This window comes from Algibacter mikhailovii (assembly GCF_014651495.1).
GTDB classification, from domain to species: Bacteria; Bacteroidota; Bacteroidia; order Flavobacteriales; family Flavobacteriaceae; genus Algibacter_E; species Algibacter_E mikhailovii.
The window spans coordinates 173,015-230,685 of record NZ_BMWZ01000001.1 but is presented as its reverse complement, the minus strand read 5'-3'; the positions used below and the strand labels follow the sequence as shown (position 1 = coordinate 230,685).

51 protein-coding genes (2 of these 51 running past the window's edge) are annotated in these 57,671 nt (G+C 33.5%); 28 read left to right on the top strand and 23 right to left on the bottom strand.

Annotated elements, in window-relative coordinates:
* The 3 genes in view from IE051_RS01010 to IE051_RS01000 are tightly spaced (at most 36 nt apart) and all read right to left on the bottom strand, a layout consistent with a single transcriptional unit that may run on beyond the window.
* Positions 1 to 226: the 5' portion of a metal-dependent hydrolase gene (locus tag IE051_RS01010; protein ID WP_189358579.1), read on the bottom strand. 452 nt of this gene lie to the left of the window's left edge; the window shows 226 of its 678 coding nt (coding positions 1-226); it begins with the start codon at positions 224 to 226; its stop codon lies off the left edge, out of view.
* Between the two features lie 36 nt (positions 227 to 262).
* On the bottom strand, positions 263 to 1,165 hold the full coding sequence (menA, locus tag IE051_RS01005; protein WP_189358578.1) for a 1,4-dihydroxy-2-naphthoate octaprenyltransferase: 903 nt from the start codon (positions 1,163 to 1,165) through the stop codon (positions 263 to 265).
* On the bottom strand, positions 1,165 to 2,004 hold the full coding sequence (locus IE051_RS01000; RefSeq protein WP_189358576.1) for a 1,4-dihydroxy-2-naphthoyl-CoA synthase: 840 nt from the start codon (positions 2,002 to 2,004) through the stop codon (positions 1,165 to 1,167). The genes menA and IE051_RS01000 overlap by 1 nt, the downstream gene beginning before the upstream one ends.
* A gap of 54 nt (positions 2,005 to 2,058) precedes the next feature.
* Between IE051_RS01000 and IE051_RS00995 the strand changes: the two genes are divergently transcribed.
* A complete protein-coding gene (locus IE051_RS00995) occupies positions 2,059 to 3,177 on the top strand; it encodes a C1 family peptidase (RefSeq protein ID WP_189358574.1) in 1,119 nt (372 codons plus the stop codon).
* Between the two features lie 146 nt (positions 3,178 to 3,323).
* Here the strand turns inward: IE051_RS00995 and IE051_RS00990 are convergent, their stop codons facing one another.
* The 3 genes from IE051_RS00990 to holA all read right to left on the bottom strand — a co-directional run bounded on the left by IE051_RS00990 (position 3,324) and on the right by holA (position 5,277).
* Positions 3,324 to 3,461 carry a hypothetical protein gene (locus tag IE051_RS00990; RefSeq protein WP_189358572.1) on the bottom strand — a complete coding sequence of 46 codons (138 nt, stop codon included), beginning with the start codon at positions 3,459 to 3,461 and terminating at the stop codon, positions 3,324 to 3,326.
* A gap of 135 nt (positions 3,462 to 3,596) precedes the next feature.
* Positions 3,597 to 4,262, bottom strand: a complete 666-nt coding sequence (gene ung, locus IE051_RS00985) for a uracil-DNA glycosylase (RefSeq protein ID WP_189358570.1) — start codon at positions 4,260 to 4,262, stop codon at positions 3,597 to 3,599.
* Between the two features lie 10 nt (positions 4,263 to 4,272).
* The gene (gene holA / locus IE051_RS00980; protein ID WP_189358568.1) at positions 4,273 to 5,277 is read right to left on the bottom strand and encodes a DNA polymerase III subunit delta; all 1,005 of its coding nucleotides are present in this window, start codon (positions 5,275 to 5,277) and stop codon (positions 4,273 to 4,275) included.
* Positions 5,278 to 5,405: 128 nt separating this feature from the next.
* Here holA and IE051_RS00975 point away from each other — a divergent pair, with 128 nt between their 5' ends.
* From IE051_RS00975 to IE051_RS00965, 3 genes are all read left to right on the top strand, one after another.
* Positions 5,406 to 5,852 carry a type I restriction enzyme HsdR N-terminal domain-containing protein gene (locus IE051_RS00975; protein WP_189359356.1) on the top strand — a complete coding sequence of 149 codons (447 nt, stop codon included), beginning with the start codon at positions 5,406 to 5,408 and terminating at the stop codon, positions 5,850 to 5,852.
* Positions 5,849 to 6,838 (top strand): glycosyltransferase family 2 protein, encoded by a 990-nt coding sequence (locus tag IE051_RS00970; RefSeq protein WP_189358566.1) that lies wholly within the window; start codon positions 5,849 to 5,851, stop codon positions 6,836 to 6,838. The genes IE051_RS00975 and IE051_RS00970 overlap by 4 nt, the downstream gene beginning before the upstream one ends.
* Before the next feature lie 92 nt (positions 6,839 to 6,930).
* Entirely contained in the window at positions 6,931 to 7,770 is an 840-nt protein-coding gene (locus tag IE051_RS00965) for an OmpA/MotB family protein (protein ID WP_189358564.1), read from the top strand.
* A 167-nt stretch (positions 7,771 to 7,937) separates the two neighbouring features.
* On the opposite strand, the gene IE051_RS00960 is transcribed toward IE051_RS00965, so the two are convergent.
* Positions 7,938 to 8,558, bottom strand: a complete 621-nt coding sequence (locus IE051_RS00960) for an L-threonylcarbamoyladenylate synthase (RefSeq protein WP_189358562.1) — start codon at positions 8,556 to 8,558, stop codon at positions 7,938 to 7,940.
* Between the two features lie 166 nt (positions 8,559 to 8,724).
* On the opposite strand from IE051_RS00960, the gene IE051_RS00955 reads away from it, so the two are divergent.
* Positions 8,725 to 9,690, top strand: coding sequence for a pepsin/retropepsin-like aspartic protease family protein (locus IE051_RS00955; protein ID WP_189358560.1), 966 nt, complete (start codon positions 8,725 to 8,727; stop codon positions 9,688 to 9,690).
* 5 nt (positions 9,691 to 9,695) lie between these two features.
* Positions 9,696 to 10,655, top strand: a complete 960-nt coding sequence (locus tag IE051_RS00950; RefSeq protein ID WP_189358558.1) for a glycogen-binding domain-containing protein — start codon at positions 9,696 to 9,698, stop codon at positions 10,653 to 10,655.
* Between the two features lies 1 nt (position 10,656).
* Here IE051_RS00950 and IE051_RS00945 read toward each other — a convergent pair whose 3' ends face one another.
* Positions 10,657 to 12,990: an ATP-dependent helicase gene (locus IE051_RS00945; RefSeq protein ID WP_189358556.1), complete on the bottom strand. Its 2,334-nt coding sequence runs from the start codon at positions 12,988 to 12,990 to the stop codon at positions 10,657 to 10,659.
* A 142-nt stretch (positions 12,991 to 13,132) separates the two neighbouring features.
* Here IE051_RS00945 and IE051_RS00940 point away from each other — a divergent pair, with 142 nt between their 5' ends.
* The 3 genes from IE051_RS00940 to IE051_RS00930 are packed head-to-tail and all read left to right on the top strand — an operon-like array spanning position 13,133 to position 16,513.
* On the top strand, positions 13,133 to 14,404 hold the full coding sequence (locus IE051_RS00940; RefSeq protein WP_189358554.1) for an amidohydrolase: 1,272 nt from the start codon (positions 13,133 to 13,135) through the stop codon (positions 14,402 to 14,404).
* Between the two features lies 1 nt (position 14,405).
* A complete protein-coding gene (locus tag IE051_RS00935) occupies positions 14,406 to 15,986 on the top strand; it encodes an FMN-binding glutamate synthase family protein (RefSeq protein WP_189358551.1) in 1,581 nt (526 codons plus the stop codon).
* Between the two features lie 5 nt (positions 15,987 to 15,991).
* A complete protein-coding gene (locus IE051_RS00930) occupies positions 15,992 to 16,513 on the top strand; it encodes a DUF7935 family protein (protein WP_189358549.1) in 522 nt (173 codons plus the stop codon).
* 2 nt (positions 16,514 to 16,515) lie between these two features.
* Here IE051_RS00930 and IE051_RS00925 read toward each other — a convergent pair whose 3' ends face one another.
* The 3 genes from IE051_RS00925 to IE051_RS00915 form a co-directional block, all read right to left on the bottom strand.
* Positions 16,516 to 17,427: a patatin-like phospholipase family protein gene (locus IE051_RS00925; protein WP_189358546.1), complete on the bottom strand. Its 912-nt coding sequence runs from the start codon at positions 17,425 to 17,427 to the stop codon at positions 16,516 to 16,518.
* Positions 17,428 to 17,757: 330 nt separating this feature from the next.
* The gene (locus IE051_RS00920) at positions 17,758 to 19,719 is read right to left on the bottom strand and encodes a M1 family metallopeptidase (protein WP_189358544.1); all 1,962 of its coding nucleotides are present in this window, start codon (positions 19,717 to 19,719) and stop codon (positions 17,758 to 17,760) included.
* Between the two features lie 24 nt (positions 19,720 to 19,743).
* Positions 19,744 to 21,432 (bottom strand): histidinol-phosphatase HisJ family protein, encoded by a 1,689-nt coding sequence (locus IE051_RS00915; protein ID WP_189358542.1) that lies wholly within the window; start codon positions 21,430 to 21,432, stop codon positions 19,744 to 19,746.
* Between the two features lie 196 nt (positions 21,433 to 21,628).
* On the opposite strand from IE051_RS00915, the gene recG reads away from it, so the two are divergent.
* Positions 21,629 to 23,731, top strand: coding sequence for an ATP-dependent DNA helicase RecG (recG, locus tag IE051_RS00910; RefSeq protein ID WP_189358539.1), 2,103 nt, complete (start codon positions 21,629 to 21,631; stop codon positions 23,729 to 23,731).
* Between the two features lie 48 nt (positions 23,732 to 23,779).
* Positions 23,780 to 24,361 carry a MiaE family protein gene (locus IE051_RS00905; protein ID WP_189358537.1) on the top strand — a complete coding sequence of 194 codons (582 nt, stop codon included), beginning with the start codon at positions 23,780 to 23,782 and terminating at the stop codon, positions 24,359 to 24,361.
* Positions 24,362 to 24,428: 67 nt separating this feature from the next.
* On the opposite strand, the gene IE051_RS00900 is transcribed toward IE051_RS00905, so the two are convergent.
* Positions 24,429 to 25,529 (bottom strand): DUF2911 domain-containing protein, encoded by a 1,101-nt coding sequence (locus tag IE051_RS00900; protein WP_189358535.1) that lies wholly within the window; start codon positions 25,527 to 25,529, stop codon positions 24,429 to 24,431.
* A gap of 189 nt (positions 25,530 to 25,718) precedes the next feature.
* Between IE051_RS00900 and IE051_RS00895 the strand changes: the two genes are divergently transcribed.
* Together IE051_RS00895 and IE051_RS00890 are read left to right on the top strand one after the other, a co-directional pair.
* A complete protein-coding gene (locus IE051_RS00895) occupies positions 25,719 to 27,887 on the top strand; it encodes an endonuclease MutS2 (protein WP_189358534.1) in 2,169 nt (722 codons plus the stop codon).
* Positions 27,888 to 27,957: 70 nt separating this feature from the next.
* On the top strand, positions 27,958 to 28,845 hold the full coding sequence (locus IE051_RS00890; protein WP_189358532.1) for a polysaccharide lyase family 7 protein: 888 nt from the start codon (positions 27,958 to 27,960) through the stop codon (positions 28,843 to 28,845).
* 90 nt (positions 28,846 to 28,935) lie between these two features.
* Here the strand turns inward: IE051_RS00890 and IE051_RS00885 are convergent, their stop codons facing one another.
* Positions 28,936 to 30,549: a thiol-activated cytolysin family protein gene (locus IE051_RS00885; protein WP_189358530.1), complete on the bottom strand. Its 1,614-nt coding sequence runs from the start codon at positions 30,547 to 30,549 to the stop codon at positions 28,936 to 28,938.
* Between the two features lie 308 nt (positions 30,550 to 30,857).
* Between IE051_RS00885 and IE051_RS00880 the strand changes: the two genes are divergently transcribed.
* The 3 genes from IE051_RS00880 to IE051_RS00870 all read left to right on the top strand — a co-directional run bounded on the left by IE051_RS00880 (position 30,858) and on the right by IE051_RS00870 (position 34,935).
* A complete protein-coding gene (locus tag IE051_RS00880) occupies positions 30,858 to 32,735 on the top strand; it encodes a tetratricopeptide repeat protein (RefSeq protein WP_189358528.1) in 1,878 nt (625 codons plus the stop codon).
* A 209-nt stretch (positions 32,736 to 32,944) separates the two neighbouring features.
* A complete protein-coding gene (locus IE051_RS00875; protein ID WP_189358526.1) occupies positions 32,945 to 34,495 on the top strand; it encodes a tetratricopeptide repeat protein in 1,551 nt (516 codons plus the stop codon).
* Between the two features lie 17 nt (positions 34,496 to 34,512).
* The gene (locus tag IE051_RS00870) at positions 34,513 to 34,935 is read left to right on the top strand and encodes a thiol-disulfide oxidoreductase DCC family protein (RefSeq protein WP_189358524.1); all 423 of its coding nucleotides are present in this window, start codon (positions 34,513 to 34,515) and stop codon (positions 34,933 to 34,935) included.
* Positions 34,936 to 34,960: 25 nt separating this feature from the next.
* Here the strand turns inward: IE051_RS00870 and IE051_RS00865 are convergent, their stop codons facing one another.
* The 4 genes from IE051_RS00865 to IE051_RS00850 are packed head-to-tail and all read right to left on the bottom strand — an operon-like array spanning position 34,961 to position 39,818.
* A complete protein-coding gene (locus tag IE051_RS00865) occupies positions 34,961 to 36,292 on the bottom strand; it encodes a DUF1302 family protein (protein WP_189358521.1) in 1,332 nt (443 codons plus the stop codon).
* On the bottom strand, positions 36,282 to 37,082 hold the full coding sequence (locus IE051_RS00860; protein ID WP_189358519.1) for an outer membrane lipoprotein-sorting protein: 801 nt from the start codon (positions 37,080 to 37,082) through the stop codon (positions 36,282 to 36,284). The genes IE051_RS00865 and IE051_RS00860 overlap by 11 nt, the downstream gene beginning before the upstream one ends.
* Position 37,083: 1 nt before the next feature.
* Positions 37,084 to 39,414 carry an efflux RND transporter permease subunit gene (locus IE051_RS00855; protein ID WP_189358517.1) on the bottom strand — a complete coding sequence of 777 codons (2,331 nt, stop codon included), beginning with the start codon at positions 39,412 to 39,414 and terminating at the stop codon, positions 37,084 to 37,086.
* Positions 39,415 to 39,461: 47 nt separating this feature from the next.
* Positions 39,462 to 39,818: a MarR family winged helix-turn-helix transcriptional regulator gene (locus IE051_RS00850; RefSeq protein WP_189358515.1), complete on the bottom strand. Its 357-nt coding sequence runs from the start codon at positions 39,816 to 39,818 to the stop codon at positions 39,462 to 39,464.
* Between the two features lie 236 nt (positions 39,819 to 40,054).
* Between IE051_RS00850 and IE051_RS00845 the strand changes: the two genes are divergently transcribed.
* The 8 genes from IE051_RS00845 (at position 40,055) to IE051_RS00810 (ending at position 49,022) form a co-directional block, all read left to right on the top strand.
* Positions 40,055 to 40,471 (top strand): Crp/Fnr family transcriptional regulator, encoded by a 417-nt coding sequence (locus IE051_RS00845; RefSeq protein ID WP_189358513.1) that lies wholly within the window; start codon positions 40,055 to 40,057, stop codon positions 40,469 to 40,471.
* Between the two features lie 205 nt (positions 40,472 to 40,676).
* Complete coding sequence (locus IE051_RS00840; RefSeq protein ID WP_189358511.1) at positions 40,677 to 41,093, top strand: DUF1330 domain-containing protein; 417 nt, start codon at positions 40,677 to 40,679, stop codon at positions 41,091 to 41,093.
* A gap of 162 nt (positions 41,094 to 41,255) precedes the next feature.
* Positions 41,256 to 43,316, top strand: a complete 2,061-nt coding sequence (locus IE051_RS00835) for a DUF4139 domain-containing protein (RefSeq protein WP_189358509.1) — start codon at positions 41,256 to 41,258, stop codon at positions 43,314 to 43,316.
* A 148-nt stretch (positions 43,317 to 43,464) separates the two neighbouring features.
* Complete coding sequence (locus tag IE051_RS00830; RefSeq protein ID WP_189358507.1) at positions 43,465 to 43,836, top strand: nuclear transport factor 2 family protein; 372 nt, start codon at positions 43,465 to 43,467, stop codon at positions 43,834 to 43,836.
* A gap of 160 nt (positions 43,837 to 43,996) precedes the next feature.
* Positions 43,997 to 44,548, top strand: a complete 552-nt coding sequence (locus IE051_RS00825; protein WP_189358505.1) for a hypothetical protein — start codon at positions 43,997 to 43,999, stop codon at positions 44,546 to 44,548.
* 103 nt (positions 44,549 to 44,651) lie between these two features.
* Positions 44,652 to 45,494: a hypothetical protein gene (locus tag IE051_RS00820; protein WP_189358503.1), complete on the top strand. Its 843-nt coding sequence runs from the start codon at positions 44,652 to 44,654 to the stop codon at positions 45,492 to 45,494.
* A gap of 341 nt (positions 45,495 to 45,835) precedes the next feature.
* Positions 45,836 to 46,570, top strand: a complete 735-nt coding sequence (locus tag IE051_RS00815; RefSeq protein WP_189358501.1) for a carboxypeptidase-like regulatory domain-containing protein — start codon at positions 45,836 to 45,838, stop codon at positions 46,568 to 46,570.
* A gap of 430 nt (positions 46,571 to 47,000) precedes the next feature.
* Entirely contained in the window at positions 47,001 to 49,022 is a 2,022-nt protein-coding gene (locus IE051_RS00810) for an amidohydrolase family protein (RefSeq protein ID WP_189358499.1), read from the top strand.
* A 220-nt stretch (positions 49,023 to 49,242) separates the two neighbouring features.
* On the opposite strand, the gene IE051_RS00805 is transcribed toward IE051_RS00810, so the two are convergent.
* On the bottom strand, positions 49,243 to 50,241 hold the full coding sequence (locus IE051_RS00805) for a leucine-rich repeat domain-containing protein (protein ID WP_189358497.1): 999 nt from the start codon (positions 50,239 to 50,241) through the stop codon (positions 49,243 to 49,245).
* Between the two features lie 289 nt (positions 50,242 to 50,530).
* Between IE051_RS00805 and IE051_RS00800 the strand changes: the two genes are divergently transcribed.
* The 3 genes from IE051_RS00800 to IE051_RS00790 all read left to right on the top strand — a co-directional run bounded on the left by IE051_RS00800 (position 50,531) and on the right by IE051_RS00790 (position 52,801).
* Complete coding sequence (locus IE051_RS00800; RefSeq protein ID WP_189358495.1) at positions 50,531 to 51,250, top strand: alpha/beta fold hydrolase; 720 nt, start codon at positions 50,531 to 50,533, stop codon at positions 51,248 to 51,250.
* Positions 51,251 to 51,535: 285 nt separating this feature from the next.
* Positions 51,536 to 51,967, top strand: a complete 432-nt coding sequence (locus tag IE051_RS00795; protein WP_189358493.1) for a hypothetical protein — start codon at positions 51,536 to 51,538, stop codon at positions 51,965 to 51,967.
* 258 nt (positions 51,968 to 52,225) lie between these two features.
* A complete protein-coding gene (locus tag IE051_RS00790) occupies positions 52,226 to 52,801 on the top strand; it encodes a hypothetical protein (protein WP_189358491.1) in 576 nt (191 codons plus the stop codon).
* Positions 52,802 to 52,855: 54 nt separating this feature from the next.
* On the opposite strand, the gene IE051_RS18540 is transcribed toward IE051_RS00790, so the two are convergent.
* Complete coding sequence (locus IE051_RS18540) at positions 52,856 to 53,068, bottom strand: hypothetical protein (protein ID WP_229796689.1); 213 nt, start codon at positions 53,066 to 53,068, stop codon at positions 52,856 to 52,858.
* A 175-nt stretch (positions 53,069 to 53,243) separates the two neighbouring features.
* On the opposite strand from IE051_RS18540, the gene IE051_RS00780 reads away from it, so the two are divergent.
* A complete protein-coding gene (locus IE051_RS00780) occupies positions 53,244 to 53,786 on the top strand; it encodes an HNH endonuclease (RefSeq protein ID WP_189358489.1) in 543 nt (180 codons plus the stop codon).
* Between the two features lie 159 nt (positions 53,787 to 53,945).
* On the opposite strand, the gene IE051_RS00775 is transcribed toward IE051_RS00780, so the two are convergent.
* The 4 genes in view from IE051_RS00775 to gshB are tightly spaced (at most 44 nt apart) and all read right to left on the bottom strand, a layout consistent with a single transcriptional unit that may run on beyond the window.
* Entirely contained in the window at positions 53,946 to 55,106 is a 1,161-nt protein-coding gene (locus IE051_RS00775) for a peptidase MATCAP family protein (protein ID WP_189358487.1), read from the bottom strand.
* Positions 55,107 to 55,111: 5 nt separating this feature from the next.
* Entirely contained in the window at positions 55,112 to 55,942 is an 831-nt protein-coding gene (locus tag IE051_RS00770) for an N-formylglutamate amidohydrolase (protein ID WP_189358485.1), read from the bottom strand.
* 3 nt (positions 55,943 to 55,945) lie between these two features.
* Positions 55,946 to 56,758, bottom strand: a complete 813-nt coding sequence (locus tag IE051_RS00765; protein ID WP_189358483.1) for a sulfurtransferase — start codon at positions 56,756 to 56,758, stop codon at positions 55,946 to 55,948.
* A 44-nt stretch (positions 56,759 to 56,802) separates the two neighbouring features.
* On the bottom strand, positions 56,803 to 57,671 hold the 3' portion of the coding sequence (gshB, locus tag IE051_RS00760; RefSeq protein WP_189358481.1) for a glutathione synthase. 169 nt of this gene lie beyond the right edge of the window; the window shows 869 of its 1,038 coding nt (coding positions 170-1,038); the start codon falls outside the window, past its right edge — the gene reads right to left on this strand; its stop codon occupies positions 56,803 to 56,805.

Genomic DNA, 57,671 nt, shown 5'->3' with positions numbered 1-57,671 from the left:
CAATCTCAAAATTTGAAATAACAACAGCACCAGTTCGTTTAGCTATCGCTTCAACATCAAGAACATGGTCCTGATGTGCATGTGTAACTAATATATAATCTGCCTTTAAAAGATTAATATCAACATGAGCGGCATTAGGGTTTGCTGTAATAAATGGATCTACTAAAATATTAATATCATTAACTAGAATTCCAAGACTTGCGTGGCCGTAAAAAGTAATTTTCATCTTCAAAATTTTAAAGCATGAAATTACAAAAAAAAACTACATTATGTGCCCTAACCCCATTAAAACTGCCAATAAAACAGTCGTTAAAGCTAGTTTTTTTAATTCTGGATCTAATAGCTTAGGATCAACATTCTTCTGCACTTTTTTAAGATGAAAAATAAGAGCAATATAGGCTACCATATAAATTAAATTCAACGGTGTTGTATAATAAAGTATACCAAATAGAGCTGACGTTATTATCGCTGAAATTATCAAGAAAAAATGATACTGTTTTACTTTATTTGCGCCCAACTTTACAGCTAAGGTTGTTTTTTTAGATTTCCCATCAGAAATCCTATCTCTCATATTATTCAAGTTTAATACACCTGTACTTAAAAGTCCAATAGAAAAAGCAGGTAAAAAAACCACATGGTCTATGGTTTTTGCATACAGCACGTAGCAGCCAATGACACTAACTAGACCAAAAAACAAAAACACAAATATATCTCCGAGCCCCCTATATCCATAGGCACTACCTCCTACGGTATAGCGAATAGCCGCTACAATCGAAGAGATACCTAAAACAAAAAACACTAGGGTTAATAAAAAATTCTGAGAACCAAAAGCCTGAAAAATTAATGTAAAAGCCAGGGCAATGCAAATTAAAACATTAATCTTAATAGCATGAAGAAGCTCATCTGGCGTAATTTTTCCGGATTGAATAGCACGTTCAGGACCAATTCTATCGTCATTATCAGTGCCTTTAACACCATCACCATAATCATTAGCTAAATTTGAAAGAATTTGAAAGCTAAGTGTGGTTAAAATCGCTAAAACAAATATTGGCCATTCAAAAAGACCATTGTAATGCGCTAAACATGAGGCTAAAATAATTCCAGAAATGGACAATGGTAATGTCCTTAATCGCATGGCAGAAATCCATGTTGAAAATTTTTGCATTATGGAATCCACTTTTTATCAAAATTAGGTTTACGCTTTTCTAAAAAAGCGTCTCTACCCTCTTTTGCTTCATCAGTCATATATGCTAATCGTGTGGCCTCCCCAGCAAAAACTTGTTGCCCAACCATACCATCATCAGTCAAATTCATGGCGAATTTTAACATTTTAATGGATGTTGGAGATTTTGCTAATATTTCTTGAGCCCAATCATAAGCGGTACTTTCTAATTCATCATGAGGTATAACAGCATTTACCATCCCCATCTCATAGGCCTCTTGAGCCGTATAATTTCTTCCTAAGAAAAAGATTTCACGTGCCTTTTTCTGACCTACCATTTTTGCCAAATATGCCGAGCCATAACCACCATCAAAACTGGTAACATCAGCATCAGTTTGTTTAAATATGGCATGCTCTTTACTGGCCAATGTTAAATCACAAATTACGTGTAAACTATGTCCGCCACCAACAGCCCATCCCGGTACTACAGCGATAACAGCTTTTGGCATAAATCGAATTAATCGTTGTACTTCAAGAATATTTAAACGATGATAGCCGTCTTCTCCAACATAACCTTGATGGCCTCTTGCCTTTTGATCTCCGCCACTACAGAAGGAATAGACACCATCTTTTGTTGATGGTCCTTCTGCAGACAATAATACTGCACCTATGGTCACATCCTCATTAGCATCATAAAATGCATCGTACAATTCACTGGTAGTTTTTGGTCTAAATGCGTTTCGCACATTAGGCCTATTAAAAGCTATTCTTGCAACACCATTACATTTTTTATAGGTAATATCTTCATATTCTTTAGCCGTAACCCAATTAGCTTGTTCCATTTTCTTAATTTTAGCCAAAAATAAATCTTATTTCATTAATAACTTCGATGCGCTATGAAAAATATTATTTTATTCCTTTTACTTTTCACACAATGCTTTTATAACTATAGTCAATCCTATGAATTCAAAACCATTGTTGATATGGAAGCCACTGATGTGATTAGCCAAGGAAATACAGGTACATGCTGGAGTTTTTCTACATCTTCATTTCTAGAGAGTGAGATTAATAGGCTTACGGGTAACTTCATAGATATTTCTGAAATGTATACTGTTAGAAATACATATTCTGATAAATCCTGGAATTACATTATGAGACAAGGTAAAGCGCAATTTGGTGAAGGAGGATTGGCACATGATGTATTAAATAGTGCAGAGAAATATGGACTAGTTCCTAATTCAGTTTTCTCAGGATTAAATCATTCAGAAACAATTCACAATCACTCGGAGATGGTTGTTGTTTTGAATACTATTTTAGACACATACATCAGTAAACCAAGCGGCAAAGTCTCAGCAGACTGGAAAGAAGTCGTAGAAAATATTCTAGATGTTTATTTAGGGAAAAGAATTGACACCTTCACTTATCAAGGTAAAACATATACACCTAAGTCTTTTTTAGAGTATTCAAAAATTAAAACAACCGACTATTTAACCTTAACCTCTTTCACTCATAAGCCCTATTATTCGAAGTTTATTTTAAATATTCCTGATAATTTTTCTAATGGTAGCTTTTATAATTTACCACTGCAAGAATTAGTGGACACGGTTAATAAGGCCTTACAAAATGGATACACCATTGAATTAGATTGCGATGTAAGTGAAAAAACATTTTCTTCAAAACATGGTATTGCTGTTATACCAGCAGATGTGAAAGACGAAGCGGTTAGTTTGAATAAAATATGTGTAGAAAAGGACATAACGCCTAGTTATAGGCAAAAAGAATTCGAAAACCAAAATACCACCGATGACCATTTAATGCATATTACAGGCATCGTAAAGGACCAAAATGGTACTATTTATTATAAGGTAAAAAACTCATGGGGCTCATCTTCCGATCGTGTTACTCACGGGGGCTATATTTATATGAGTGAAGCTTATTTTAAATTAAAGACTATTTCTATTACAATACATAAAAGTGCAATTTCTAAAAATATTCTTAAAAATTTAGGGATTTAGCAATATCTAATGTAGGAATTTAAGTATCGTCTAAAAATAAAAATTAAGTAGGAGTACTTAGAGATTTGTAGTCTTTCTTTGATTAATTTTGTTTTAAATTATAGTTATCATATTATTTCTTAGTCCAAAGAAAAAAATATTTTAAGCTATTTACCCAAAACACGAACCACTGGCATCATGATATTAGCAATTTCGGCAATAATTTTTACACTTGTAGCATTTAATTTTTTACTATTAAAATTTAGCTGTAATAGAACAAGTAAAAAACCTAAAACTAATAGCATGCCAATAGTTTTAAAACCAGAGACTCCAGTAAAATCTATTTCTCGAAGATTAGCGCCTACGGGAAGCTAATTAGAAAGCTAGAAATACAGCGGCTATCGTTAATCCGAATTTATTTCTTCTTTAAGGCTGTTTAATTACCATGAAATTGTGCTTTTTCCGTAAGCTCTTAACAAATGGTTAGATTCACTAAAATGCTTATTACCAAACCAATATCCTCTATTAGCACTCAAAGGTGATGGATGTCCGGATAATAACACCTTATGTTTTTTTTCATCAATTAATTTAATTTTCTTCTTTGCATAACCTCCCCACAATAAAAAAACCACCTCTTCTTTATGATCACTGATACTTTTTATTACAGCATCGGTAAAAATCTCCCAACCTTTTTTTTGATGACTTCCTGCTTCATGCGCTTTTACCGTTAAAGTTGCATTAAGAAGCAAAACACCTTGTTTAGCCCAGCGCGTTAAATCCCCATCCTGAGGATAAGGCATATTCAAATCACTACTTAACTCTTTGAAAATATTAACTAAAGAAGGTGGATGTTTAATACCTTCATTGACAGAAAAGCACAAACCATTGGCCTGACCATAATCATGATAGGGGTCTTGACCTATTAATACTACCTTAACCGCATTAAAAGGACAATAGTTGAATGCACTAAAAACTTGATCTATTGGAGGGAAACATTGATGATTTTGATATTCCTTTTTTACAAACTCATTTAACGTTTTAAAATAAGGTTTTGAAAATTCTCCTTGTAAAACGGATTTCCAACTGTCATGAATAGTATGCTCCATTAAATTCCTATCAATTGAATACTTGAACCATTAATTCCTTAAGTAAATCACCCTGAGGAACCGAATTTGAACCAACACCTTTACTTTTTACATCAAATTCTCGCAATACAGAGATAACTGCGCTTACTTTTCGCATAGGATAATTTCTAGAAGCACTAATGTATTCATTAACAAAATAGGGGTTTATTTTAAGCGAAGATGCCACATTTCTAGGCGACTTATCATTTAAACCATGAAGATGGAGTAATTGAGAGAAAAAATTAAATAGCAATGCAACAGTAACCACCATAGGGTTATCCTTTGGATTTTCTGAAAAATAATTAATGATTCTATAGGCCTTGATCGCATTTCTTTCTCCTACAGCTTTTCTTAACTCAAAATTGTTGAAGTCTTTACTAATACCAATATTTGTTTCAATATGCTCTGGTGAAATTTCTGTTCCTTTGGGTAATATAATCTGAAGTTTTTCTAATTCATTGTTTATTTTACTCAAATCTGTTCCCAAAAATTCAACGAGCATTTGGGCCGCTTTAGGGGTAATAGAATATTTCCTTGGAGATAAAACACGCCTTATCCAATCAGCTACCTGATTTTCATATAGCTTTTTACTCTCGTAAACGACTCCCGTTTTTTTTAATGTTTTATAGAGTGATTTGCGCTTATCTATTTTTTTGTACTTATAGTTTACTACTAAGACCGTGCTCGTCTGAGGGTTTTCTGCATAGGAGGCCAATTTCTCAATAGTTCTTGATAAATCCTGGGCTTCCTTAACAATAACCACCTGATGTTCTGCCATCATAGGATAACGTTTAGCGTTTCCTACCACATCCTCAATTGTAACATCACGCCCATATAGTACCATTTGATTAAATCCCCGCTCCTCCTCTGCCAACACGGTAGACTCAATAAAATCAGATATTTTATCAATGTAATAAGATTCTTCACCCATTAAAAAATAGATAGGCTTAAGGTTTTTATTCTTAATATCTGTTACTAACTGTTTTACCTCGTCCAAATCTTAATACATTTTTATAATTGCGTATACTAAATTCTAATTCAAACTAAACTATTATAGGAATTTAATAATTTAGTCATTGTGATTTATCCAATTGTAGTTTAACTTTGAAAAATAAAGACAATCTATTGCAAACACTTAATTTTCCAAAGCATCATTTTCGATTCAAAAATAGCGAAAATAAAGTATCTATTTTTGATCCAATTCGTAAAAAATTTGTGATTTTACAACCAGAAGAATGGGTGCGACAGCATTGTGTTCAATTTCTAATGAATGACAAAGGTTATCCCATTTCTCTCATTAATATTGAAAAAGAACTTACCATCAATACTTTAAAAAAGAGATATGATATTGTCATCTTTAATTCAGACGGTAGCATTCACCTTATTGTTGAATGTAAAGCGCCTAAAATCAATATTAATCAAGAAACATTTGACCAAATAGCACGTTATAACTTAGAATTAAATGCATCCTATCTTATGGTAACTAATGGATTAAATCACTATTATTGCCAAATGGACTTCCAGAATGAGCGTTATTTATTTTTAAAAGATATCCCAGATTATACACCATGAAAATAGCTGTCGTTATTCTAAATTGGAATGGTAAAGATTTGCTAAAACAATTTTTGCCTGCAGTTATAGAGCATTCTCAAGAAGCCACAATTTATCTAGCAGACAATGCCTCTAGTGATGACTCCGTCATATATGTACATAAAACGTTTCCTTCAGTTCAAATTATAGAAAATAAAGACAATGGCGGATATGCTAAAGGATATAACGATGCCTTAAAAAATATTTCTGCTGATGTTTTTTGTTTGTTAAATAATGACGTTGAAGTCACTAAGGATTGGCTTATCCCCATAATAAACACTTTTAATAATGAACCTAATACCACAGTAATTCAACCCAAAATACTGGATTTCAAAAAAAAGAATCATTTTGAATACGCAGGAGCAGCAGGAGGTTTTATTGACAAATATGGCTACCCCTATTGCCGCGGAAGAATCTTTAATTCTATTGAAGAAGATAAAGGGCAATTTAATGATGCTGCAGAAATATTTTGGGCTTCAGGTGCTTGTCTATTTATAAGAACTGATGTTTTTAATGAACATAATGGCTTTGATGAATATTTCTTTGCTCATATGGAAGAAATAGATTTATGTTGGCGTTTAAAAAATTTGGGGTACACCATTAAATGTGTAGGCCATTCTCATGTATATCATTTGGGTGGTGGCACATTAAATAATATTAATCCAAAAAAAACGTTTCTAAATTTTAGAAATAGCTTATTTACTTTAACTAAAAACGCCTCTGGTTTTCTCCTAGGCATTATTTTGATGCGCTTAATATTAGATGGAATTGCTGGAATTAAATTTGTTGTAGAGCTAAAACCTAAGCATACACTAGCAATAGTAAAAGCACATTTCAGTTTTTATTATAATCTTAATAGGTTATTAGGGCAACGCAAAACAACGAATAACAGAAGAAAATATTATCAAAAAACATCTATAGTCTTTGATTATTTCATTAATAAAAAAATGAATTACAATAGTTTATAAGTAGTTAGTAAAAGTTTTGTTAAAATAGTGTAAACAAGCGATTTTTATATATTTTTGTGTAACAATTTTAGAAAAGTAATCCTTAATTAATTATGAAGAAAATCTTATTACTTAGTTTATCTGCAATGGTATTATTAAGTTCATGTGTGTCAAAAAAACAATTTACAGACCTTGAAGCAAAGCAAAAAGAAACACAAGATTTGCTTAACTCTGCAACAGTGAAATTAAACTCTTGTTTAGAAGAAAGAGCAACTGCAACAGCACGTGCCACAGCTTTAGAAGAGCAAGTAGCCGATTTGCGTAAAAACAATGATAACTTAACTGTTTTATCTGCCAAAGGTGCTAGTAGCATTGAGAAGACATTAGAAAGTATTAAAGAAAAAGAACTTAAAATTTCAAGATTGCAAGATGCACTTACTCAAAAGGATAGTGTAACTCTAGCTTTAGTGACAAGTTTAAAAAGAGAAGTTGGAATAAACGATCCAGATATTGAAGTCAATGTTGAAAAAGGTGTTGTTTTTATTTCAATAGCTGATAAATTATTATTCAAAAGTGGTAGCTACAATGTAACGAGCAGAGCAAAAGAAGTTTTGGCTAAAGTTGCAAAAGTAGTTAATAGCAAGCCTGACTTTGAGTGTATGATTGAAGGACATACAGATAGCCAATCTTACCAAAAAGGTGTGTTATTAGATAACTGGGATTTAAGTGTAAAACGTTCTACTTCTATTATTAGAGTATTACAAGATCTTGATGTTAACCCAGCACAATTAATCGCTGCAGGACGTAGTTCTTATGTGCCTTTAGTTGATAATGATACTGCTGAAAATAGAGCAAAAAACAGACGTACACGTGTTGTTGTTATGCCTAAAATTGATCAGTTTTATGACATGATTGAAAAAGAAATGAAAAATCTTGAAACTGGTGCTAACTAGTAGATCGTTTTTCTAATAAATATTAAAAAAGTTCAACTAAATTAGTTGAACTTTTTTTTTGAATGTTATTGGGTTTTCGATAATTATAACTAAAAAGGTTAAATACTATAATCTTCCCAAGCCTTCTAATCTATATAAACGCCGTATACTTTAAGCATACATGCGTTTTAAAAAATCTCTAAATCACCTTTCCCCTCCCGAATAACTACAGGCATATTATCAGATAAATCAATTACTGTAGAAGCTTGATTATCTCCATAACCACCATCTATCACCAAGTCAACTATATTACCCCATTTCTCTAAAATGAGTTCAGGATCTGTGGTGTATTCTAAAACTTCATCGTCATCACGAATAGATGTTGATATAATAGGGTTCCCTAATAGTTTTACAATATCTAAGGCTATATTGTTATCTGGCACCCGTATACCAACCGTTTTTCGCTTTTTAAACGGATTAGGTAAAGATTTAGATCCTGGCAGAATAAATGTATAAGGTCCTGGTAGTGCTCGTTTCAATATTTTAAAAACAGAGGTATCTATTTGCTTTACGTAATCACTTAAATTACTCAAATCATGACAGACAAAAGAAAAATTTGCTTTCTCCAATTTTATGCCCTTTAACCTAGCGACCTTTTCTAAGGCTTTTATGTTGGTAATATCACAACCCAATCCATAAACCGTGTCTGTTGGATAAATAATCAGTCCGCCACGTTTAAGAATCTTAACAACCTTATCAATCTCTCTAGGATTAGGGTTCTCCTCATAAATTTTAATGAATTCAGCCATAATTACTACATTCTTTTCTGTTTACAAAGTAATTATTATTTTAAAAAAGTAACCTATCAAAATCTAAATTCTTGATAATGATTAACAAATAGCAGAATTTTACTAGGACACATTAAGATATTCACATTTTGTTGTAACATTTTGGTACTTAATACGTCTTTTTAATATGCTAAGACTTGCTTTCTTCATATCAATACTTCTCTTAAGTTTTCAACTAAGCCAAGCCTTAGATAGAACACCTCCTCCTATTACCTTTTCTAATGCCGAAATTATTAACGAATATACATCACGAATTCCTTTTAAAATCATTGACCACCTTATAGTTATCAAAGCAAAAGCTTTTAATAAAGAAGGTAATTTTATTATAGACACAGGTTCTGAATCTCTAATTTTAAATAAAATTCATTTTCCTAATTTATACCAACATCAAAATACCAGACAGCATACCTCAGGTGTACTGCATTCTGTAGAAGATGCCTATCAAAAACAAATAAAAGAATTCATATTACAGAATTTCAAATTAGAAAACAAGAACTCAGATATTATTGATTTATCGCTAATTGAAAAAAGTAAAAAGATAAAAGTATTAGGTATTATTGGCTATAATATTCTAAAAGATTATGAAGTATTTATTGATATGCACCTTAATCAAATTACCTTAGCCAAGGTTGACAAACATGGGAATAAACTAGATAAAAACGTATATTTAGAGAAAATTATTGATACCATTAATTTTAACTTAAAACATCATACAATAGTTGTAAACGGGACCGTTAACAATCAAAAAGCAAAATTTGGAATTGATACTGCTGCCGAATTCAACCAAATTAACAAACGTATAAATAAAAAAGCACTAAAATATTTCATTCCAAAAAAACGATTAAAATTATCGGGAATAGGAAATAAACAAATAGAAGTATTAGCGGGGAAGTTACACCGTGTCAAGCTCAGTGAAAACACATATTTAGGGCCAATGACCACAATATTAACAAATTTAGGCAAAATGAATGAAGCTTTTGGCACAACACTAGATGGTATTTTAGGCTTTGAGTTTTTCGCTCAAAAAAGAACAATTATTAATTATCAAAAAGAACAATTATACTTTATAAATTACCCCATAGCACTTCAATAAAGGTCATGATTTCAAGAACTTTATTATATATTCTTATCCTTGTTAGTTGTAATGTTTATTCCCAAAATAACACAACTAAGGGCTACAGAATAGAAGGTGACACGCTTATTTTTACGTTTGATGCCAGAGATTATTCAAAATTCACGGAAGAAAAAACTGGTAAGAAATTTGACTTTGGCGATTTTGATATTAATAGTGTTATTGTTTCTGGTGAGTTTAATCTTTGGTCTAGAGATCATTGGAAAATGAAACAAATTGACACCTACAATTATGAACTTAGAAAAAGTATTCATGATTTTACTGATGAGTTTTCATGGGAATTCAAATTTATTGTTAACGAATCTTTTTGGGCTGAGCCATCAAAAAAAGACCAGAATATTTCTATAGCTACTAATCATGGACAAAGTATTCGAGGGGTTTATAATCTAAAAATGTACACTGCATATCCTGATGCCAAGGGTAACGCCAGCTTTAAATTATATGGCTATAAAAATGCACAAAAAGTTATATTAGCTGGTTCTTTTAATAAATGGAACGAGCATCTTTTTGAAATGCATAGAACAGACAGTGGATGGGAATTAATTTTACAAATGAAACCAGATGTTTACCAATACCGTTTTATTGTGGATGGTGAATGGATGGAAGACCCCGATAACCCCAATAGAATTACAAACGAATTTGGCGCTTATAATTCAGTATTAGATATTAAAGCCTATACTACATTCAAATTAAGAGGATATACGGATGCAAAAAACGTCATATTAGCAGGTTCATTTAATAATTGGGATGAACATGCGTATGAAATGAGAAAAATGGATTACGGATGGAAATACGTGATCCCGCTTTCTGGCGGAAAATACCACTATAAGTTTATTGTTGATGGTCAATGGATTGAAGACCCCCACAACAGCGTAAAAGAATATGACCAAGATGGTCACATTAATTCTGTTATAATGGTAAAATAATTTATCCGATCACTTCTAACTTAGCAAAACGCAATAATAATTTTTTAACACCTCCATGTTGAAATTTTATTTCCGCCTTCGCATCTCCTGCCTTTCCTTCTATTTTTAATACTTCGCCAGTTCCAAATCTAATATGCTTTACCATATTACCCACTGCCAATTTACTATCAAATAAATTTGTATTATCATTCGTTTTAGATACGGGTTTTAAATTCTTTGGAGTAGGCGCTATATACTTTTCAGGTTCCTTTTTAGCTACAGCTCCTTTTTTAAATACTGGTTGTTTAGCAGGCTTATATCTTATTTTATTAGGTTCAACATCACCAAAAATATCGGCAGACAGCATAGGGTTAATACGTCGCTCTTCAATTGGTGTTATAATATCTAAAAACTGCTCATCAATCTCTTCTATAAAACGACTAGGTTCTGAATCTACCAATTTACCCCATCGGTATCTGGATAATGCATAGGTTAAGTAAGCCTGCTTTTCTGCACGCGTTAGGGCTACATAAAATAAGCGGCGCTCCTCCTCTAGTTCACTACGCGTATTCATGCTCATGGCACTTGGGAACAAATCTTCTTCAAGACCCACAATAAAAACTGTAGGGAATTCTAACCCTTTCGCAAGGTGAATAGTCATTAGTGCCACATGATCTGTATCGCCCTTATCAGCATCTAAGTCCGTAGCAAGGGCAACATCTTCTAAAAATTCAGCTAAAGACCCTGTGGTATCTGCTATTTCTTTCTGGCCCTCCACAAAATCCTTCATACCATTTAATAACTCTTCAATATTTTCCATTTTCGCAACACCCTCGGGCGTTCCATCTTTATTGAACTCTTTTATTAATCCGGTAGTTCTAGTCACATGCTCTGCCAATTCAAATACATCAGCCGTTTGATTCATGACCTGAAAGCTTTCAATTAGCGTGACAAAATTTTGAAGTTTTATCTTTGTCCCTGAATTAATTTTGACATCGGTTTTGTCAATGTGCTTCATTACCTCAAAAATAGTACGCTTATACCCATTAGCCGAAACAATAAGTTTATCCATTGTTGTTTGACCAATGCCTCTAGGCGGAAAATTTACAACACGCTTTAATGCCTCTTCATCTGCTGGGTTTATAATTAACCTCAAATAGGACAAGACATCCTTGATTTCTTTCCGTTGATAAAATGATAAGCCACCATAAATTCTATAAGGAATATCGCGTTTTCGTAAAGCATCTTCTATAGATCTTGATTGCGCATTTGTACGGTATAAAATGGCAAAATCACTATTCATTAATTGATCTTGCATTTTACTTTCCCAAATGGTGCTCGCTACAAATCGCCCTTCATCACCATCAGTTAAAGAACGATGCACTTTCACTTTTCCGCCATCATCATTAGCCGTCCAAACCACTTTCTCAAGCTTAGTTTGATTTTTATCAATTATAGAATTGGCCGCCTGTACTATATTTTTAGTAGACCGATAGTTTTGTTCCAATCTAAATTCCTTAACATCATCATAATCATTTTGAAAATTTAGAATATTACTAATATTTGCGCCACGAAAAGCATAAATACTTTGAGCGTCATCACCCACTACACAAATATTTTGAAACTTATCAGATAAGGCTCTCACGATTAAATATTGCGAATGGTTGGTATCTTGATACTCATCAACCAAAATATATCTAAATCTGTTTTGATACTTCATCAGGATATCTGGAAAACGCGTTAATAGTTCATTCGTTTTCAATAACAAGTCATCAAAATCCATTGCACCAGCCTTAAAACAGCGGTCCACATACTCCTTGTAAATGTCTCCCATTCTTGGCCGTCTTGCCATGGCATCTGCTTCCTTTAATTCTGGATTTTGAAAATATGCTCTAACGGTAATCAAACTGTTTTTATAAGATGAGATCCTTGAACGAACCTGCTTATATTTATAAATATCTTTATCCAGATTTAATTCCTTGATAATGGAAGCAATCAATCGGTCTGAATCTTGCGTATCATAAATCGTAAAATTACTTGGATATCCTATTTTATCAGCCTCAATCCTTAAAATCTTTGCGAAAACCGAGTGAAATGTGCCCATCCATAAATTCTTGGCTTCGCTTGCCCCAACAATACTGGCAATACGCTCTTTCATCTCTCGTGCCGCCTTATTTGTAAAGGTTAAGGATAATATATTGAAGGGATCAATGCCCTTGCTCATCATATAAGCAATACGATAGGTAAGCACTCTGGTCTTACCAGAACCCGCACCGGCAATTACAATCATAGGCCCATCAATCTGTATGGTGGGTGCTAATTGTGCTTCATTTAATTGGCTTAAATATTTTTCCAAATCATCATCATTTTAAAGACGTGAAAATAACCAATGTTGGGGGTTTATTTTAGTGTAATTATTAATAATTATAAACAATTAGCCGGGCTGTAACGTTTTGATATTTTTTAAATATCTTTAAGCTTGAAAAACCACATGACTTATGAAATACCTGATATATATATTCCTATTCTTCGGAATTTTTAAAAGTGTCTCTCAAAATAATTTAAATCAACAATTTACTGCTATTGAATCAAAAGTTATAAAATGGCGACGAGACTTTCATAAAAACCCGGAACTCTCGAATAGAGAATTTAAGACGGCTGAAAAAATTGCAATACATCTTAAATCTCTTGGTCTAGATGTTCAAACAGGTATTGCCCATACAGGTGTTGTGGCTATTCTAAAAGGTAAGCATCCAGGAAAAGTAATTGCATTACGAGCAGATATTGATGCGCTACCTGTAACGGAGCGTAATGATTTACCTTTTAAATCTGAAGTAAAAACAACATTCCTAAACACCGAAACTGGCGTGATGCATGCCTGTGGTCATGATACGCACACAGCTATTTTAATGGGCGTTGCAGAAATACTTGCTAATAATAAAGATAAAATTAGAGGCACAGTAAAATTTATTTTTCAGCCAGCAGAAGAAGGTCCGCCTCCAGGTGAAGAAGGTGGTGCGGCTTTAATGATTAAAGAAGGGGTGTTAGAAAACCCTAAAGTTGATGCCATTTTTGGATTACATATAAGATCAAATTATGAAATTGGTACTATTCACTATAAAAGCGGAGGCACAATGGCAGCTGTAGATCGATTTGTTTTAAACGTAAAAGGCAAACAAACCCATGGCGGAAGACCATGGCAAGGGGTTGATCCTATTTTGATTTCCGCTAAAATTATTGATGGCTTCCAAAGTATTATTAGTAGAGAAACTAAACTTGTTGATGAGGCAGCTGTAATTAGTTTTGGAAAAATTACTGCAGGCACACGCTTTAATATCATTCCTGAGTCTACAGAACTTATTGGAACCATAAGAACTTTAGATCCTGAAATGCGTTCTAAAATTATTAAGCGTATGCACGAAATGAGTGATAATATTGCCAAGGCCTATGGCGGAGAAGCCAAGCTCGATGTTCAAGAACAAACAGCCATTACCTACAATGACCCTGATTTAACCAACCAAACGCTTCCTTCTTTATATAAAGCAATTGGGAAAGAAAATGTTAGAATAAGAAAAGCAACCACAGGTGGAGAAGATTTCTCTTATTTCCAAGAAAAGATTCCGGGGTTTTATTTTTTTCTAGGCGGAATGACCCCGGGAAACACACAAGCCTTTCCGCACCACACGCCTGATTTTGTAATAGATGATAGTGGATTAATTTCTGGAGTAAAGGCATTAACTCAAATTACTTTTGATTTTTTAAATAAATAGCATGGACGTAATTATAGATTTTATTTCAAACATCCCCTGGTGGGGTTGGATTTTAGTATTCCTTTTTATAGTTGCTATTCGCGATATTTTCATTCAGAGAAGCCATACCATTAGTCATAATTTTCCAATCATTGGACATTTAAGATATTTGTTTGAAAGTATTGGACCAGAAATGCGTCAGTATTTTGTAGCCAATAATAGAGAGGAATTACCCTTTAATAGAATTGAAAGGGGCTGGATTTATGCCTCAGCCAAAAAAGAAAATAATTATGAAGGCTTCGGCACAGATCGGGATATTTATGCACACCAGCATATCTTTATCAACAATGCCATGATGCCTTTTCAGTTGCCCGATCATCACCCACATCATGAAGACAAAACGTTTTTACCTTGTGCTAAGGTGATGGGCCTGTATCACAAACGCAAAAGGCCTTTTAGGCCTGCTTCAATTATCAATGTATCAGCTATGAGTTTTGGCTCCCTATCTGCCAAAGCCATAGAATCATTAAATAAAGGCGTGCAAATTTCTGGAGCTTATCACAATACTGGTGAAGGTGGATTATCGGCATATCACAGTCATGGCGGAGATGTCATTTTTCATTTCGGAACAGGTTATTTTGGTGTCAGATCTCAGGATGGTGGCTTCTCTTTAGAAAAACTCGTAAAGCTGGTAGCAGAAAATCCTTTTATTCGCGCTATTGAAGTAAAATTATCCCAAGGGGCAAAACCGGGAAAAGGCGGTGTTTTACCAGGAAAAAAAATAACTAAAGAAATAGCCGAAATAAGAGGTGTGACTATTGGTAAAGATGTGCTTTCACCACCAAACCATAAGGCTTTCTCTAATGTTCCTGAAATGGTAGATTTTATCGAAAAAATAGCTGATGCCACAGGATTGCCTGTGGGAATTAAAGCGGCCATAGGTAAGCTAGAACAGTGGGAAGAACTAGCAAATATTATGGCAAGTACTGGAAAAGGTCCTGATTTTATAACTATAGATGGTGGTGAAGGCGGTACTGGTGCAGCTCCACCAAGTTTTGCAGACCATGTGTCTTTACCTTGGGTTTATGGTTTTAGTGACATTTACAAGTTATTTCAGTCAAAAAATCTATCTGAGCGCATTGTATTTATTGGCAGCGGAAAATTAGGGTTCCCAGCTAAAGCCGCTATGGCCTTTGCCATGGGGGTTGATTGTATAAATGTCGCTAGAGAAGCCATGATGAGCATTGGCTGTATTCAAGCCCAAATTTGTCATACTAACAGATGTCCAGCAGGTGTGGCCACCCAGAGTAAGTGGTTACAGAGCGGTATTGACCCTACATTAAAGTCTGAACGCCTTGCTCAATACTTTAAGACCTTTAGAAAAGAACTTATAGAAATTAGTCACGCGGCGGGCTATGAGCACCCATGTCAATTTAAAATGAGTGATATTGAAATGAATGTTGATGACCATAATCTATCAAAAGAATTGCATAGAACATATAACTATGAAAAAACACAAGTAGCATTTAATGGGATGCAAAATTTAAAAGATTGTTTATATTTGGGCAATTATCCTCAATTAACCCAAAATAAAAACCATTAACCTATATGGATACCAGTAGAATTATCGATCTTTTTTTATTTGCAATACCTACCTTAATAACCGGTATAATTGCCTTTTACTTTTTCAGAGAACATACCAAAAACGAAGATGGTAGAAGACGTTATTTATTAAAAAAAGACATGCAAGTTAATGCCATGCCATTACGTCTTCAAGCTTATGAACGTATGGCTCTTTTTTTAGAACGCATTTCACCCTCTAAAATACTAGTCAGAATCACCCCAAAGTCCTCAAATAAAGAAGATTACGAATCATTAATTATACAAAGTATTGAACAAGAGTTTGAACATAATTTATCGCAGCAAATCTACATTAGTGATAAATGTTGGAGCATTGTTACCACTGCAAAAAATGCGACTATTCAATTGATTAGAAAAGCTGGTATGAATGAAAAGACCGATACTGCCGATAAATTAAGAGAGGTTGTTTTAACAGAAATGATGGAAAGACGCTCACCTAGTGATGCTGCCCTATCATTTATAAAGGATGAAGTATCAGAGTTATGGTAATATTATTCCATACGCAACTCATTTGAACGGGCTTCTTCACATTTTTTCTTAGCATAGTAATAGCCTTGCTGCCACCAAGAAGTCATTAACTTTTTATTAAAAATCAGTGAATTTTCTGTTAACCTAGAGGGCGTATAATAAAAATTCAGCTTCACATTCTTATTTTTTGCCGCCAGCTTACCAATAAGAATATCACTTCGCTCTACCTGATCTAGTAAATGGCCAAATAAGTTTATCATTAAAGAAAAAGGGTTTTTACCCAACACCTTATGATAGGTCATGCTTTCAGATTCCAAAATTATAGCATCAATCTCTGTAGCCCCCCGCAGAATAGCTTCGCGAATAGGTACAACACAACCAAATGCTCCATCAGCATATTCAAAGCCATCTTTTTTAACTAAAGACATAAACGGAATATAATTACAAGAAATCCACATCCAATCGCAAAACTCGTCATAACTAAAATCTTTAATAGACTTATATTCGACCATGTTTTTAGATAAGTTAGACACAGTAACTACAACATCCTCGCTGCTCGCCCGAATTAATTCGTATTCTTCATAGCTAAAGTGTTTTTTTAAGTAACGCCGTAAAGATTTACTTTCTCCAAAGGTGCGTTTCATTTTAATAAACTGCCATAAGGAATTCAAAAAATCAATTGAAACATATTCTCTATTCTCCTTTTTATGAATGACAAATGGGTTAACACTAAAAATATTACGCTGATTTACATTGGTAAAAACTTGATGTATTTTTTCAATTTTTCCGGCAGCTAAATGAGGAATTAACATACTACCTGTTGAAGTACCTAAATACATATCATATTCGCGCCCTTCCTCCTCTATTAAATACTGCGCTACGCCGCCTGCATAGGCGCCTTTACTACCTCCACCGGAAATTACTAATGCCTTCAAATGATTATTATTTTAATTATAAATTTATGAATTAAAAATGAACATATTGGACTTCCGCCCATATAATAAGAAGGTTTTTATACCCGTTTTTTGGTATTTTAAAGAAAACTTAAGAAAATGAACTTTTTGAAATAGATTCAAAATAAGGGAACATCTACTTTAACATCAGTAATCAATCTATTATAATGGGTAAGAATTATTTTCTTGCGGCTATATTGATTGAACCCCATTAGGAATCATTTTTTGGATATAACCAGATAAACAATCTGGATTATAGAATATAAAAAGATCTAGTTCCTCTTAAAAATATTACTTGAAAATAAGACCGTATTAATTGATGGTATGCAGTAAATCCTTAGCAAATTTCTTAAAACGCCAGTTATGATGCTTTGTAGCAAGCTTTAAATTATCTTTGCAAGCCTCCTTACAGGCCTCAATTTGATTGAGGTATGAAAATGCATTTTGTCTAATTTCGAAACTGTATTTAGGACCAGTATAGCTAGTAAGCTCTCTTAAATAACGCCTTCTATAAACATTATCATAGTCCTCAGTGATGAGCGCCAAAGTTAACCACAGTATTCTAATATTTTTATCATTGAAGCCTATAACACCCTTAGTCTCGTCTAAGTATTTCTCACGTTCTAATGGAAAATTACGCCATAAATTATATAAGGCTGTTTCCATAGTGGTATAAGATTTATCCTTAAGTAAGGATTCATAATTTGCTTTTTGTTCTAGCGGAATATCATATACCGTTTGAGCCAAAGCTTGACGAATTTTAATATCCTTAGAACCATACAAATATTCTGGAATAGCACCTCCAAGACTATTTATGACTTCTATTTTAAGTAGGTTATTTTTAGAAGTTTCTAAAAAATTAAAGCATGCTTGTTTTGCACCTTGACAATCCAATTCAAAAAACAGCTTATAGTCTGCAGATTTTTTTGATAAAAAATCCCTTAATTGATCATAATGTAAAGTTTCTGATTCCAGCCAGGTAGCTACAAAATCAGACAAATCTTTTCTACTTGTTTTTTCAACGGCATCAATAAAATCAATCGTTTCAACATTCTTAAACTGATAATTCTTTAAATAATTCTTAATGGCTTTTTTAAAAGCCTTATCCCCCACCTTTTCATGCAATATTGTTAATGCCCACGCCCCTTTCTTATAAAAGGTTGTGCTGCTAGATTTTGGGTCCAAAAGCGCTGTACTTCCACCGGCCGCATCCTGCATTTTTAACTCTTCGGCATATTCAAAAAGTTTGTAATGGTAATAATCAACTCCAAATACCTCTCGTTCAGCCAATAAGGCATAATAAGTAGCAAAACCCTCTTGAAGCCAGTGATGCGTTCCCGAAGTTTCAGTTACTAAATCGCCAAACCACTGATGCGCCAACTCATGTGCATTGACGTTGACATAATTTTTATCAATAAAGGCAGTAGAATCTACCACAAAGGCATCAGAAAAAATGGTAGCACTTGTATTTTCCATCCCTGCATACAAAAAATCCTTAACAGGTATTTGCTTATAGTTTTGCCACGGATAAGCAAATCCAATTTCATTTTCTAAAAAATCAAACATACGCTTGGTATACCGATAAGTAGGCTCAAATTTTAATGAGTCCTTAGGATAATAGTACATTTCCAACGGGATTCCACTAGATGCATACGCCACACGTTTTCGATACTTACCTATGGCCAGCGCTAGTAAATAGCTAGACATTGGTTTTTGCATATCGTACATCCAAGTGATTGTAGATTCATTGTTTTGCTTGTAGGTTAATTTACCATTGGCAATAACTTGGTAGTCCTCATGAAAAGTAATGTTTAAGTCAAATTCAACTTTCTCATTCATATCATCAAAACTCGGTAGCCAATGGCTAGTGTATTTCCCTTGCCCTTGTGTCCAAATTTGTGGATTCCCATCTTCAAAATCCCAATCAATAAAATACATTGTTTTTTTGGGGATTGTTTGATAGGAGATCGCTATTTTATGTTCACTATTGGCTTTGAAAGGATACTTGACGATAAGCTTATCATTGGTATACAAACTGTCTTTATGCTGTCCGTCTAGCTTATAATGAATACTATTAAAACCTTTAGCATCAATATATACGGAATCAATATCCTTTAAAACTTCAAAATAATAAATGACAGATCCTGTAATAGTATGATTACTGACATCATTGAAATAAATATCAGCATATGCCGATTTAAAATCAACATATTCTGTTTGCTGCCCAAATAAAAACTGAGCCCCTAAACACCATATAAAAAGGTATTTTATCATAGATAAAATTGTTGCACAAGCAACCTAGAAACTATGAAACTCAATTAAATTAGCCTCATAATACTGATCTCCTAATTTGCCTAATAAACCATTAATAACATTAGAATCTCCATTAACGGCAATTGCTGAGTAGCCCGTATCATTGAGCTTACCTAGTCTTAAATCAATAATATTAATATTTTTGGACGCCAAAGCCGATAACAAAATCAATAAAACACCTGGTGCATTATGGTGCTTTGTTAAAATAACCTTTTCGCTTAAAGCAAGATTTAAACGCACACCATCCATTTCTAGCAAATAAACTCCTTTACTATAGTAATTAGGGAGTACAGCATCTTCTTGGTATGTAAGTTTTGAAAATAACCCGGCATCCGTTCCATTGATAAAATCAATAGCGCTTTTAACATTTCCGTTATCATTATCAATAGATAAAAATGCTACTGCCGTTCCGTCTTTATTAGATTTTAGTCGTGCCGTTTCCACATTAATCCCTTCCGATGCTAAGGTATTAAATAGAGAGGATACCACCCCTGGTTTGTCCAAATGCTCCGAAAACAAGCCGTTTACAATGCGTTTAGTATTCTGTGGAATCTCATCAGTCACCGTTATTGATTTACCCCATTTTCTTATTCTAATAGCATTATAATCACCCATACCAGTTGAGTTCTTATATAAATCAACAAACTCTAAAAAAGAGCCACCAAATGAGAAATCAGGAATAATTCGCCGTTCAGACTCATTCAATCTTTGGTTTAATAACTCAATCCCTTTATTTAGGACAGTATATTTAACCTTCAAGTCATGATCGTCATAAATGGTTCTGTTCTCCGGAATCAACTTAGAGTAACTCACATAACTTTCATAACCGGCCTCCTGTATATATTCTAAACTCTCTTTATAATTCAAACCATAGTAACGTACGTGGTGCGTATCGGTACCTACACATACAGGGATTTGAAGTTCATTGGCGCGTCGTAAAATGCTTTGAACAGGATACACACCAACGCCCTTAAATTTTCCAGCCATATTTACATCTAGAGATAAATTTCTATCGGCGATAAGCTCTAAAAGTGTTCTAAATTTATTCGCTAATGGATGTGAACTGGTTTCAAAATTCACTAAAGCTTCAGGCATATCAACATTAAGCTTAGGCAAGTCAATATGTCCAATAATTTGAATCATATCACCAAAACATTCTATCATTTGGATCATTTCATTGAAATAACCATCCCAATACGCCTCAAGGCTTCCTCGTAATTTTAGTAAAGCTTCAGCTTCTTCTTTCGACCCGTCATACGGCAGACCTTCAGGAGCAAAATGTACCGAACCAATTACATAATCAGCATCTTCAGCTTGAAATATTTTTGATCTACTCCATTGCAAACCAAGTTCTGGTCCCATCCACTCTAACTCTACGCCGTATTTAATGTTTATTTGCCCTTCATATTTCTTGCGCAAATTGGCTATACGCTTTGGGTAATTTAAATAGGATTTATTCCCTCTAATAAACTTTACATTTGTCTCTCGCTCAGCTATATATCTGAAATTCGTTAATCTCGGAGAATGAATAATAAAGGTAATACTCGGATTGTTTGCTTCTATAGCCTTATCAACAATATCCTCCAATTTATCAATACCATGCTTTACATGATCTTGCTCTGTACCAGCGTGAATACCATGCGTTTCCCAAATAAATTCGTTAAGCTTTCTCATCAATCAATATGCGTTTATTATCTTATTAAGAATGCCAAATTTAACTATTGATATAGAATTATGCACTAATTTTTTTGTGGTTTTAAAGATAATCTATCAAGTAATCAAAAAACCAAAAGATACTAATCCAATTTGAAGTAATTATTACGAATTAAATAAGTTCAAAAATTTTAATGGATTTGTTTAAATTCGCTTCATGGCTGTCAATTTACAAACACCTATTGATTATTTAAAAGGCGTTGGCCCGAACCGCGCCGATTTACTGCGTAAAGAGCTAGGTATTCATACTTATCAAGACCTAATCAATTTATTTCCTAATAGATATATTGACAGAACACGATACTATAAAATCAATCAACTTCAACGAAATAATGCTGATGTCCAAATAGTTGGAAAAATTAAAAGTTTTAAAGAAGTAGCCCAAAAAAGAGGCAAACGATTGGTGGGAACGTTTCAAGATGAAACGGGTACTATTGAGTTGGTTTGGTTTAGAGGACAGAAATGGATCAAAGAAAATTTAAAATTAAATAAGACCTATGTAGCTTTTGGGAAAACTAACTGGTTTAACGGAAAATTCAGCATGCCCCATCCTGAACTGGAACTGTTAGAGGAACATGAAAAAAATTTACGTTCTGCCATGCAACCCGTATACCCTTCAACAGAAAAACTATCAAATAGAGGCATTACAAATCGCATGATAGGTAAAATCATGCAACAACTATTTATAGAAACCAATGGCAAATTTGTTGAAACGTTACCAGATTATTTACGTTCAGAATTAAAATTAATAAACAAGCAAGTTGCCCTTTTTAATGTGCACTTTCCTAAAAGTCAAGACTTGCTTTCACGAGCTCAATTTAGATTAAAATTTGAAGAATTATTCTATATTCAGCTCCAACTAATTATTAAAAATCTAGTTCATAAATCAAAAATAAAAGGATTTCCATTTGATAATGTTGGCAACTATTTTAATACGTTTTTTAAAGCGCATTTGCCCTTTGATTTAACTGGAGCACAAAAGCGTGTTTTGAAAGAAATTCGTGCCGATTTAGGTAGTAATGCCCAAATGAATCGACTTTTACAAGGTGATGTTGGTTCTGGAAAGACAATTGTAGCCTTTATGTCAATGCTCATAGCACTTGACAACGGTTTTCAAGCGTGTTTAATGGCGCCTACTGAAATTTTGTCAGTCCAACACTTTAATGGATTACAAGATTGGTGTAAAATATTGAATATCAACATAGAAATACTTACAGGCTCAACAAAAACTTCAAAACGAAGAAAGATTCATGAATCTTTAGAAAATGGCACTTTACAAATCATTATTGGCACACATGCCCTACTGGAAGATAAAGTGAAATTCAAGAATTTAGGGCTGGCTATTATTGACGAACAACACCGTTTTGGAGTTGCTCAAAGGAGTAAATTATGGCATAAAAACACGTCTCCACCTCATGTTTTAGTGATGACTGCAACACCCATTCCAAGAACCTTAGCTATGTCGGTATATGGTGACCTTGATATTTCTATTATTGATGAACTACCACCTGGAAGAAAGTCTATCAAAACGGTTCATAGATATGATAAAAATCGCCTAAACGTCTTCAAATTTATTCGTGATGAAATCTCAAAAGGAAGACAAATATATTTGGTTTACCCATTAATTCAAGAAAGTGAAAAAATGGATTATAAAGATTTGATGGATGGCTATGAGAGTATTTCTAGAGATTTTCCAATGCCGCAATTTCAAATATCCATTGTTCATGGTAAAATGAAACCAGAAGACAAGGATTATGAAATGCAGCGTTTTATTAAAGGTGAAACACAAATCATGGTAGCTACTACTGTTATTGAGGTTGGTGTAAACGTGCCCAATGCCTCTGTAATGATAATTGAAAGCGCTGAACGTTTTGGGCTATCTCAATTACATCAGCTGAGAGGACGTGTAGGGCGTGGCGCCGAACAAAGTTATTGCATATTAATGACGAGTCACAAATTAAGTAACGATAGTAAAACGCGCCTTGAAACCATGGTGCGCACTAATGATGGTTTTGAAATAGCCGAGGTTGACTTGCGTTTACGTGGTCCTGGAGATATTATGGGCACCCAACAAAGTGGTGTTTTAAACTTAAAAATTGCCGATATCATAAAAGATAATGATATTCTTCAACATGCGAGACATCATGCTAAAAGCATTCTCAAAATAGACCCTACCCTTGCGCTTTCAGAAAACAATGTCATTTTAAACACCTATAAACAGTTAAGTAAGTATAAGAATATTTGGAATTATATTAGTTAATCGGCATTGCACTAAAATCTTATAATTACTTTTACAAAAAACGAGAGCATGCTGGGTTTAAAATTAGCTACCGATCCAAGGTGGGTAGATATTGTTGAAACAAATATTGAAGAGATTTTAACAGATCATGCTTGGTGCGAGCAAAAAGCGGCTACCAATGCCATTACCATAATCACATTAAATTCTGAACATTCCGATTTAGTTACTGATTTATTAGCCTTAGCAAAGGAGGAACTTGAGCACTTTCAAATGGTTCATGACATAATTAAGAAACGTGGTTATATGTTGGGCCGTGAACGCAAAGATAGCTATGTTAATGAGCTTTATAAGTTCATGAATAAAGGGGGGAACAGAGTACAATGTATGGTGGATAGACTTCTATTTTCAGCCATGATTGAAGCTCGAAGCTGCGAACGCTTCAAATTGCTTTCACAAAAAATCAAAGATCCCGAACTTTCTAAATTTTACCATGAACTCATGATTAGTGAAGCTGGCCACTACACTACTTTTCTTGGTTTTGCGCGTAAATACGGAAAAGATATTGATGTTGAAAAACGATGGCAAGATCTTATAACTTTTGAAGCCGAAGTAATCAAAAATTACGGCAAAAGCGAAACCATACATGGATAAAAAAACTCAGCCCTTTTTAAAGACTGAGCTTTTGCAACTGATTGTAGTTTGATTGATGTTGACTTTTCTAATTTATATCTTGACCATTTTCTAGCTTCGTGATATTCTCTTGAACGCGACTTTTTGATCCCTCATTTGGCGCATTATTTAAAGCTAGTTCAAGGTGTGATTTCGCTTTTTTATAATCACCTTGGGCGGAATAACCTCGCGCTAAGCCATAATGCACAGGCCAGGTATTCTTATTATTTTTAGCATTCATTTTAAATATAGTCATTGCTTTATCAATTTCGCCATTTGCTATTAATGTTCTGCCGTATTGATGTACTTGAAAAATGGTAGCATAATCCATAGCCTCATCCATAAGGGCGTCGGCCTCTGCCTTTCTATTCAGTTTCTCTAAAATTTTTGATTTAATTTGAAGATTATTAAAGTTCTTCTCACTGTAGAACTTTCCGGCTATGGCACCATCTATCCAACCTAAAGCTTCATCCAGGTCACCACCATTATTCAACGCATAATTAGCGGCCGTCTCATAATTTTGCCTTTGAAAACCTTGCTGACCTCTAAACTCATCTCTAAAGCTAGCTAAAACAATATCAGGCACTGCAAATTCAATTTTAAACGGAAACTGTTTTTTTTCCCAATTTAAAACCGCTAATGTAGAATTGGCGTCTACTGCTATAAAATCATAAGTCAAAAGTTCTGTATGTGCCACTGCTTTTGTTTTAATATCGACACGTAAGGCATCTTCTGAAGGCTCATAAAAATAACTACCCCAAGAGGTATTATTGTTTGAAAAAATTAATGTAGCATTATCATCTGCTTGTACTATGATATGAAATCCGTATTTACCTGCTTTAATAGCCTTTCCTTCTACCACTGCATCATCTGAAAATTCAATGGTAGTATTTTCATTAGCACCCGCTCGCCATGGAGATTCTTTGGCCGTTCCAAATCCTAAATTGTTCATACCATAGGGTACAAGTTTTCCCCAAATTTCACGATTGTTAACACTAGGTCTTGAATACTTTATGGTGACATGAGAAATGCCAACTACTTGAGATACTTTGGCTTTTTGACTGCCCTGAGGTGTTTTTAATTGTGCATGTGTACTTAAACTGAACGTTAAAGCCAAGCACATCAATAAAGACGTACACTTAATTTTCATATGTATTTTAGTTTGTTGTTTGAGTTTTCAAGGTATACAGAATTCACTACCACAGATGTTATCATTTTGTTAAACACTGCTGAAAAACTGTTAATTAACGCTTTTTTAAGAAGCTATTAACACAGCCAATCATCTCAAACCAATTGTTTAACTTTGCTGCTCTTTATAAATAAGGCACACAAGAAAAGAATGATACACATTCACGAAAAAACATTACAGGATTTAGAATTTCAAACCGTTTTACAACAGGTGAGCGAGCTTTGTATAACCCCATTAGGGAACAGCAGCGCACTTGAAATAACACCTTTTAAAACAAAGGACGAATTGCTTTACGCCTTAAAGCTTACCAATGAGTACTTATCCTCTTTTTACAACGACAACCGCATTCCTAATCACGGCTTTGACTCCATTGAAAAGGAATTAAAACTTTTAAGAATTGAGAATACCTATCTTGAAGTTCATGGATTAAAGAAAATTGTAGCTATTTCATTAACGGTAAATGACATTGTAAGTTATTTAAAAAAATTCAAAGAATATTACCCAACTCTAAACGACCATGCTTTCTATATTGAGGTTACTAAAATAATTATTGAAAAAGTAGATCAAATTGTTGACCGTTTTGGTGATATAAAAGATACAGCCTCTAACCTTCTTTTTGACACCAGACAAGCCATAAACAAGGTAAAAGGCAAAATAAATGCTAGTTTTTCAACAGCTTTAAACACCTATCATAATTTAGAATATTTAGATGACATTAGAGAATCTGTTGTAGAAAATAAACGCGTACTGGCGGTAAAGGCCATGTATAGACGTAAAGTTAAAGGCTCTATTATGGGTAGCAGCAAAACAGGAAGCATTGTCTATATTGAACCTGAAACTACGCTGCAACATTCAAGAGAACTCAATAATTTAGAATTTGAAGAGAACGAAGAAATTAATCGCATTTTAAAAGAAGTCACGAATTTTATTCGTCCGTTTTTACCTTTATTAGAAAAGTATCAAAATTTTCTAATAGATATTGATGTAATTTCTGCAAAAGCGAAATACGCAAAATCTATGCATGCCATTCTACCTGAATTTTCCGAAGATAGAAGCATGTTTTTAAGAGACGCTTATCACCCACTGCTTTATTTAAATAATATAGAAAATAAAGAAGTGACCTTTCCTCAAACCATTACCTTAAAACAAAACAGCAGAATCATTGTGATTTCTGGACCCAATGCAGGAGGAAAAAGTATTACTTTAAAAACGGTGGGCCTGTTACAATTGATGATACAAAGTGGGCTTTTGATACCGGTTCACGAACGTAGCAAGGTTTGTTTATTTGATAGAATTTTAAGTGATATTGGAGACAATCAATCTATTGAAAACCATTTGAGTACCTATAGTTACAGACTTAAGCAAATGAACTATTTCCTTAAGAAATGTAATAAAAACACATTATTTCTTATTGATGAATTTGGGACGGGATCTGACCCAGAACTTGGCGGTGCCTTAGCCGAAACTTTTCTAGAAGAATTTTATCATCGTGAGGCTTTTGGAATAATAACTACGCATTATTCTAATTTAAAAATATTGGCAAATGAGTTACCGCACATGCTCAATGCCAACATGTTATTTGATGAACGCACTTTAGAACCCCTATTTAAGTTGGTAATTGGTCAAGCTGGAAGCAGTTTTACCTTTGAAGTTGCTCAGAAAAACGGTATCCCTTACAGCTTAATAAATCGAGCTAAAAAGAAAATTGAGCGCAGTAAGGTACGCTTTGATGCCACTATTGCAAAACTTCAAAAAGAACGTTCTCGTTTAGAGAAAACAGGGCAATCCCTAAAGCAAAACGAAAAGAAGAAAATTGAAGAAGCTGATAAGCTGGAAGAAATCAATACTAAAATTCAGAAAAAACTAGAGAGCTATCAAGAGCTTTATGATAGCAATCAACGCCTCATTTACTTAGGACAGAAAGTTAATGATATTGCCGAAAAATATTTTAACAATAAGCAAAAGCGCGCTTTAATGGATGAACTTTTCAAGTTAGTTCAGATTGAAAACTCTAAGCGAAAAAAAACTACGGCGAAACAAAAAAAACAAGCTAAGGCTAAGGAAGTTCAGGTTAAAAAGGAAGTAGAAAAGAAAGTGGAGGTGATTCGGAAAAAGAAAAAAATAGCCAAACAAAAGGCTATTGAAGCGCCAAAACCAAAGGCCATAATCAAGCTTGGCGATCGTGTACGTCTGGAAGATGGAAGGTCTATAGGGACCGTAGATAAAATTGAAAAAAATAAGGCCGTTGTTAATTATGGCATGTTCACGACTAATGTGAGTATAGACCAATTAGAATTGGTTGAAGCCTCAAAAAAATAGGTCCTTTTAAACAAAAATACAGCTTCACAATATTTTACTTATTTTTACACAAAAAATTGGTTAACCAATTATGAAAAATACTAAAATAAAACAGCTTACCTCCTATTTTTTAATCAGTGGTCTATTGTTCTGTTCTTGCAGTTCGTCAAATGATGCTGGCATTAATGAAGAAACGGCAGAGCGCATTGAAGAAGAAGCACAACAACCTACTGAAGATCAAAAAATAGTATGGAAAAACTGGTATTTGTCAGTTCCTATTAACCGAGGCAATGGCAAAGCCACTTCCATTTTTTATAAAACCATAGTTAATGATGCATTAACAACGGCTCAGTCTGAATATTTTTACAAAAATACCGATGGAAGCTATACCATGTTCACCAAATTCACTGGTATAACTACGTCTGGCCAGTCTGCGCTTAATGACAAATATTGTCGCACAGAATTGAGAGAATTCTGGAGGGGAAACCAAGACACCGGTGACAATTGGTCTATGAGTACTGGAACTCATATATTAGAATCCACGCTAAATGTTGATTTTGTGGAAGGCAATGGCAGGACTATTGTGGCTCAAATTCATGGTATAGAAACCCCTGGATTGGAAGGCTCACCAGCCACAGTTAAAATACGCTGGAATAGCGGTGAAATTCAAATAGATTACTACACCAAACCAGACAGTGGTAAACCCTGGACCAGTGCTTTTGATGAAAAAATTAACGTTGGCTTTGTTGGCCACGACATTTTTACCTTTAAAATTAAAATCGAAAACGGTAAGTTTTATTATGGACTGGTTTGTGAGGCTAAAAACATAAATACAGATTACACCTTTGTTTTTGATTATGTTGGTAATGGTTATGGTCATGATAATTACTTTAAAACGGGTAACTACTTTGGCTGGAATTCAGACTATAAGAAAACTGCTCAGGTAACATTACATAAAGTAGTTACTAATCATTATTAATCTTATTTAAACAACAACAGCCAACACCAAGTTGTTGAATCCCAACTTTAGGTGCCGACTGTTTGCTCTTTGTCTTAGCTAACTCAAATATTATTTACACTTAAGGCGCGTAAACTCTAAGTTGAGCCCCCAAATATTCGTTGTTGCCCTATAACAGCGTTCCCAGTTCCCAGATACTTGGTGCACATGTCCATAAATATTATGGTGGTATGAATCCTTATATCCATTTTTCTCTTTTTCTTCAATCCAGATCTCAATATCATAAGCGCCTTGTGGCACAATAATTTCGGTTATAGATCCAGAGGTCTCATTAGCAATCCAGCCATAAACATATTCATTTTCGTTAATTGGTAATATCTGAGTTGGTAAAGTGTTTTTTGTCTCGCGTTGCGGGGCATCTGGTAAATTATTTTTAAAAGTAATGCCCACTCTAAAATCTTTTTTGGTATCATTTATAAACTGTAATGTAGGATGTACAGTACCTGATGTGCTACAATTTGTAGCCTTATAATCTGTTGCAAAACCCATTTTGGCAATCGTGTTATCTTTTAAATAACGCACAGTATAGGCTATAGGAACACCTGGGTTGGTTCTGCTATAAATAGCATTTTCTGTTCCTTTAATTATTTTATCTAAATCACCAAAATTCTTAGCAGATACTAGCTCTGCAGTATTAGCAGCATTGCCTCCGATAGCAAACGTTTTTATACTAGATTTTTCTAATATATTTTTAACTCTTAGTTCTGTTTCGGCATCTAGTGAGTTCTTACCAGCAGCATAACCAAAGGCCGCCTTTAAATCACTATCAGAAGCTTCTACAGAAGTCTCCATCCTAAACATTATAATTCGACCATAACTTACGTTGTGAATGTAGGCCGGCGGACTACTAGAATTAAAAATACCTTCAACTTCTGATAACGGTACACTTTCATGAAACACATCTGAAGGTTTTAATGGCTGATCCATAGAGATATTATAGAACACCTGTTTGTAAACCATCATGGCAACCCGTCGTTCACTTGTAGATTCATAATCAAACTCGCTTGAAATTGTATTACCAGCCCAATCGGCATTTAAACCTAACTCCAAACTCATTTGCTTTTTAGAGTATAGGGTTGTTGCTTCTGATTTAGAACTTGAAGGATTAACATATCCATCGCGAAAGGCATTGGCATTCCACCATTCTAAAGCCTTGTCAATTTCTGCATTTACATTTGAGTTTTCAGCATCTACAACAACTATAGTTCCTGCATCTCCTATCCCTGGCAAATCTACTCTCAAGGTTAAAGGCGCTCTTTTTACTTTCAATGATGTTGGAAGCCCATTTCTTAAAGAGGCATCTCCTTTCACCAATGCACCAGGCCAAATAATACCCTTATTAGGATCTAATATCGGAATATCCTGAAAATTTGTTTTTAAGTTATATTCTGTGGTTGTACAATTGGTTGATGTGTTTTTTCCATAAACATCTACACTTTCAGAGGTTTCTTCTCCTTTCATTTTAATAGAACTTGAACCTTGAGTATCAAAAGCACCCAACAATTCATCAGGACTATAACTTAGACTCTTTAAATAAGTATCTATATTTTCAGCATTTTGAGAAGCCGCCTCAACCGATTCATCTTTACTACACCCATAAATTAATACGAACGTAAAAAGAAAGATACCCATGATTTTTTTTAATGTTAATAGCTTTGTTTTCATGATTTCTAATTTTTTGTGATTCAACACTTCAAAACTAGGTACGAACAACACTGAAAACTAATTTTTACTATGGACAAAGTATGGACAACCAGTAAAAAACAATCGGAGTCACAGCATGGACATATTATAATTTACACCATCAACAAACTACATAAAATACTGATTAACAATTAATTAATCATATTAAAACTCAGCATAGAACATGGACAAAATAGTATTCTAAAACTTTAATTTAGCATTGATTAAAGACCGCCACAAGTTTCGATTTAATATTATAAGTATCTTAGACAAGATTAAAACTTTTACCTATGACAAAGATGTTTTTTGTAATCATTGCTATTTGTAGTTCAATTTTATATGGTCAACAATCAGAAGAACAGGATAGCCTAGATTTAGTTTTTAGAAATCAAAAACACCTAAATAACAAGATTGAAACTGCTCGGATTATTTATCAGAAATACAAAAACACTGAAGCACAATTTGTATTTAACATATCAAACGAAGTCCTTGAACTTTCCAAAAAAGAGAATTATCCCATTGGAGAAGGTATTGCTAGTAGATTTATAGCATATTATTATAGGTTTAAGCCAAATATTGACTCCTCAAGGTTCTATTTTAATCAATCTTTTAAAACACTCGAAAATTCAAACGCGATTAAAGATTTTTGCGAGACCACCGAAGAGTATGCCACTTTTGAATGCGTACAAGGAAATTATGACAAAGCTCTTAATATTGCAGAGCAAGGATTTAGACAAGCCTCTAAAATAAAAAGTAGTGAACAAATGGTGATGTGCTTAAATAGAAAAGCAACGATTAATATGGATAGCGGTAATTTTACAGGCGCTACAAAATCAAACCTTTTAGCCCTCAAAATATTAGATACTACCACCCTTCAATTGGCTAAACTTAAGGCCATCTCATTAGGACATAAAGCAAGAATAGAAATGTTACGAGGAAATTATGAGCTTACGCTTCAACCGCTTCAAGAAGCTTTAAACTTATTAATAACATTAAATGATAAGCAATGGATGACAGTAAATTATATTGAAATGGGAAATGCGCATTGGTACCTTAATAATTTTAATGAGGCCTTAATAAACTATAACAAAGGTCTTACCCTTTCAAAAGAATTAAAGCGTCATGACATTACCTCTATTTGTTATTCAAATATTGCATCCATAAACATAGAACAGGGCCATTATAAAGAAGCTATAGAAGTAATAAAAAAATCTATTGAAGCAGATAAGGCCATAGGTTCCATGATCAATTTAACAATTGCTTACAACATGTTAGGGGATGCATATTATAACACCAACAACATCAAGCAAGCTACTAAGAGCTACACTAATGCAATAATACTCGCCGATTCTATCAAGGCAAGTGATGTAAAGCGGGACGGCTACTATAACAGATCAAAAGCATACAAGCATTCAGGTAATTACAGAGCTGCCCTGTCAGATATGGAGGCGTACACAAAACTAAATGATAGTATTTTTAATCTTGAATCGGATAAACAAATAGAAGAGCTTAAAACCATTTATGATACCGAAAAAAAAGAGGCTGCCATTGCACTTCAAAAAGAAGAAATAAAAACACTAAACATAAAAGCCAAGAATGATAAGCTTACAAAAACACTTTATGGTGTTGGCATGCTTTCCTTTCTAACCATTTCTGGTTTACTTTATTTTGGGTTTAAACAACGCCTCAAGAAAAATAAAATAGAACGCGAGAAGCAAGAAGCTATTTATAAGCAAGAGATTGCTTTCAAAAAAAAGGAATTGGCTTCTCAAACACTTCATTTGGTACAAAAAAGCACCTTTATTCAAGAACTTAAAGAAAATCTTGAAAAAATCAAACAATCTCCCGAATTATTTAAAGTAGAATTCAGGAGATTGGTCATGCTCCTTAAAAAAGAAAAAGCCGAAGATAAAGACTGGGAAATCTTTAAATCGTACTTCTCTGAAGTCCATAACAACTTTGACAATACATTAAAATCTATTTATGCCGACATTACCGAAAAAGAAATCAGGCTGGCCTCTTTTTTACGTATGAATCTGTCAACTAAAGAAATAGCTTCCATGCTAAATGTATTGCCAGAAAGTGTATTAAAAAGTAAATACAGGCTTAAGAAGAAGCTAAACCTTGCTAAGCAAGATGATCTTAACACCTATCTCAACAGTCTATAATATCTAATATGAAAAACATTTACCTCTTTATTTTCCTGCTTTTGCCACTTGTATTCTATGGGCAAAATAAGTCAAAAATTGACAGTATTAAGCGATTACTACCAACGCAAAGGGACACAATCAAATTAAAGTCATATGGAGCGTTGAACAGACTTCTAATAAGTTCTGACACTGATCTTTCAAAAAATTACTTAGACAGTCTTGTAATAATGGCTAAAGAACTTGATATAAAAAAATTTAATTCTCTTGCATTAAGCAGACTAGGATATTACTACTACTATATTTCGGATTACAACAAAGCGGAATATTACAACAACGAAGCCATCAAACTTCATAGAGAATTAAACCTTAAAGCCCCCCTTTACAAAGCCCTCAATGTTCTTGGTGTCTCCCAAAAATATCTAGGCAAATTGGAAGAATCCATGGAATCCCATATGGAGTCTTTGGCTTTAAAAGAAGAACTCGGGGTGTCTGGTTTTGGATTAGGGGCTAGCTATGTGAATATTGGAAACCTGCTGGCAGAACTGGATAATTTTGAGGCATCAAATGAGTACTATTTAAAAGCGTCATCTGTTTTCGAAGAAGCAGGTTTAATTAGTTATCAAGCACAAATTCTTCACAATATTGGAGTTAATCAAGATGAATTAAAAAACTATGATAAAGCACTTGAATATTATTTTAAATCATTAGAACATTTTAGAAAAGAAAAAAAACATCTAGAAATAGCAAAAATTCTAAATTCGATTGGAGGTGTATATTTAAAACAAGACAGTCTAAACAAGGCTAAAAAATACTTGAAGGAATCTTTAGAATTAAGTAAACATTATGGTGAAAAACAAATGGTTGGTCTCACTACTAAAAACCTTGGGAATGTCTACTTTAAGGAAGGGGATTTCAATAAAGCATTAAAACATTTTAAAGAAGCGTCCGCTATTTCTATAGAAACAGGTACACTTACAAGAGGATTAAACAACTATCAGCAGATGGCAAAAACTTATGCTGCCCTTGGTGATTACAACAAGGCCTACAAATACAGTGATCTTCATTTTCAAAAATATGATTCTGTTTTCAAAAAAGAGAAAATTGAACAGATTAACGAGTTAGAAATCAAATACCAAACCGAAAAAAAAGAGGCTGCCATTGCACTTCAAAAAGAAGAAATAAAAACACTTAATATACAAGCCAAGAATGATAAGCTTACCAAAACACTTTATGGTGTTGGCATGCTGTCGTTTCTAACCATTTCTGGTTTACTTTATTTTGGATTTAAACAACGCCTCAAGAAAAACAAAATAGAACGCGAGAAGCAGGAAGCTATTTATAAACAAGAGATTGCTTTCAAGAAAAAGGAATTGGCTTCTCAAACACTTCATTTGGTACAAAAAAGCACCTTTATTCAAGAACTTAAAGAAAATCTTGAAAAAATCAAACAATCTCCCGAATTATTTAAAGTAGAATTCAGGAGATTGGTCATGCTCCTTAAAAAAGAAAAGGCCGAAGATAAAGACTGGGAAATCTTTAAATCATACTTCTCTGAAGTCCATAATAACTTTGACAATAAATTAAAATCTATTTATGCCGACATTACCGAAAAAGAAATCAGGCTGGCCTCTTTTTTACGTATGAATCTGTCAACTAAAGAAATCGCTTCCATGCTAAATGTATTACCGGAAAGTGTATTAAAGAGTAAATACAGGCTTAAGAAGAAGCTTAAACTAGACCGCGAAACCGATTTAAATCAGTTTCTTAACACCCTTTAATATATTACCTTTGCAAAGTGAATATTAATATTAAAAAAGGAAAAAAACTTATACTATTTGATGGTGTTTGCAACCTGTGTAATAACAGCGTCCAATATGTTATTAAACATGATAACAGTGACCTTTTTATGTTTGCAGCACTACAAAGTAATACCGGTAAACAAATCATTGAAACTTTTAAAATTGACACGTCGAAAATGGACTCCATTTTATTGTTCAATCCTAAAAAAAACAGTATTACTTATAAATCTTCAGCGGCTTTAAAAGTGGCTTTTCATTTGGGCTTCCCAACGAGCCTTTTAAGTGCCTTTTTAATTGTTCCCGCTTTTATTAGAAATTGGGTATACGACTTCATTGCCAAAAACCGTTATAAATGGTATGGTAAAAAAGAGGCGTGTATGGTTCCTTCTCCAGAATTGAAAAATAAGTTTTTAGAGTGACCGTTTCATTTTCATTATTAAATTGTTAGTAGCTCCATTTAAAGCCTAAGGAAAGCCGACTCCTATTTTTAAATTGGCCAAACAATAGATTGTCTTCACCATAAAACACATGAGCATTAACCAGTAGTTGGGTGTTTGTAGAAATCCAATAACTTACTTGAGGCGTTATAAAGCCATCATTATGATTTACACTATGCACCCAAAGCACTTCAGCCTTTACACTATCGTTCAGTAATTCTCTTGAAATAAGCATAGAAGTCATCGTTTCAAAGAGATCACGATTATATGGAGAAATAGATTCCGTTATCCATTCATTAAAAAGTTGAATGCTTAAAACATTCTCCCCTTTTATATAATCCAAACCTAGTGCTGATTTATAAAAACCACTCTGCTCTACTCCTCCATCATTACGATTATTTGATGTAAAGTTCTGATTAAAAATATAGACCAATTCTCCTCTAAATGTTGATGACCCAAAAACCTTATTGAATGTTCCACCTACTAATTGTTGACGCTCATAGGTGAGAGAAACCTCAATTGAAGTGGTCTGACTTCTAAAAAAGGTATAAAAAACAGGTAAGTCTTCATAATAATAGAAATAATTCAAAGAGAGGTCCCAACCCTTTTTAAAGCTAGATAGTTTCAACCCAATATCTGAATCTTTGATAAATCGATTTGGTCTATCAAGCTTATTGAAATTTGCTGGGATATTTTCTGGAGGTGCTTTAAATATACTTTTGGTGAAAAAAGGCGCATCAAAAGATGGAATAATATGATACGTATTATCTGGTATCCAAATAAATTGAACTCCAATATCCTTTATATTAAAATCTGCTTTCAATGACCACAAAGGGATTCTACTATCTTCAAAATCATCCAAAATAAACTCTCTGAAGTTTTGTGGATTTACAACATCTAATAGCTTTAATCCATCGGTTTCACCCCAAACAATCTGCTGTTTACCAATGGTAAGCTTAAATGCATTGAAACTTTTGTAGTAATAAAATTCTCTTAATTCCAAATTGGTTGTATTACCCATAAAAAGTCTTTTACTAAACGTTGATACCGACTCTTCATTTGGTATTCCAGGTTCTAAATTATCCATGAATTCTGAATAAAGCTGTCCCTTAAAAACAAACTTAGACCTATGGTTCAATTTTAATACGACTTCAGGTTTTATTAATAGTTCAGATTTTTGAAGTGTTTGTGTCTTAAATTCATATGAAGTTTCAGAGGCTACTACCAAACTAGCTTCAAGCTTCGGTTTATTTGTTTGCGAAAAAAGTATACCATTTTGAAAAATCATTACTAGCCCTAGTATTATGACTATGCGCTGTTTAGTCGTATTATAATCCATTAATCAATGCTTCTTCAGTAAAATAATCATCACTCAACTCCAGTTGATAATCATTGTTTTCAAACCTAAAAATTGTTTCATGCTTTGTTTTATGATTAACAACTTTTATCAAATGAACCGTCCAGATATCATCCACCTTCTTTATATCAGAAATGGTCACGGTTTTAAGAAAGTTTCCTGCCACATCCCATAATTCAGATTTACGCATCATCCATAATTTAGCATCAATCCAAAATTTTCCTTTACTATAACCCAACACCTTTTTTATAGATTCATTTTTGGGTTTAGCTTCTATGACATAGCAATCATGTCCATCAATTTTCTCCATACCAATGGTTGTATAAAAATGATCCTCTTTGCTAATTTTAGTTTCTAGTTTTATATCTTCATAGGTAAGATCTGTTCCTAAAAAATAGTCGCCTCTATTCGCAGCCGAAATACGTCTGGTTTTACGGAGGGCAGGAAGATATAACCATTGGTCATCATCCTTTGCCACATCGGGATAATCAAACGTTAAAAAAGCGGTTCCTTTTACACTTGATGGCGTCTCATAAAATATCACCAATCGTTTCTCTTTACCAAAATACTTTCGCAAAGCAATGGTTTCTCTTGAACGTGTTTTTCCTCTTTTATCCTTTAACTCCATAATAAGATTTCGCTTTAAGGAAAGTCCGTCATTCCGCTCATGTGTTTTTTCTGCAATACGTTGCCCATCCATAAGTTTTTGAGCTTGACTTGAAAATGGATTTATAAAATAAAGGGTTGCTAAAATTAAGGTTATCGTCTTCATACTATTTCGTTTTTTTGTTAATGAAAAATTTAGGCTTTGTAATTAAAATGATGGCGGGTAATAAGGTCATACTTCCTAAAAAGCTTACTATTACAGCTACAGCAACTAAAAATCCAAATTGGTTTAATGGCGGCACAGAACTCGTCATTAAAACACTAAAACCTAGAGCTAAGGCTAGAAAATTAAATAGTAAAGCTCTACCTGCCGATTTATAGAACTCAGAATAAGCTTCTGTAATAGGCAACTTTTTTTCTCTTAAAAAGTATTTAAGCCTATCTATGGTGTGAACTGCAAAATCTACTCCCACTCCAATGGCTATTGCCGCAAACATAGATGTACCCACAGCCAGCCAAATATTCATAATCCCCATAACAGTATATAAAAAGAGTACAGAAATGGTAACTGGCACAACAGTTAAAACACCAGCTGTAAACGATCTAAAGCTAAATGCTGCTACAATTAAAACAACCAGTAAAGCTATGATGGCGCCTACAAAATGATTGACCCCTAACTTACCAATCCAATGGGCATCAACAGCAACTTTTCCACTTAGTGTTGCCTTTATTTTGGGTGATTTAAAATGAGTATCAATATACTCTTGTGCTTTATTAATAACCTCTTTTTCATTTATATATTCGCCAGAATTCATTCGGAATCTAACATTGGCCAACTTGTAATCATAATCTATATAATTATCAAAATCTGTTGGATCACCACTTGCAGCATACAACAAAAAGTATTGTGCTACCAATTGATTATTCTCAGGGATTTTATAGAACGCCTTTTGGTTTTCATTCATAGATTGATTCATTTTTTTTATAAAATCTACAATCGATGTGCTTCCCTTTACATGTGGCAAGGTTTCAATATAGCTTTGAAGGGCCTCTATTTTTTGAAGGTTTTCTATCTTAAATAAATCCTCGTTATGAGGCGTTTCGATAAGAACATCCAGGTACGATGTGCCATCTGTTTTATCATTTATTAATCGGTCTGCAATAACAATAGGTTCTGTGGCTTGAAAATTCTTAACTCTATCCTCATTAACTAATAATTTTAAAGCACCTCCAATACCAAACACAATAATTAGTAATCCTAATACAACAATTCTTTTGGGATGTTTCACAACAACATGTCCAAATTTCAACATGAAAGTTCCAAAACTATCCACTTGACTGTCCGATTTAAAAACGCGGCTTTTTTGGGGTTTTAGCAGCATCATTGCAGATGGAATCATAAACAAAGCATACAGTAAGGCCATGAGAACGCCTAAAGCTCCAAATATTCCAAAGTAAACCATAGGAGGCATATATGATGACCATGCTATAGACATAAAACCTGCAATGGTTGTTAAAGACGTTATAGTAATCGGGCGCCACATTCTCACCATAGTCTCTACCACTAGCTCTTTTTGAGTATGTAAAGGGTATTTGGCTGCCAACTCATAATATTCTCCAAGAATGTGAATCCCATCAGCTACAGCTATGGCTATAAGAACTACTGGCAATCCATTTGTAATTACAAAAAAGTCTACCCCAAAAGCAGCCATTAAACCCAATGCAATACCAACGGAAGCCAGTACCATTAAATTTGGAAGCACAACCCCTCTAACGGTTCTATAGGCAAAAATTAATATCAGCGCTATTATTAAGCCAGCAAAGGGGTTTGTACGCATGGCATCTTCATCAATATACTTAACCAGATAACCGCTCACGGCGCCTTCTCCTGCCAAATAAAACTCATGATTCGTTTTGTCTAACTGAGAAATCATAGCATAAAGCGCATTATAAACTTCATGCTGCTTCATATCATAAGTATCAAGCATTTCTGCTAAAATAAGTGTGGTGGTTTTATCTTGAGACACCAAACTGCCTTGATACAATTCAAAGTTATCTATGCTATGAGATACTTCTAGGGCCCTCTGGTTAGACAGTTCTTCTATCTCATAAAAAGGTTCAACAAGAATACCTGAATCTGTACCCACTATATTATTTTCTGTCGATAAACTTTTAATTTGATCCGGATCAATACCAGGAATGGTTTTTATTTGTTCACTTATTTCATGGACAATCTGTAACGATTTTTTATTAAATATGCCGTTTTCATTTACAACAGCGATAACCATGGGATCTTTTAAACCAAAAGATGTTTTGAGTTGATTTCGTTGCACTAAAATGGAATCTTTGGCTGGAAGAAAAGCATCATAACGCGTGTCTTTTCTCAGTTTAGGAAGAAAGGCTATCGATACTATAAATAGCAACCCTGATAGGACTAAAATAGTTTTATGATGTGTTGTTACTCTATTAAAAAATGCTTGTACTCTATTTTGTTTCATGCTAAGAATGAATTAAGTTGTATATACAACATTATAATTAAAAAATATTATTTGATTTTAAGTTCTATTTCTTTTAAATACGCTAAACCTGACTCGCCGAGTTTATCATATAAATTTGACATGATATCTTCCCATACTGGTACTAATTTAGTCACCAAAGCCGCTCCTTCTGGTGAAAGAGATATATGTGGTCGATACGCATCACTTTTTAATAGGTACCCTTTTTTATACAACATGCTTATATTTCTACTCACCGTAGACCGCTCTAAAGATAATAATTGTCCAACAACACCTTGTTCCACCTCCCCTAACTTTTTTAGGGCGAATAGAATAGTCATTTGATTTTCTGTAATATCAAAATCTTGTAAATAACCTCTAAACATGTTATCTACAATTCTCGACATTTGTCGTAATCTTGACCCTATGCAGTCTTGAAATTCATATTTCATGTCGTAAAGATAAAATAAATTGTTGTATATGCAACAATTAATTATTTAAAATATATATTGTACTATAATGTTTACGCTATAAGCTTATTAAATTTGATACTTTGAGAAAATTTATCGAGTTTCGTTTAACGTTTAATATGACTCATAAAACAGATATCTATCTTTGATTTTAGGTGAAATAGTATTTAAAAATGAAAAAATTTCTTGTTGAAAAATTTAAAATTTCCGAATCTGAGGCTGAGATATTTTCTGCTTCCTTTAAAAAAATAAATTTAAATAAAGGTGACCTATTTATTGATTTTGGGAAAGTATCAAATAAAATTGGTTTTGTTGAAACAGGGCTTTTAAAATGCACATTAATTGGAAGTAAAAAATCCTTTGTTGACGATTTTGTCTTTGAAAACCAGTTTGTGGCAAACTATTACAGCTTCTTAAAACAAGAAGCGTCTAACAAGGAAATAATCTGTTTGAAAAATTCTGTATTGCATGTAATTACAAGAAATAAACTTGAAAAATTAGGAGAAAAGCATCCCTTTGTGGCAGAAATCGCTAGACAAGTATCTGAACAATTGTTCCTTTCTACAGCTAAAAAACTTGAAGATATATGACTATTAAGTGCTCAAGAAAGATATTTAAAATTACTTAAAATTAACCGAAGTATTACACAGGAAATCCCTCAATATGAAATTGCTTCATATCTAAACATAACTCCAGAAACTGTAAGTAGAATTAGAAATAAAGTAACGTTTGGTTCTTGATTTATATCAATCCGTATTTATTGTATTAATATAAAATTTGTAAAAATTATAAATTATGGCGAAATATATTAATGCTACTGAAAAAACAGGAAAAGAGTTTTATTTGAATTTTATTGAGAAAGGAAAAATAGTCATGTTAAATCTAATAAAATTCAAAGATAAGGCTGACTATACCAATCTGGAATCAATAAATCTCCAAATGAACATAAGTGGAGAACAAGCATATAAACTATACACAGATAACACAGCGGAGGCACTGAATAAAATAGGAAGTCGTATTCTATTCTATGGAAAAAGTACTGGCTTTTTAATTGGACCCGAATCGGAAAAATGGGATGCTATTTTACTTGTAGAACACCAATCCTTGCAAAAATTTATGGAATTTTCTCAAAGCGAAACTTATTTGAATAATGTTAAACATAGAACAGCTGGATTAGAAGATTCAAGATTATTACCATCTACTGAAATATAAAAAGTTTTCTATAGCAAAATTAAATAGCAAGTTTTTGGATTAAATTATACCCTAAACTAATCCGAAACACACGCCAACTCATTTAAGGGTATAGATAACTCATTGTTCATATTACAGTATTCTGATTAGTTATAGTTTTAACTAAACTTTAAATAACTAATCATGAAATACGCAATTATCTTTTTTCTTTTATACGCCTCAATTATGGAGGCTAATAATAACCCTACCCCTTCTTCAATAAAAACTGTGACCGTATTTGTTGATGGTGCACAAATCACGCGTTTGGCGAAAATTTCAATACCTGCAGGTACTTCTGAATTGTCGTTTGCAAAACTATCACCATATATCCAGGAAAACAGTATTCAAATTTCGGGGCTAGATAATACATCTATTTTATCTATAAATTATGCAATCAATCATTTATCAAAATTGGATAAATCTGAAAACATTGTAAAGCTTCAAAACGACTTAGAGAAATTGAAGGATGCCATCCAACTTGAACAAAATAAAATATCCGGATATGAAGAGGAATTACTTATTTTAAAAGAAAACAGACTGTTAGGTAACGCGAATGAAGTTGTTAATCTTGAAAAGCTTCAAAAGTTTACAGCCTATTACAGCACACGAACAACAGAAGTAAACGGACTTATTCATACAGCCTTAAAGAAGAAAAAGGACTATGATGAGCAAATTAGTAAAATTAATAAGCAATTGGCAGAATTAAACGTTGACGATAAAATTCAAACAGGAGAAATAAAAATAAAACTAAATACCAAGATAAGTAAGCAACTTAATTTGGTTATAAAATACAATGTTAATAATGCCGGTTGGTTTCCTAGTTATGATTTAAAAGCAAAAAGTATAAGTACGCCTCTTGATTTATATTATAAAGCCCATGTGTATCAAAACACAGGTATCAACTGGGATAATATTAAACTCACCTTATCAACAAAAGACCCAAATACGAATAATATAAAGCCAGATGTTAACTCGAAATATTTAAATTTTATTAGTCGGCATAGTAATTACAAATCTGAAAACTCTACTAAAACCTATAACTACAAATACAATCCTTTTATAAAGCAAATTAATGGCATCATTACAGATGAATCGGGCACGCCGCTTCCGGGAGCCAATGTTGTAATAAAAGGTACTACAAATGGTGTGGTAACAGACTTTGATGGTGTTTTCAATATTAGTCCCAATGGTGGCAAGGAACTTGAAGTCTCCTATTTAGGTTTTAGAAGTGAAATTATTCCAATACACTCCAGTGTTATCAATTTGAGTTTAGAAGAAGACATTAGCGCTTTAGACGAAGTTGTGGTAGTTGGTTATGGAACATCATCGAATACTGGGCTAGCAGGTAGTGTTTCTAGCGTAAACATTCGTGGGACTTCATCTATAAAATCATATAAAAAACCGCAATATATTGTAGATGGTGTTCCTATGAGTTCTAACAAGTTTAAAGCAATAGATCCAGACATGATAGCAAACATAGAAGTTCTTAAAGGAACTGCAGCCAAAAACATTTACGGAAGTAGAGCCACAAACGGAGTCATTCTTGTTACTACCAAAAAAACAAATTACACCACCTCAGGAGATATCATAACTGAAGGTATGACGAATACTAATTTTGAAATTCAAAAACAAACTACTATGGCGTCTGATGGTAATATTTCGGTTATTGAAATTGACCAATATAGTGTACCCGCAATCTTTTCATATTTTACTGCTCCTATAATAAATGAAAATGTGTTTCTAACAGCAAAAATTGGAGATTGGCAACAATATAATTTATTACCCGGAGAAGTGAATGTCTATTTTGAAGATAGCTACTCAGGCATCACCACCATTAACCCTTATGCAGTAACAGATAGCTTAACCATTTCATTGGGTGTAGACCCCAACGTAGCAATCAAAAGAAAACCAATGAATAACTATAAAAAAAATACATTAATTGGAAATAACAGAGTACTCGATAAAGCTTATGACATAGAAATAAAAAACAATAAATCGACCGCTGTAAATGTTGTTATTGTCGATCGAATCCCGGTAAGTGAGAATAAAGAAATAAAAGTTGATAATATTGAAACAGGAACCTCTGATTATAATTCTAAAAAGGGCCTTTTAAATTGGAAAACTACCATTTCTCCTAATCAATCTAAGACCTATAAATTCTCTTATAGCATAAAATACCCGCGCTACAAAAACATTAATTTGTAGTTCATCTATTCATTTAATCAAAACCTAAATCAGCTTAATTTCTGAAAAAAATTGATGAATTTTATTTAATGTTTGATATAAGTCATAAAAACAGACGTATATTATAGAAGTTTACCACGCTAAAAACAGCAATCTAAATTTTAAATAGATGAATAAAACAGATATTGCAAAAGAATATATCAAGCATTTGGAAAATGGAAATATTGACCAAGTAATTGCTTTATTTGATCTAAACGGAATAGTTGATTCGCCATTATACGGAATCAAAAGAGCTGATGAATTTTACCCAGAATTGAACGGTGATACCGCAAATTCTGAACTTTCTCTTCTGGGCATTTTTGAAGAAAACAACTCAAATAAACTAGCCCTTTATTTTACTTATAAATGGACTTTAAAAAACAATCAAATAGTAGAATTTGATGTGGTAGATATCATAGAGTTTGATAATCAAAACAAGATTAGCAAACTGAAAATCATATATGATACGGTTATTGCTAGAAAGTTAGTTGGACAATTGTAAAAGTAAAGTCACTAGACATCAACCTATAAAAGGTATAGCTTGAAACAACATATATTTTTCTACCGATTTACAACAAGGAAGATTCTAAACCCCATAGAATCTTGTAACAAAAGATTATGACTTTCGTCTTATTTGCATACCAAAATTTAATCCTTTAAAAATGCAATCATTAGGAAACAAAAAACTGTCAATCATCATTGGTGCTTTTATTTTTGCTGCAATATGTATTGTTTGGGAGCATTTTAATGGCGGTGTGATAACGCATCACCTATTAGCAAGAGAAGATTTGCCTGGTATTTCCAATTTGTGGGGTTTATTAACCATACCATTGCTGGCTTGGTTAACAGTGTCATTAACAATTAAACAGCGAAATAAAATAATAAAGTCTGAACCAAGGAATCTTAATAATTTTGACAACAAGACATTCAGAGGGTTTTTAGCAGCTTTGTTATTTGGAATTATTGCCTCGCTATTATGGGAATTTAAATTTTCAAATGGCCTTCAATATTATATTCTTGCCCCTGTTCTAATTGCTTTTTTTAAACCAGTACATTTACCAGAATATCTATTGGGGTTTGTAATTGGTATGTTATTTACATTTGGGGGCATACTGCCAATCATTGTAGGAACCATATTATTGATATTGTGCTTTTTAGTAAATGGCTTAATGAAAGGCATAAAACATATTTTTATCGTTCGAAAATCTTCATAGATTTTATATTCGGTTTGTATTTTTCCTAAATTAGTTGCTTAAAACCAACTATCTTTCTTAAACAAAACCGTTGGGCACAAATAACCCATAAATACTAAATATTATGTATAGCACTTTTAGAGAACACCCATTTTATTTAATTTTTTGCCTTTTATTAATAAATATAGCTCATGCTCAAAGTGATGTGATTCTAAAGATTAATGGTGATGAGATGAAAGGAAAGGTGATTAAAATTAATTCTACCGACCTTCAATTTATCTATCAAAATGAAACTGTAGAATACACGGTGGAGAAATCAGATATAATTAAAATCACTTTTGCTTCAGGACGTGTTGAGTTTTTTAATAAAGATGATAAAAGCGCTAATTTAAAACTTGAGGACCATCATAACAAAGTTGCAATTTTACCTTTTGGCTATATAAAAGATCAAGAAACAAGTAATGCAACAATGACCAAGAAGATTCAACAGGAAACTTATACTATATTTAAAAAGCAAGCTAACATCCTCAAGTTTCAAGACCCTACTACTACTAATGCTTTATTAGCTAAATCTGGAGTAAATAATAACAATCTTGAAGGATATACTATGGGAGAGATCTGTAATATTTTAGGAGTAGAATATGTCATTCAAGGCTTAGTTTCAATTGAAAAATCTACAGTTACTAATTATAGTAACACCACGTCAAAATCTACAACAAACAAGGCTTATGTAGACAAAAAAGGACAAATTGTGGGTGATCTTTGGAATGATAATAAAAGAACCAGTAACAGCAGCTCCTATAGTTCGTCTACTCAAAACTATGCAACAAATATTACTATGAATGTTTATAGTGACAAAGGTGATAACCTTTTCAGTAAAGAACATGCTTCATTTTGGCAAACCCAAGATGCCTACAAAATAACGTTATCTTTTTTAGCTAAACGTACGCCCATTTACAAAAAATAACTAAACAAAACATGGCATACAAACTTGTGTTTAAACCACTTCCGAATTAATTATTTATGGCAGTCATTAGAATATGCTATGAAGATAAAAGCTCAATAAAACCATCTTATAGTTCCAGATATATGGATTAATTAAAAAATTGATCTAGTAAGGTTCTTTATTCATGTGCTTTATACACTGAAAATCGGCTCGTTTTATTAAAAAAATCAAATAACCAATAAATCTAATTAATTCGATGGGTTTATAAGAATTCAGTAAAATAACTGTGGTTTCCAATTTGAAGTAAGAGTATATCCAAATTTTTTCTTAATTTAAAGTCTTAATCCATACATGTTAAGAAAATGAAATATACTTACTTTTCGCTTTGTTTGATCCTTTTAATAGGATTCACTTCTTGCAGTAAAGACGACAACAATAATTCAGAAACTGTTACTAAAGCAAATATTATAGGTTCAGTTAATTTGTTTGACGAAGGAGTTACGCAAATTGACAATTCAAATATGATAGTAAGCATTGAAGGCACAGGATTTTCTGCCACAACAGATGGTAGTGGTGACTTTAAGTTAACCGATGTACCTTTTGGTACATACACCCTTGTTTTTGAAAAAGCTGGCTATGGAACATATAAAAAGTTTGACATAGAACACAAAAACACAGGATCATCAACAGTGATTAACAATCCATCACTGGGTCTAATGTCGACCACTGCAATTACCAATCTTACTATCAACTCAAATTCAAGTTTCCCAGTCATATTAACCTCTATAACTAATCCTGAAGCCAGTACTGTGAATCCTAAATACATTAGGTATTTCTTATCAACAGATGCATCTGTTAGCGATGAAAACTATGAAAATGCGATAGAAACTCTTCAAGCTAATAATACGCCAAACAATTTTAATTTGAGTCAAGCTGCAATAGATGCACTTGGATATGCTAGCGGAACACGAGTTTATGCAAAGTGTTATGGCGAATCATTTTGGGGAAATAACTATGCTGACCCTAATTTAGCTAGAGATGTTTTCCCTAATTTAAATCCAACATCTGCTCCAGCCGTATCATTTGTTGTACCCTAATAAATATCAACATATAATATGATATTTAATTCATGGTCAGTTCTTAATATTTAAGTGCTACTAAGTATATAGTATACTGCCTAGTATATCACTTAAAAAAATGTGATTTATGTACGCCAAACTTTGGGCAGTGTGGATCATGCCATATTATACTTTCAATTTTTAAACAACTAAAATTACATTTAGCCTAGGTATAAAAACTTCTAATATGGATTACAAACCATAAATATAATTTCAATTTAAACCCAAGCCAGATATCAAGACGCGACAATTGTCTCTATAAGAATTCAAAGAAAGCAGTTTATAAAACACATAAACCACTGTAATACAAAAGTATACACTAGATTTTATAGCTAAATTAGCTTATATTTAAATCAAATTTTAAAAATGTTGTTAAATCGCAACGTTAGCAATAATCAATAAAATCATTATGAAACCAAGAATTTCTTTATTCCTTAGTTTGTTACTCATTTTTACTTCCTGCAAAAACGAACCTAGGGAGCCCCTAAGTGATGTCACAGATAAAGTATCAAACCATACTATACTTTACCATAATGGTACTATTGTAACAATGGAAGGTCCTGCTGGCAGTACAGTTGAAGCCGTAGTAACGGAAGGTGATAAAATTGTCTATACAGGTGATTTAGAAGCAGCAAAAAATAATTACCCGAACCCATCTGATTTTGATCTTAAGGGCAACACTATGTTTCCTGGTTTAATTGAGCAACATCTACATCCTTTTCTTGGAGCGCTAACCCTGAGCGTTCCTGTAATTGCCCCTGAGGACTGGGAACTACCGGATAAAACCTGGCCAGCAGCCAAAGACCATGATGCTTATATAGAAGCATTGAAAACTGAGATTGCCAAGCATAAGAATCCAGAAATCACCTTCTTTACATGGGGTTATAACAATTTTTTTCATGGTAAAATCAATAAAAAGGATTTAGATGCCATCAGTACAGTAGTACCTATAGGAGTTTGGCATCGATCTGCTCATGAGTTCTTTGTTAATACACCCTTCTTAGAAAAATATAACATTAGCATAGAAGATGTAGAAAAAGCTTCAGCAATGGCACAAGCTCAGATTAATCTTGATGAAGGGCATTTTTTTGAAAATGGGGCCATAATGTATTTGTTACCCAAAATTGTTTCAGACTTGGCAACGCCAGAGCGTATGCGCTTTGGGATTAAGCAAATGGTAAAAATGCTTCATGGCAATGGAGTTACGGCCTACAACGAACCCGGTGCTTTTGTAAATGAAGAAGCTGCCGCTATATATAGAGAAGTATTAGGAAGCCCTGAAACACCCATGTATTCCTATTTCATTTATGAAGGCAATACCAATTACACAAAATATGGAGATGAAACATTAGAGCATTTAGATGAGATGTATTCTTTGTTTCCTGATTCAGGTAAATTAACATTCTTTAGAAAACAAGTGAAGTTTTTGGCAGATGGTGCCATCATTTCTCAATTAATGCAAATGAAAGACGGGTATTTAGATGGGCACGAAGGCGCATGGATGCTTGAGCCTGAATTACTTGAAAAAGGCACTAAATTATTTTGGGACGCTGGTTATCAACTGCATATTCATGTAAATGGCGATGAAGGCTTACAAGTAGTTCTCAATACCATTGAACGAAGAATGAAGGAAAATCCGAGAAAGGATCATCGTACAGTAATTATTCATTTTGCTAATTCCACACCAGAACAAGTAAAAAAACTAGCAGATTTGGGTTGTATTGTTTCTGCAAATCCATACTATGTGACTGGTTTTTCTGAAAAATTCTCAGAGATAGGTTTGGGGCCTAAACGCGCTGAAGCTATGGTAAGACTAAAAGAAGTAGAAGATCTAGGTGTATCTTTTTCTTTACATTCAGATTTACCTATGGCGCCTTCAGATCCTCTATATTTAGCTTGGTGTGCGGTTACTAGGATTTCTAATGGTAGCGGAAAGGCAATTAAACCAGAAATGGGGGCATCATTACATGGTGCTTTAAAAGCAATTACCATAGATGCAGCATTCTCTTGGCAAAAGGAAAATGAGTTAGGCAGTATTAAGGCAGGTAAAACCGCAAATTTTACTATTATGAAGCAAAACCCTTACACATTTGGTGCTGAAAAATTAAAAGATATTGAAATTTCAGGTACCGTTTTTGAAGGGAGGCATTTTCCGCTTGGTAAAGCTAAGAAAGACCATGATAAACATTTAGCAGGAGGTTGGAACGTTGTTGAAATCGATAAAGACATAAAAGACATTGTCACCTTTGTTTTAGGTGAGATGAATACAACATCCAAACTCAATCGTATACTTAGCTCTAAGAAGCAAGTTGTAAAAGGATTAAATTATGAAGTAATCTTTCAGTTAGATAACAATGAAATATGGAAAGCCAAGGTACATCGAGATTTAAATGGCAATCTTGTACTTCTTGATCGAGTCTCACAAAATTAACTATTGTCATTAATGGCCATAATAACAAGTACTTAGTCGCCCCTACTTCTAATCATTTATTTGCGTTTTCTATTAGGGTTTTAGTAGCTAAAACACGTTTTAAAACATTAAGAAAGAATATAAACCATCATTTTATATTCATGAATATATTGCGATTTTTCTCAAATATAATCATGAATTATAAGGTTACAACAAAATGTTTGGTTAAAATAAATACCATTTAATTCTTAACAATTTTTCTTGATATTGTTCCTTCATCTGAAATCAATCTAAACAAATAAATACCTCTTGATAATTCTTCCGTATTAAGAGTATTAACTCCATCATATAGCAACTGGTTTAATTGTGCTTTTCCTAACATGTCATAAACTTCAATCTTCGCATTATTAACGTTTCTTACCTCAATAAATAATACGTTTTGAGTTGGATTAGGATAAATCTTCAATTCGTCTATAATATCGATGTTTTCATTACTTAATGTGCCATTTATTGGGTTAAAGTCTTTCCAAACATCTGCGTTTTCATATGCACTTAAACTGCCAGCGCTTACGTTTAGACTGCATGAGCCAAGAACTCTATTACTGAAAACATTAGGATTTATAATTAGAGGTGATGGTATTGAGCAATTTACTGAAGTTAAAGTCGAATTTGACAGTTGATAACCGAAGGCATTTTCGCCTATAGCAGTTACTGAGTTCCCTATAGAAATAGAGGCTAAGTCATCACAACCATAAAATGCAGAATCACCAATAGTTTCTACTGAATTTGGAATTATTATAGACAACAAACTAGTACAATATTGAAATGCATTATTAGCAATTATTTGCAAAGAACCGGGCAAATCTATAGTTGTTAATGATGAACAAGACTGAAAAGCAAAGGTTCCAATAGAAGCAACCGAGTTTCCAATTTTCAAGGAATTCATTGAAAAACAACCATCAAATGCATTGGCTCCAATAGACGTTACGGTGTTCGGGATTTCGACTGATTCTAAACCAAACTGCCCGTTAAATGCAGCATTTTCAATGATGGTTACGGTATAATCTATAGAACTATTTCTAACCTTTTCAGGTATGACCAGAGCTCCTGTAACATTAGAAGCTAAGACTTTTACTTCAGTTCCAGAGATTACTTCATAATTAATACCATCTACATTAAAAGTTTGCGATTGCACTAAACCACTACTGATTAATGCAATAAAAAGTAATTTTTTTATCATTTTATTTGAGTCTAAGATTCTGTGTAAATTACAAAAAAAAGAAAAAGGACACATAATTATATAAAGTTTTACAACGCGGTATTTAAAAAATGGTTAGTTTTAACTAAAACAATGTTAGTTTCTCATTTTCTTGCTACCAGTTTGTATTCGGAAAATCATCGTATAAATGGAAACATTAAAATGACAAACCATTATATGCTATTAAAACATTAAAATAATCACATGTATTATGAAGCCCATCCGTATCTTTTTGCTATGCCTAATTACCATTTGTCTTAATTCGCCCAATATGTATTCACAAGAGAACGTTGACAAACCTGTTTTTGTATTAGTACATGGCACGTTTCAATGGGGCGGTCAGTGGAATTTACTCAAAGCGGACCTTGTTTCTAAAGGTTATGAAGTCTACAATCCCACGCTTACTGGTTTGGGTGAAAAGAATCACCTATTATCAAAAGAAACGGGGATATCCACACATATAAATGATATTGTTAATTTCATAGAATGGCACAACCTAGACAATATCATTTTGGTAGCACACTCTTATGGTGGACCAGTAATATCCGGAGTTGTGGACCGCATTGGAAACAAAATTAAACATCAAGTTTATATTGATTGCGCCCCCGCTGACCATGGGGAAAACACTTTGGATGTTTTTGGACCTGATGTCGCACGAATCGCATTGGAATCTGCTAAAGAAAATGGCGATGGATGGCTCATTACTGCCGATGCACTACGAGAACCTATTCCCACAATGTCAAAGCATCCGTTAAAATCCTATTTGGAACGCGTAGATATTGTGAATGACATTAAAACAGAGGGCACTATAATACTTGCCACTGAAGCCATGTCTATATTCGGATATATGAGAACCACCAGCGCTCCCAAAAAAGCTAAAGCAAGGCATTGGGAAATAATCACCATTGAAGGCCCACATACACTTCAAGAACAAGACCCTACAATGTCTAAAGTTTCAAAAATTCTTGTTGATATTTATAAATCCATTTGAACTTAAAATCATTTATGATTAATTGGATTTGGAAATTAAGGCTAATACAGCACATAACACAGATTATAAGTTTTTGATTGTTCTTACCAACGCTTAAGGATCCTATCCGATTTTTAGCTTTGTTTTAATCGGAAATATTTAGTGCTCAACTTCAGCTCTTAACAATTCCTAAACAAGCCCCTAAACTAAATTGTAAAGTAAGTTTAAAGAATAATACGAAAACTCCAAATGCCCAACGCAACCTTAACAACATTATATCATCTAGTTATAAACTCCATTTAACAGATGATAAAAAGACTACTTTTTTTTGTTATTATAATCGTACTTAGTTGCTGCGAAAGTAACGATGGCAAACCTGACTGTTCAACAGTGCTATGTGCCGCTCCCTCTGTTTTAGTCCATCTGATTGATAATAGCACCAAAGAAAATATCATTCTACAAAACAACATAGCCTTAGAACAAATTACAGTAAGAGATGGGGCAAAAAAGAATAATGATTTTACGATAATTGAAGAATCGGGTTTACTTTTAATAATAAAAAAAGCTTTAAAAGGTTCTATCGAAATAGAAATCGATTCTAATGTAATTACCCAGTTTTCATATAACACCTCTGCACCTAAATCAAACGCGTGTTGCGATTTTGGTGAGCTTATAGATGTGGTTGTCACTAGTAACCAATACAATTTAGAAGGCAACACTATTACTATTTTTCTCTAATGCCCAAATTTCTGTAATTTCGGTTAGAAAGCCTTAAAAGGATGCAAATGCTCAATTCACATGCAAAGGTCTTCTTATGCATCTAACATTTATAAACGCTTTCAGAGCATAAAATGGCCATGCTCTAAAAACATCAATTGATAGCGCAAATATTCGAATAATTAAAGTCTGCTTAAAGTTGAATTTGTCAGAAATTTTATCGAATTTCGCTAAGCCTCTAGTATACCAAATCTAACTTAAATGCAAATCACTGTTGTTATGAATATTAAGCAAAAAACACCTTTACTAGTCCTACTAATACTATCATCATATTTTGTTAATGCCCAGCAATTTATAAAGGATAAATCAATAAACGTTCAAGTTGGATACGGCCTTAGTGCGCCATATAATAGTATTGATAATATAGCTGATGACGGTTTTTATGCACAAGGAGAATTGGTGCTAAAAGTTACCTCTTGGTTTGAATTAAGACCATACGCGGGTATAATTTTAACAAGTTCAAACGGAAAAAATCTAAATAACAACCCCACTTTTGAAAAGGCGGAATCAAAGGCTTTATTATTAGGGGGGAAAGCAAGAGTTAGAGCTCCAATACCTTGGGTTGCACCCTATGCGGAAATTGGAATTGGAACTTCTATAGGTAAATTTGAAACATTAACATTTTATGACAATATTGACCAAAATGGGGTGATTTATCATATTCCTTTTTCACTAGGACTAGAATTAGGAAAGAACAATAATGTTGATTTAGGATTAACCTATTATTTTCAACCCAATGTTCAACAGTACGTTGGTGCTTTTGCCGTTGGATTAACATTTCCATTAAATTCATAGCCTGTAATAATAGACGTATATCATTAAAGTTTAACGAAGCCTAAAAACTCCTAACTACTTCCAACGCCTTAAAATAAAACCCACCTTTTTATTGGTGTTTTTATTCTCAGAATAGCCACCAGTAATATGTTTTGATGGCATCGCAAGTCCTTTACTGATTAAAGCCTTTATTTCGTCGGCATATTCCAAAATTACTTTAACGGTGCAAAGCACACTTAAATTTTTGCCCTTCTGGTAATAATCATTTACTTTTTTAAGCCTCCTCAAACACGAGTAACATTTTGTAAACCAGCTACATGTGTGCGAATTTACGACGATATTTAAGGGTGTTTTACTTGATTTTTTTAGAAAAATTAACGATTTTCGTTTACGCCTTGGTATCAGTCATTAAAACGGACGTATATCATTGAATTCGTAGTACATTTTGAGAACAACTGAAATTATGACAAAAAAATATTGGAATGAAGAATGGAAAAACATAGTGTTTGACGATGGAATTGCCGAAAATGAACAGTTCAAAATATCAAATTACGGGCGCATTTTAAACTGTAAAGGAGAAACCGAATTTGAAATCAAAAAATCATTTATCAACGGATATCAAAACCTCCCTCTAAAGCAAAAAAGCGGAAAATCGACCAGCAGATACGTTCACAAACTTGTGGCTCAACATTTTCTTGAACAAAAGGACGGCATTTATGTCATCCATCTGAACTACGACAAAACAGACAATCACGTGGAAAACCTTAAATGGGCAACCAAAAGAGAAAAAGAACTTCATCAGTTTAACAATCCAAATTGGAAAGAAATAATAAAAAAAAGAAGTCGTAATATTGGAAAATTAAACAAGGGGAAAGTAAAAATCATTAAACGTCAATTAAAAAATAATAGAACTAGGATTAGTATGATTGCAAAACGCTTTGGGGTCTCTGACACACAAATTCATAGAATAAAAAAAGGAGAAAATTGGAGTCAAGTAACCCTATAGTAATAACACCTAATAATAGCGCGTATGGCTTATTCCGGTTGCATGTATCTTAGAAACTAAATCGTTTTTCCTTTCCTTTGATTATATCAGAAAATCATAACTAATTTTACGCAACAAGATCATAGTCGAGACCGTTAAACGACGTCTAAAAAATAGTACCTACTTCAAACTCCTTAAAATAAAATCCACCTTTTTATTTGTGTTTTTATTCTCAGAATAGGCACTAGTTATATGTTTTGATGGCACCGCAAGTCCTTTACTGATTAAGGCCTTTATTTCGTCAGCATATTCCAAAGTCACTTTTCCTGTGAGCAGCAAACTTAAATCTTTGTCTTCGTGGTAATAATCATACACTTTTTTAAGACCGGTTAAATACAAATAATCTTTTGTAAAGCCGCCACCTCTATGTGCACGAACAGTGATGTAAAAGGCAGCTTCTCGATCTAGATCGTACTGATTATGTAACATCCTGAACGTTCTTGAAAACGTGTAACCTTTGGCCAAACTGTCTACTGCTATGACCCGATAGGCCAATTCCTTTAATCGATTTACTGTTAAATTATTACTCATATACTCCGCAAATACAGCCAATCCTTCTTGTGTTTCTTCATTGTTAGGAAACCCATGAGAAAATATCTTTAATGGATGTAATAAGCCATTCATGGTAGTTACCATATGTACGCCAATTTCATGATTGGTTAAAACGGCAATTTCATTATCTGAAAACGTGTGATTTGTGTTGAGCACCAAGGTTTTTATATTATTCAAAACCATGGCTATAGCCGATATCTTATCAGAATGTTTTATCTCATAATTAAACGCAAAGTTTTCTGAAAAACGTTTAAAAAACACTTCCGATTCCTCAGCTGAATATTTTGGTTGAAATTTAGCCGCTTGTTTATCTTCATCCTCAAAATGCAAAATAAACTTAGCATTCTCAACGTCCTTTTCGGTAGGTGTACCAAAACAATGCAGACAATTATAGTAAAACTTTTTACCATCACCTATGGTTTCTATACATTGAATTAAACCCGAGTAGGCATAAATGATGTCTTCATACAGATCCTTAATTAAGGGATCCTCAATACGCTCTATAGGTTGTGTAAATAGTTTTCTATGGAGTTTAAACTTATCAAAGTTGATATCAGGATATTTAAAAACGGGCGCTTTTAAATATTTGGAAGAAAAAAAGCGTTCTTTTTCTTCCTCGATATTTACGGGATTAACATAACTTAATAATTCTATTTGCTTGACTAAAGCATCAATGTTATTATCTATTTCTAATAATGCCGTTGTTTCCGCATTAATTTCAACCTTCATAATCCTTACTTTTTAAACCTGCTGTAAACCTCGTTTGCATGTTGAGGGATACGGTCAATTAATTCTTTCTCCACTAATGCAACCACTTCAGGATAAATAACTTGTTTATATTCATCACAATATACTTTGGCAATTTCGGTAGCCAAAACTAAAGTATTTTTGAATTTTGAGGTTATAAATTTTAAAAAATAACCGTTTCCTTGAAAGGTATCATTGATTTTAGCTGTAGAAGCAATACTGTAGGGAAATTTAATCTCAGATAAACTATGCCTCCAATCCTCAATAACAGCTTCAAAACGTTCATTATCCAAATTACGCGTGCCTAAGTTCCATGTAGGTACTTCCCTATCCCAACGTTTCCAATTATAACTATGCATATCATAAACGGTACAAAAGCCAAACTTTAATTCTAAAGTTGAGACGAGTGCACTTACAACCTCATAAAATTGCTTATGCTTTAATACGCTTTTATTTTTCATTGCTTCCGAGAGTGGTTTATGCCAAAGCTGCTTTCCCCACGCGGTTTCAAAAACAGCATCCTCCGGAGCACGGTTTAAATCATATTCAAAACGCGAATCACATCCTGAAATAACAATGGGGTGAGATTGTATCATCTGTTTTGTCTCTGGATCTTCTTCATACCAGCGTTCATATGCCGTGTGTATGCAATTCTCCCATAATTCCTTTCTAAATTGATGTCCGTTATGAATTGCTGCACAGGCATAAGGGACATATTTTTCAATTTTTATAGTAAACGAATAATCAAAAGCTACAGCCTCAAAAACCTTTTGGCTTTTTATATTTTCAATGATTTGATGAATAGAAAGTTGCTCCATAACCTAAACATTTACCAAGCTCCCCCATTCTGTCCATGAGCCATCATATACTGAAATATTCTTATAACCGGCTATAGTTGCCCCTAGAGCCAATACACAAGCAGTTATTCCGGAGCCACAAGAAAAAACAATGGGGTCATCCTTGTCGGCAAGCATATAAAAGGCTTTTTCTAATGCCACTTTTGGCTTTAATAAGCCATCTTCTAATAAATCTGTAAAAGGCAAATTTACCGAATTCGGAATAGTACCCATACGCAATCCTGCTCTAGGCTCAGGTACCTGACAATTAAATCTTCCCGAAGCGCGTGCATCAATAATAACGTGCGTTTTAGCTTCAGAAGCCTCTTTAACATCATCAAAAAACCGCATATAATTTGGATTTAATTCCGCTATAATATCACCTTTTAGTCCTTCATATTGAGACATCCTTTCGGTGGCAAAACCTTCTTGTTTCCAGATTGGAAAACCACCATTCAATACGGCTACATTATTAAAACCAAAGGCTTTAAATAGCCACCATACACGGGCACTAGAATAAATACCTTTATCATCATAAACCACAATAGCACTGGCATTGTTTATGCCTAAAGCCCTAGCCTCACTTTCAAACTGATTTTGAGAAGGAAAAGCACTTGGAAAAGGATCTGAAACATTACTAAACTTACCTTTTATATCAAATAACCGCGCATTAGGAATTTGAATCTGTTCGCTATTAAATGATTTATTAATAGTGCCATCAAGGATAATAAGGTTTTCGGCATGTTTATTTTCATTCAGCCATGCTGCCGAAACAATTGGAGAGGATAATGTGATCATTGCAATTAATTTGAAATATAGATATATCTAAAAAGGAAATATTACTAAGCCTCTTCAACAGCCTTTCGCAATCGCGTACGCCTATCAAAAGCTTCTAACTTATCAAGTACTTTCATTTCAAGGAAATCAATAACTTTTTCTTCTATTTTTATTTTCAACTTATAGACCTTATTGATATAAGTAATGCCGCCAGGAGACATCACATTCACCTCAACTAATTTTCCACCAATAACATCAATACCCACAAAATACAAACCATCATTTACTAACTTTGGTCCTATTTGCTTGCACAATGCTTTTTCTTCCTTAGTTAAACTGTGTCGTTGCACACTTCCTCCGGCAGAAACATTGGAACGGTGATCATCATTTCCTGGTACACGTTTCATAGCACCAACAGGTTCTCCATTAAGCATGAGTATTCTAATATCCCCTTGATCTGCACCTTCAATATAATCTTGCAATATCACATAGTTTGATTTTCCATCACTACTATTGATATAAAAATCTAACAACGAATTAATATTACTCATGGCCGACTTTTCTATCAAAATAACACCTGAGCCACCAAAACCATTTAAGGGTTTTAAAATCATTTTATCGGCAGCGGATTCTTTTATTTGTTTTATTAAGTAACGTTTACTTTTAGATACATGCGTAGCCGGAATGATATTACTATGATTATCACCAAATGCAGCCGTATAAAGCTTATTATTCGCTTCGCGCATACCTTGTAAGGAATTCATAATAAAGACATCATCCTTAACCGAATCTAAGAAGTTTAGCATTAAAGGATCTAAAGGAGGGTTTGCTCTAAAGAAAATGACATCAAAACCAGCCAAAGGAAGCATTTCCTCTCTTAGTTTAGCCTTATTATAAAACGACTTTAATGAACTGGGTGTTTTTTCTAACCTGC

What these genes read in the sequence shown, in the direction of transcription:
- menA (WP_189358578.1), bottom strand. Translation starts at nt 1,165, where the DNA reads ATGCAAAAATTTTCAACATGGATTTCTGCCATGCGATTAAGGACATTA.
- IE051_RS01000 (WP_189358576.1), bottom strand. Translation starts at nt 2,004, where the DNA reads ATGGAACAAGCTAATTGGGTTACGGCTAAAGAATATGAAGATATTACC.
- IE051_RS00995 (WP_189358574.1), top strand. Translation starts at nt 2,059, where the DNA reads ATGAAAAATATTATTTTATTCCTTTTACTTTTCACACAATGCTTTTAT.
- IE051_RS00990 (WP_189358572.1), bottom strand. Translation starts at nt 3,461, where the DNA reads ATGCTATTAGTTTTAGGTTTTTTACTTGTTCTATTACAGCTAAATTTT.
- ung (WP_189358570.1), bottom strand. Translation starts at nt 4,262, where the DNA reads ATGGAGCATACTATTCATGACAGTTGGAAATCCGTTTTACAAGGAGAA.
- IE051_RS00970 (WP_189358566.1), top strand. Translation starts at nt 5,849, where the DNA reads ATGAAAATAGCTGTCGTTATTCTAAATTGGAATGGTAAAGATTTGCTA.
- IE051_RS00965 (WP_189358564.1), top strand. Translation starts at nt 6,931, where the DNA reads ATGAAGAAAATCTTATTACTTAGTTTATCTGCAATGGTATTATTAAGT.
- IE051_RS00960 (WP_189358562.1), bottom strand. Translation starts at nt 8,558, where the DNA reads ATGGCTGAATTCATTAAAATTTATGAGGAGAACCCTAATCCTAGAGAG.
- IE051_RS00955 (WP_189358560.1), top strand. Translation starts at nt 8,725, where the DNA reads ATGCTAAGACTTGCTTTCTTCATATCAATACTTCTCTTAAGTTTTCAA.
- IE051_RS00950 (WP_189358558.1), top strand. Translation starts at nt 9,696, where the DNA reads ATGATTTCAAGAACTTTATTATATATTCTTATCCTTGTTAGTTGTAAT.
- IE051_RS00940 (WP_189358554.1), top strand. Translation starts at nt 13,133, where the DNA reads ATGAAATACCTGATATATATATTCCTATTCTTCGGAATTTTTAAAAGT.
- IE051_RS00935 (WP_189358551.1), top strand. Translation starts at nt 14,406, where the DNA reads ATGGACGTAATTATAGATTTTATTTCAAACATCCCCTGGTGGGGTTGG.
- IE051_RS00930 (WP_189358549.1), top strand. Translation starts at nt 15,992, where the DNA reads ATGGATACCAGTAGAATTATCGATCTTTTTTTATTTGCAATACCTACC.
- IE051_RS00920 (WP_189358544.1), bottom strand. Translation starts at nt 19,719, where the DNA reads ATGATAAAATACCTTTTTATATGGTGTTTAGGGGCTCAGTTTTTATTT.
- IE051_RS00915 (WP_189358542.1), bottom strand. Translation starts at nt 21,432, where the DNA reads ATGAGAAAGCTTAACGAATTTATTTGGGAAACGCATGGTATTCACGCT.
- recG (WP_189358539.1), top strand. Translation starts at nt 21,629, where the DNA reads ATGGCTGTCAATTTACAAACACCTATTGATTATTTAAAAGGCGTTGGC.
- IE051_RS00905 (WP_189358537.1), top strand. Translation starts at nt 23,780, where the DNA reads ATGCTGGGTTTAAAATTAGCTACCGATCCAAGGTGGGTAGATATTGTT.
- IE051_RS00900 (WP_189358535.1), bottom strand. Translation starts at nt 25,529, where the DNA reads ATGAAAATTAAGTGTACGTCTTTATTGATGTGCTTGGCTTTAACGTTC.
- IE051_RS00895 (WP_189358534.1), top strand. Translation starts at nt 25,719, where the DNA reads ATGATACACATTCACGAAAAAACATTACAGGATTTAGAATTTCAAACC.
- IE051_RS00890 (WP_189358532.1), top strand. Translation starts at nt 27,958, where the DNA reads ATGAAAAATACTAAAATAAAACAGCTTACCTCCTATTTTTTAATCAGT.
- IE051_RS00885 (WP_189358530.1), bottom strand. Translation starts at nt 30,549, where the DNA reads ATGAAAACAAAGCTATTAACATTAAAAAAAATCATGGGTATCTTTCTT.
- IE051_RS00880 (WP_189358528.1), top strand. Translation starts at nt 30,858, where the DNA reads ATGACAAAGATGTTTTTTGTAATCATTGCTATTTGTAGTTCAATTTTA.
- IE051_RS00875 (WP_189358526.1), top strand. Translation starts at nt 32,945, where the DNA reads ATGGCTAAAGAACTTGATATAAAAAAATTTAATTCTCTTGCATTAAGC.
- IE051_RS00865 (WP_189358521.1), bottom strand. Translation starts at nt 36,292, where the DNA reads ATGGATTATAATACGACTAAACAGCGCATAGTCATAATACTAGGGCTA.
- IE051_RS00860 (WP_189358519.1), bottom strand. Translation starts at nt 37,082, where the DNA reads ATGAAGACGATAACCTTAATTTTAGCAACCCTTTATTTTATAAATCCA.
- IE051_RS00855 (WP_189358517.1), bottom strand. Translation starts at nt 39,414, where the DNA reads ATGAAACAAAATAGAGTACAAGCATTTTTTAATAGAGTAACAACACAT.
- IE051_RS00850 (WP_189358515.1), bottom strand. Translation starts at nt 39,818, where the DNA reads ATGTCGAGAATTGTAGATAACATGTTTAGAGGTTATTTACAAGATTTT.
- IE051_RS00845 (WP_189358513.1), top strand. Translation starts at nt 40,055, where the DNA reads ATGAAAAAATTTCTTGTTGAAAAATTTAAAATTTCCGAATCTGAGGCT.
- IE051_RS00840 (WP_189358511.1), top strand. Translation starts at nt 40,677, where the DNA reads ATGGCGAAATATATTAATGCTACTGAAAAAACAGGAAAAGAGTTTTAT.
- IE051_RS00835 (WP_189358509.1), top strand. Translation starts at nt 41,256, where the DNA reads ATGAAATACGCAATTATCTTTTTTCTTTTATACGCCTCAATTATGGAG.
- IE051_RS00830 (WP_189358507.1), top strand. Translation starts at nt 43,465, where the DNA reads ATGAATAAAACAGATATTGCAAAAGAATATATCAAGCATTTGGAAAAT.
- IE051_RS00825 (WP_189358505.1), top strand. Translation starts at nt 43,997, where the DNA reads ATGCAATCATTAGGAAACAAAAAACTGTCAATCATCATTGGTGCTTTT.
- IE051_RS00820 (WP_189358503.1), top strand. Translation starts at nt 44,652, where the DNA reads ATGTATAGCACTTTTAGAGAACACCCATTTTATTTAATTTTTTGCCTT.
- IE051_RS00815 (WP_189358501.1), top strand. Translation starts at nt 45,836, where the DNA reads ATGAAATATACTTACTTTTCGCTTTGTTTGATCCTTTTAATAGGATTC.
- IE051_RS00810 (WP_189358499.1), top strand. Translation starts at nt 47,001, where the DNA reads ATGAAACCAAGAATTTCTTTATTCCTTAGTTTGTTACTCATTTTTACT.
- IE051_RS00805 (WP_189358497.1), bottom strand. Translation starts at nt 50,241, where the DNA reads ATGATAAAAAAATTACTTTTTATTGCATTAATCAGTAGTGGTTTAGTG.
- IE051_RS00800 (WP_189358495.1), top strand. Translation starts at nt 50,531, where the DNA reads ATGTATTCACAAGAGAACGTTGACAAACCTGTTTTTGTATTAGTACAT.
- IE051_RS00795 (WP_189358493.1), top strand. Translation starts at nt 51,536, where the DNA reads ATGATAAAAAGACTACTTTTTTTTGTTATTATAATCGTACTTAGTTGC.
- IE051_RS00790 (WP_189358491.1), top strand. Translation starts at nt 52,226, where the DNA reads ATGAATATTAAGCAAAAAACACCTTTACTAGTCCTACTAATACTATCA.
- IE051_RS00780 (WP_189358489.1), top strand. Translation starts at nt 53,244, where the DNA reads ATGACAAAAAAATATTGGAATGAAGAATGGAAAAACATAGTGTTTGAC.
- IE051_RS00775 (WP_189358487.1), bottom strand. Translation starts at nt 55,106, where the DNA reads ATGAAGGTTGAAATTAATGCGGAAACAACGGCATTATTAGAAATAGAT.
- IE051_RS00770 (WP_189358485.1), bottom strand. Translation starts at nt 55,942, where the DNA reads ATGGAGCAACTTTCTATTCATCAAATCATTGAAAATATAAAAAGCCAA.
- IE051_RS00765 (WP_189358483.1), bottom strand. Translation starts at nt 56,758, where the DNA reads ATGATCACATTATCCTCTCCAATTGTTTCGGCAGCATGGCTGAATGAA.